This window comes from Mesorhizobium sp. M1143 (assembly GCF_040318435.1).
Classification (GTDB): Bacteria; Pseudomonadota; Alphaproteobacteria; order Rhizobiales; family Rhizobiaceae; genus Mesorhizobium.
This window is the reverse complement of sequence record NZ_JAMYMJ010000002.1, coordinates 1-56,969: the sequence shown is the minus strand read 5'-3', so window position 1 is coordinate 56,969 and position 56,969 is coordinate 1. Positions and strand designations below refer to the sequence as shown.

The following is a 56,969-nucleotide window of genomic DNA, read 5'->3' as shown; positions in this document are numbered from 1 at the left end:
GGCGCATGAATTGTCGCCGTCGTGAGCGAACGGGAATTTTGACCTGATGTCCGCATTTGCCGAGGCCACCGTCCTGATCACCCACGAGGTAGGTCTGCACGCGCGCCCTTCGGTGAAGTTCACCAAGCTTGCCAAGAGCTTTGCCGCCGAGGTGGAGATTGCGCTTGCCGCCAACGGCCCATGGTTCGACGCCAAGAGCATCGTCAAGGTGATGGCGGCCAGGGCGCCGAAAGGCACCATGCTGCACATCCGGGCCACAGGCGACGGCGCCGATGATGCCGTGAGAGCGCTGGCCGAGCTGGTGCGACGCGGTTTCGACGAGGATGCGGGCCATGCCCGATCCGCTTAGGCTGCAAGGCATTTCGGCCTCGGCCGGCTATGCCGAGGGGCCGTTGTTCAACCTCGACAACGGCACCGCGCACTACACGGGCAAGGCGAGCGCCGCGGACGAGAAGGCCGCATTGGAAGCAGCTATCGCCAGCGCGACGGACCGGCTCGCGACCCTGATCGAAACCGCCGATGACGAGGCCGCCGGCATTCTCGAATTCCAGCTCGCCATGCTTGGGGACGAGGCACTGACCGGCCCGGCTTTTGCCGCGATCGCGTCCGGCATGCCGGCTGACATGGCCTGGCGACAGGCGCTGGACGCCGAGATCTCCGGCTACGAAACGTCAGACCAGGACTATTTCCGGGCTCGCGCCGCCGATATCAGCGATATCCGCGACCGCGTGCTGCGCGCCCTTACCGAGGAGCAGGAGAGCGCTCCACCAGCGGGCGCCATTCTCTATGGCGAGGACATCGCGCCGACGCGCTTTCTCGAGACCGACTGGAGCACCGGCGGCGGCATCGCGCTGAGGGCCGGCAGCGCCGCCAGCCACGTCGCCATGCTGGCGCGCTCGCGCGGCGTGCCGATGGTTGTGGGGCTTGGCGCTTCGCCGGCTAATCCCGTCGGTCTGGCTCTGCTCGATGCGGAGCATGGCGGTATCGTGCTTTCGCCGACCACGACCGAGATCGAAGCGTTCCACCGGTCCTCGTCCTCGTTTGTGGCACATCGAGACAAGGCCGGAGTCTATCTCGCGAAACCGGCGGTAACCCGGGCCGGGACGACAGTGCGCGTGCAGGTCAACATCCCCGATCCGTCCGAGGTCGACGGCATCGACATTTCGACCTGCGACGGGGTCGGGCTGATGCGCACCGAATTCCTGTTCGGCAAGGCGCCGCCGGACGAGGAGACGCAATACCAGGCCTATCGCAAGGTGCTGGAATGGGCAGGCGACAAGCCGGTGACCATCCGTACCGTCGACGCCGGCGGCGACAAGCCGGTGCCGGGCTTCACCGTCGAGGAGAGCAACCCGTTCCTCGGGCTGCGTGGCATCAGGCTGTCGCTGGCAAGGCCGGAGGTGTTTCGCGTACAGATCCGGGCGCTGCTGCGCGCGGCGGTGCACGGCAATCTGAAGGTGATGTTTCCGATGATCGCCGTCGCGGAGGAATACCAACGCGCCGCCGCTCTGTTCGTGGAGGAGCAGGCCGGGCTTGCCGCGCGCGGCATCGCGCAAAAAATGCCGCCGCTCGGCATCATGGTCGAGGTGCCTTCGGTGGCGATCGCGCCGGAGGCGTTCGCCGATGTCGCCTTCTTCTCGATCGGTTCGAACGATCTGACCCAATATGTAATGGCGGCTGCCCGCGATAACGCAGCCGTGGCGCATCTTAATTCTGTCCGCCATCCCGCCGTGTTGCGGCTGATCGGCTCGGTTGCCGCTTTTGGCCTGCGCGCGAAAATCCCAGTCAGCCTGTGCGGCGATGCCGGCGGCGATCCGGCATCGATCCCGGCACTGCTCGAGGCCGGCCTGCGGGATCTCTCGGTGGCTCCCGCCCAACTCGCCATGGCCAAGGCGGCCATCTCGGATGCATCGGTCTAGGATGACTGAGATGGCCGACAAGACACCAGAAGCCGGCTCCGAAGAGGCGATCCGCGCCTACAAGACGATCCTGTCGCAGGTCATCGACCAGCGACCGTCGGGTATGCGACAACGCCTTGCCGACGCGCTTGGCAAGCACCGCAGCTTCGTCACCCAGATTTCCAGCGCGGCCTATTCGACCCCGATCCCGTCAAAACATCTGCCGGCTATTTTTTCGGTCTGCCATTTCAGTCCGGCCGAGCGCGATCAGTTTCTGGCTGCCTATCATCTGGCGCATCCCGGCAAGATGTCGGTTGCGGCAGGCATGCGCAAGACCCGGCATGTCTCGCTGATCGTGCCCGATTTCGGCGACGACAAGCAGAATGCAGCGCTCGACAAGGCGATCAATGAATTCATCCAGAAGATCACCAGCATCACCGGCAGGAGTGGCGGCTGATCGTGTTGTGTCGGGAGGACACATGAAGAAGTTTATGAATTCCGTCGACACGGTGCTGACCGAAAGCCTCAACGGCTTCGTTGCAGCTCATGCCGACATCCTGGTGCTGGGCGAGGAGCACAAATTCATTCGCCGCAAGGTGATGAAGCCGGGGAAGGTGGCGCTGATCTCGGGCGGCGGTTCCGGCCACGAGCCGTTGCATGCCGGCTTTGTCGGTCACGGCATGCTGGACGCCGCCTGCCCCGGCCAGGTCTTCACCTCGCCAACGCCGGACCAGATACTGGCGGCGGCCGCCGCCGTCGATACCGGCGCCGGCTGCCTGTTCATCGTCAAGAACTATGAAGGCGACGTGATGAATTTCGACATGGCCGGCGAAATGGCCGACGGCGTCCTGCAGGTGGTGATCAATGATGACGTCGCCGTCGAGAATTCGTCCTTTACGACCGGCCGGCGCGGCGTCGCCGGCACGCTGGTGGTGGAGAAGATCGTCGGCGCCGCCGCCGAGCAAGGCATGGCGCTGGCGGATCTCAAGGCGCTCGGCGGTCGCATCAACAGCGCGACGCGTTCGATGGGCGTGGCGCTGACCAGTTGCACGGTGCCGGCGGCCGGCAGGCCGACCTTCGAGATTGGTGATGGCGAGATGGAATTCGGCGTCGGCATTCATGGCGAGCCCGGCCGGCGTCGCGACACGTTGAAAAGCGCCGATGCGATCGCCGAAGAGATTTGCGCCGCGATCCTGGGCGATCTCGGCGACAGGGCGAAAGGCCCGGCACTGTTGTTCATCAACGGCTTTGGCGGCACGCCGCTGATGGAGCTCTATCTGATGTACAACAGCGCCCGAAACATCTTCGAAAAACAGGGCGTGACGGTGACCCGCTCGCTGGTCGGGTCCTACGTGACATCGCTCGACATGGCCGGCTGCTCGATCACGCTGACCATGCTGGATGACGAGGCAACGTCAATGTGGGACGCGCCGGTGCACACAGCCGAGCTGCGCTGGGGACTGTAACGGAGGGGCCTTGCCCATATCCCGAACAGGCGGCTTATGAACTTGCCTTAGCCTGCGGGACCGGACGGACCGTTACCCGCAGTCACGCCGACAGATTGCCCGCCTGCAGCGCGGTTTGCCTTGCGGCCGACCGCTCCGGCTTCATCCAAACCGAAGCCGTAGAAGTCTTATCGCGGTATCGGCAGCGACGGCCCGGCCACCACGCTGGACAACTTTCCTGCCTTGCGCAGCACGGGCGCTTCATACTTTTTCTTGGCCATTCCAAACACCCTTTTCAGTCCAGTGCAAAAGAATGGACCGAAACCGTGGAAAGTCAATTCATGAGCTGGTTCTGCCACCACACGCTGGCTTCACGCATGCTTTTCTGCAACATACGCTCCTCTGAGTTGGTTGTTTGACGCAATTCCGGACGGGAATTGCTGATGTGGGCGAACGCAATCCGGGTTTGATGCTGCCATCTCTTGCGCCTGCCGATGAAAAACTGCTGCTGACCTTCGCCGACCCGGAGGCGACGGTTGCCATTGGCCGTGACGTTGCTGCCGAAAGCTTGCTGGCACTGCTCGCCAATGCCGAGTTCCACGGCGTGCTGCCGATCATGCTGCGCAAGCTCAGCGAGATTGGCGACGCCCAACTGCCTGCGGACGCAGCCTTGCGGCAAAAGCTGTCGGAACTGCGTGATCGCTCGACGCTGGCGACCGGCCAATCGATGCTGCTGCAATATCATGGCGACCGCATCATGAAGGCATTGGCGGCGAAAAATGTTCCGGCCCGCATCGTCAAGGGTCCGGTCTTCGCACGCAAACTTTACCGCCACGCCGCTGACCGGCCGTTCACCGACATCGACATTCTGGTCGAGCCGGCCAGCATCATTGAAGCCAACACGGTGATTGCCGGATGCGGCTTCGAGCTCTGGAGCGGCGAGGCGCAGTCGCAGGATCTGCAGGAGTTCAAGTGGCTGGAGAAGGAGAATACCAGCCTGCTGATCGAACTGCACGGCAACCTGGTGCATGATTCCGGCATGCGGCGGCGGCTGTCGCTGGGCTTTCGCGAATTGCAGATCATCGACGGCGGCGAGGCCGACACGCCGGCCGCGCTGCTGACCATCGCCATTGTCCACGCCGCCGGCGGGCACAAGTTCCACCGGCTGCAGCTTTGCGTCGATGTGCTGCAGGGCGTGCGCGCGCTGCGGTCGCCCGCGGATGAAGACCGGCTTTTCGAGGCGGCGCGCATCAGCGGCATCGAGCTCGAACTGGCGACGGTTCTCAATGTGACGGGGCGGCTGTTTGATGCACCGCGCGCGATCGAACTGGCCGACCGCATCAAGCCCGGCCTCTCGATATTTTTGGCCAAATGGCTGATCACCGGCGATACGCTGCTCGGCGTCAATTCCAGGGACAAGATGCATTCGCGCCTGCGCCGCGACGCCTTCCGCTGGATCCAGCGCCTCGCCAGGCCAAAGCCGCATTCTGCCTGAAGTGTGCTTTAGTCCCGCGCCGCCAGCGCCGAGCGGATCAGCGGGGCCGCCTCGGCCGGGTTCGCGCCGACTTCCAGGGTAAATGTCGGGACGGCTTTGACCAGCGTTGCGATGGTTGCCATGCGGCGCTTCTGCGCCGGCAAAAGGCCGGTCATGCCGGTCCTGACATTGTCGGTGGCAAGCGCCACCATGGCGTCTGTCCTGGTCATGGGCACGAGCCGGGTTTGCGCGTCCGCCGAGCGGGCGAGATGAAACAGTGCCGCAACCGGTCTGCCGACAGTTTCCTCGATGCGGATGATCTCGGCGAGACGTTCCAGCGAGACGGCCTGCTCGCCATTGGCGTCCCATTTGTCGCCAAGGCAAGGCGCCACGAAGGGCAGCATTGCCGCGGTGTGGCGGTGGACCTTCACCTTGCGCGGCAAGCCCCAGGCCGTGATGCCGCCACCGGCCAAAACCTTGAGGATCATGGCGTCATCCGAGCACAGGCCGAAACCTTGCGACGCCAGCGCCAGCGACGTCGTCGACTTGCCGGTGCCGCTCGGCGCATGGATCAGCACGAGCGCCTCGCGGCCGGGCAATGTCAGGCCGGCGGTGTGCAGCATGTGCTGGTCGCCGGCATCAAGTGCTGCATCCAGCACCATCATCAGCACCGTCCATTTGACCTTGGCATCGGGATGGACTCGTATCTCGGCCCAGCCTCCATCGGCATTGATCGAGACGGTCTGCAGGCCGAGAAAGACCAGATGAACGGTGCCGCCACCGTCGATCAGCCGGCAATGGCCGTCCTCCGGCACCTCGCCGTCGAAAGCGAGTTTTCCGGCAGGCGATTCCGGTAACTCCCGCGTCTCGACGATGTCGACGCGGAAATCGGGCTCGACCGGCCCGCTCACGCGCAACGTGCCGAGCAAGAGGTCGAAGCTCGGCCAGAGATCGGCCCGCGAGGCCGATATGCTGATGACCTGGCCCTGGAGATCATAGCAGAAGGTGGTCGCCGGACCGGTCAAGCAGCGTGCGCCTTTCCGGCATCGGCGTGATGGCGATAGATCTGCACCATGCCGGGGAGGCTGTCCGAGACCACCGGGCGGCCATCGAGACAGACCCAGCAATGGGCAGACATACGCGGCGCCTGCATCGACTTCGGATCGACGCCGAAGCGCAGATCCGGATCGAAGCCGGCAAAGCGCAGGAAGCGGTGGGCGAGCAGGCCCTCGCGCAGGCATCTGCGGTCGCGCATCAGCCAGGGGTGCCGGACGGTCCGGTTGACGGCAGCGACGATGTAGGCTGACGACAGGCCGCGATAAGGGGTGTGTGCGCTGAGCGGCGCCCATTTCAGCACCGATTCGAAGCTGCGGCGGCCGATCAGGGTCGGCATCAGCCGCGCGCTTGCCCATAAATGGACACGAAACAAAGCGCGCAGGAGAACGCCGTCCACCATCAGGGAGCCGGGTCGGCGAGAATGCCTTCGCTCACCAGTTCGGCGGCCAGCGCCGCCATGTCCTGGTCGAGCGTGCCCTTGTCGACCTCGAACTCGTCAGACAACAGGACGACGATCTGGTCAAGGCTGCGGGCGCCGTCCACCTTGTCGAGAAAGGCTTCGGTGGTGCCGTTGCAGGTGTAAAGCTGGCCGCTGCGCGCCAAGAGCACGACGGCGCCATCGCCGACATGCTGGACCGAGGCGTCGTCCGCCAGCCGCAGAACCATTTCAGAACCGATTTGGGCCATGGAGCCCCTCCACCATTTTCCTGGAGAGCAGATAGCGCGGCGATGCGGGTCTGTCCATTGCGCGGACGAGAGGGAGAACAGGCCGGCCTGACCGTTCTGTGGCAATCCGGCAACGCCACCATCCTCACGACACAGGCAACCGAAGCTAATGGAGACATCCAATTTCAGATTGTGGTAACTTCCACATCATTCAGAGCCTGAGAACAGGGAAGCACCCCAGAAATAGTCGGTGATTGCAGCTGGGAATCACCGCCGCAAACGGTCAAGCCAGCTATCTCGCAGGGTCAAGGTCTTGCTTTTCTTACCTAAAGTAAGCTATGGAGTCGCGGGGTTTTGGGAGAGCATTGGGTATGCGTTACAACTGGGAGCGGGCTCCGACCGCGTTCGAACGTCATCGAAAAGCATTGGCAGCCGCCATATTGATCGCGGGTGGCGTCGGGCTGATGCTGGCGGCCTTGCCGCTTTAAGACTGATATCCGACACGAACGCCCTGCTTTCTCCGGGCGCATGAGCTTTTTCTGCCTGCCACAAGACGGGCCGCGGCTTAGCGTGCCTGGCCGGTTACGGCGATGAAGCGGCGGTCGCGTCCTTCGAAGCCCTGGCTGAAGCGCTGCACCAGCACCGCCACTACCGCCGGCCTGCCGGGCGGGGTGTATTCGTAGGATTCCGACAGGCTGTAGGAAGTCGGGCAGTTGCGCGAGCCCGGCACGGCCTTGTCCTCGTGCAGCACCTTGAACGGCTTGCCGTCCTGCCCCTGCAGCGACAGGCGGAAGCCGCGCGCCTTGCCCGTCTTGGCGCCTTGAAGTTTCTTTTCGCCCTGAAGTGTCTTGTCGCTCGGAAGAGCCTGGTCGCTTGGCTTGGCGTCATCAAAGCTTGCCGAGCAGTCCGTCTTGCTGTCGGCCAAAATCTCATCGAGCTGGATGGTCGAAATCTGTGTTTCGCCATAGAACGGCGACAGCCATTTCTGCGCGGCCTGCTCGAGGCGGGAAATGTCGTTGTACTCGACCGTGTCGTCCGGGAAGGTGAACCTGTCGGAGGCCGTGCGCGTGCCGCGCTCGGCGATGCCGTATTTGGCCAGGATTGGCGCGGCCTGCTTTGCGGCCTGCGCCCGTGCCTGCTCCACCGTCGTGGTCGCCTCTTCCGATTGATCGAGGACAAGGATCGGCTTGCCGCCGACGAACTCGTCTGTGCTTGTGTCGATGATGTCGATCTGCGACCAGCCGGAAACGGCAGCGTCGAGCTCGCCATATTGCTCGAAGGCGAAATATCTGCCGTCGGGGGAAAAGCCGATGATGCGCCTGGCGGCGGCATCGCCGGCCTGGGCGGAGGAAACGATCGTCCACAGCAGCGCTGCTCCAACGGCAGATCCAACCCCGTATCGTACCGTCATTGCGCGCCTGCCCCGATTTCAAACCCGGCCATGGTGCCTGCAATTTATGGCCAAGGCGAGATCGGCCAAGCCCCAAATTTCGGGAACGACATGGCATTTGGGGAAAGACGTGGCCGGGAAAACCCGCATAGGCTATTGCAAGATAGAGAGTTTTCCCGAGGAGGGATGAATGGCGTCACGCTACCACGAGGTCTATGACGGCTGGAAACGCGACCCGGAACAATTCTGGGCCGATGCGGCCGAGGCGATCGACTGGTATTCGCCGTGGACCAGCGTCTTCGATGCCAAGGCCGGCGTTTACGGGCGCTGGTTCAACGGGGCCACCTGCAACACCTGCTTCAACGCTCTCGATCGCCATGTCGCAGGCGGCCGCGCCGACCAGATCGCACTTATCTACGACAGCGCGATCACCGGCACGGTCAAGAAATTCACCTATGCCGAATTGAAGCGCGAAGTGGTAGCGCTGACTTCGGTGCTCAAGAACCGCGGCATTCGCAAAGGCGACCGCGTCATCATCTACATGCCGATGGTGGCCGAAGCGGCGGTCGCGATGCTTGCCTGTGCCCGCATCGGCGCGGTGCATTCGGTGGTGTTCGGCGGCTTTGCCTCGCACGAGCTCGCCACCCGCATCGACGACGCCAAGCCGAAGCTGGTCATCTCCGCGTCCTGCGGCCTGGAGCCTGGACGTGTCGTGGCCTACAAGCCGCTGCTCGACAAGGCGATCGAAATGTCCCGCCACAAGCCGGACGCCTGCCTGATCCTGCAGCGCGACCAGCTGCGCTGCGATCTGAGGGAGCATTACGATATCGATTTTGCCGACGCCGTTGCCCGCGAGCGCGCCGCGGGCGCCAACGTCGATTGCGTTCCGGTGCTCGCCACCGACCCGCTCTACATCATCTACACCTCCGGCACGACCGGCCAGCCTAAGGGCATCGTGCGCGACAATGGCGGCCACATGGTCGCGCTCAAATGGACGATGGAAAACGAGTTCGGCGTCAGACCGGGCGAAGTGTTCTGGGCGGCCTCCGATGTCGGCTGGGTGGTCGGCCATTCCTACATCGTTTACGGACCGCTGCTGCATGGTGCGACAAGCGTGCTGTTCGAGGGCAAGCCGATCGGCACACCCGACGCCGGCACCTATTGGCGGGTGATCGCAGAACACGGCGTGGTCGCGCTGTTCACCGCGCCGACAGCCTTCCGCGCCATCAAGGGGCAGGACCCCAAGGGCGAATTCGTGCCGAAATACGATCTGTCGAAATTCCGCACTCTGTTCCTGGCCGGCGAACGCGCAGACCCGGAAACCATCAAATGGGCGGAGCAGAAACTCAACGTGCCGGTGGTCGATCATTGGTGGCAGACCGAGACCGGCTCGCCGATGACCATCAACCCGGCAGGCCTCGGCCTGCTGCCGGTGAAATACGGCTCGCCCGGCGTGCCGATGCCGGGCTACGACATTCGCGTGCTCGACGATGCCGGCCATGAAGTGCCGCGCGGCACGCTTGGCAATGTGGTGGTGAAACTGCCGCTGCCGGCCGGCTGCCTGCCGACGCTGTGGAATGCCGACGAGCGTTTCCGGCAAGCCTATCTCGAGGAATTTCCCGGCTTCTACAAGACGGCCGATGCCGGCATGATCGACGAGGACGGCTACCTCTATGTCATGGCGCGCACAGACGACATTATCAATGTCGCCGGACACCGGCTGTCGACCGGGGCCATGGAGGAGGTGCTTTCAGCGCACCCCGATGTTGCCGAATGCGCCGTCATCGGCGTCGCCGATGTGATGAAGGGCCAAGTTCCGCTCGGCTTCGTCGTGCTCAATGCCGGTGTGTCGCGCGATACCGCTGCCATCGAAGGCGAAGTGGTGGGGCTGGTGCGCGAACGGATCGGCCCGGTCGCCGCCTTCAAGATGGTGGTGACGATCAAGCGCCTGCCCAAGACGCGCTCCGGCAAGATCCTGCGCGGCACCATGCAGAAGATCGCCGACAAGGAAGAATGGACGATGCCGGCGACCATCGACGATCCCGCCATTCTTGACGAGATCACCGCGGCGCTCAAAGCCCGCGGCATCGGGGTCTGACGGTCCCAGTGGCGTTGTTTCAGCGGTCCAGACCTCCCCGGCCGGCGCCGCGCGAGCGCCTGGAGATGGATATGGAGGACGCAATCGTCTACGCGGTCGGCGACGTGCATGGCTGCTACAAGGAATTGCTGTCGCTTGAGCAGAATGTTCAGCGCGACGCGCAGCAGTTCAGCGGCCGCAAGATCATCGTGATGCTTGGCGACTATATCGACCGCGGGCCGCAATCGGCGCGCGTGCTCGACCATCTGTTGGCGGCGCCGCCACAAGGCTTCCTGCGCGTCTGCCTGGCGGGAAACCACGAAGTGGCAATGCTGAACTATCTCGACGGATATCTGTCGCGGGACCGCTGGCTGGCGGTCGGCGGCCTCGAGACGCTGTTTTCCTATGGGGTCGATCCGGCGCGGCTTGCCAGCCTCTATGCCTCGAGCGACGAGGTCGACCGGCGCGTGAAGGAAGTCATTCCGGCCAGCCATATCGACTTTCTGCGCAGCCTGCCGGTGCTGCTCTGTTCGGATAAATTCGTTTTCGTCCATGCCGGTATCAGGCCGGGTATCGACCTGGTCGCACAGGATGAGCAGGATCTGCTCAACATCCGCGACGAGTTCTTCAACGCCGCCCATCTGCTCGACCGCTTTGTGGTGCATGGGCACACGCCGGTCGATATCCCCAGGCTTGACGGGCGAAGGCTCGGCATCGACACCGGCGCCTTTCAAAGCGGCCGGCTGACAGCGCTCAGGATCGTGGGTAAATTCGGCAAGCTGATCTTTTCCTGACCTGCCGTGCTTCTTCGTTTGAGCGTGATCCTTTCCGAAACCGGATCCGCTTTTCCGGATCACGCTCCTTTTCAGGATCGCGCTCCGTTCAGGCGGCGGTCTTCGCCCGCACGTCCGATTTCTCCAGATAGTAGGTCGAATAGCGGTCGAAGAACTTTTCCGAGCCGCCGAGCGAGCCGTATTTCGGCAGCTTCTTCAGATCGACCTTGTTGAGCACGGCGCCGACGACCTTGCTTGCGACGTAGGGTTCCTGCTCCAGCAGCGAGCGCACCATGGCGCGCGGCGTGCGGCCCCATTCGGCAACCAGCACGAAGCCGTCGACCAGCGGCGCAAACGCCTTGGCGTCGACCACGGGGCCGAGCGGCGGCAGGTCGACGATGATGTACTCGAACGTCTCCTTGGCGTTGTCGATGAAGCGCCGCATGCCGGCCGACGACAGCAGCTCGCTGGTATGCGAGAACTGGCCACGCAGCACGGCCGGGATGATCGCCAGCTTGGTCTGGCGGTCGACCTTGCCGACCGACTGCCAGGTCTGGCCGTTGACCACGGCTTCCATCAATCCCTGCTCGGCCTCCATGCCGAGGTTGCGGCTGAGGCCAGGATTGCGCAGATCTGCATCGATCAAAAGCGTCTTCGAGCCGTTGGCGGCCAGCAATCCGGCGAGATTGGCGGCGACCGTCGATTTGCCTTCGCCTGGCAGGATCGAGACCACGCCTATGACCCGGCTGCCCTGCCCTTCCATGACAACGTCGAAGGCGATCTTGGCGTTGCGCAGCGTTTCGGAGAACATCGATGCCGGCGCATCGACGCTGACCCGCAAGCGCGCCCGTTTCTCGGCCGCCGACAATGTGTTGGCGCCTTTGGCATCCGCCGCACCGTCGTCGGCGTCCTTGCCGAGCCTGCCGCCGATCATCGGCAAATAGCCGAGGAATTTGAGGCCGACGCGATCGCGAATGTCCTCGCCGGTCCTGAAGAAGCGCTCGTTGAACTCATTCAGGCCCCCAAAGCCGGCGCCAAGCAGCACGCCAAGCACCAGCGACAGCGCCAGCACCCTGGAGGTGCGCGGGCTTGAGGCGGAAAGCGGCGTTGAGGCATCCGAGATGATGCGGACCTTGCCGACCGGGAAGGATTGCTGCTGCGAGGCCTCCTCGTAGCGGCTAAGGAAGGTCTGGTAGAGCGTAGTGAGCGCCTGCGCCTGCTGGTCGAGCTCGCGCAGTTTGACCTGGCTCTGGTTGTCGATGGAGCTCTTGCCGGCCGCGTCGGCGATCTTCTGCCTCAGTGAGGTCTCGCGTGAAAGCGCGACTTCATATTCATTGCGATAGCTTTCGGTCAGCTGCTTCAACTCGCCGAAAATCTGAGTCGACAGGTCGGCCTTCTCCTTGGCCAGCGCCACCGCCTGCGGATGGTCGGCGCCGAAATTGGCCGTCACGTCCTGCAGCCGCTTGGCGACTGTGAGATAGCGGGTCTTGAGCGTTGCAATGACCGAGCTTGCCGGCTGATCGCTTGAGATGGCGGAATCGTTGAAGGCATTGTCCGAGCCGCTTTCGACGATGGTCTTGTATTGCTGATAGCGGGCGCTGGCGCGCGCCGTATCGGCCTGCGCGACGATCAGTTGCGCGGTGAGATCGGCAATCTGCTTGTCGCTGATCAGCTGGCCGTCGCTGTTGGCGGCCAGACCATGCTCGGCCCTGAATTTCTCGACCGCCATAGCGGCCGCCTGTGAGTTCTGACGAAGCTCGGTCAGCCGGCCCTGCAGCCAGACCGCAGCGCGTTCGGTGGCGTCGAAACTGGCGTTGAGCTGGTCGGCGAGATAGGCGTCGGCATAGGCCTTGGTGATGGCGGTGGCGAGCGCCGGATTGGTCGACTGGTAACCGATGGCGAGCACATAGGAGCGGCCGTTGCGCTGCGCCAGCACCTCGCTCTGCAGCTTCAGCACGGCATAGTCGTGGCGCGCCGTCTGCATCATGGCCTGGCGTGTCGCCTCATCGACGTTTTCCATGCCGGGAATCTGCTCGGCGGAACTTGAGCGGAAATAGCCGATCACGCCGCGCACGAAGCCGATGCCCTTGACCAGCGCCGATTGCGGCGGGTTCATGAACTCTGCGTTCTGGTCGAGTTTCAGCTTGTCGACCACCACCGAGGCCAGCCGCGCCGAGGTGATGATTTCGATCTGGCTGAGCAGGGCGGCGTCGGTCTGCATGGTGACGGATGCAGCCGAGATGTCGTCGATGACCTTGTTCAGGCCTTCGTCGATCAGCACGCTGGCGACCGACATGTATTGCTTGGGCGTGGTCTGCAGATAGAGCAACCCCAGGAACAGGCCGATGATGGCGCAGACCGCCACCACCTTGACCTGACGCGCCGCCATGCCAAGCAGGCGCTCGACGTCGATGAAGTCTTCACCCTTTTCCTGATCGGGGTTGGGCAATGGCATCCTCTTGTCGAGAGGAAAGCTGGCATAATTCATCTTCGATCCAATTCTAGGTTACAGGCGCCGGAGCGAGACGGGTCAGGTCCCACCTCGTCCGAAGCTGCGGAGATCGGGGGCAAGATATGCAACGCAAGCTTCATGCCATCCGGCGCCGGGCCTGAGCGGCCAGGCGTGCAGGCATGAGCCGCGCCATCGTCCAAACGCATATGCCCTCGAAAGATGGGCATTATGCGGCCACTTCCTGACGCTCATGCGACCGCACGAACGCCTGCAGCATTTCCAGCACAGGTCCCTTCATGTCGTCGCGCGCCAGCGCGAAGGCGATGGTCGCCTCTATGAAGCCTTCCTTGGAGCCGCAGTCGAACATGCGGCCATTGAAAGGCTGGGCAAAGAAAGACTGGCTTTTCGCCAGCCGCACCATGGCATCGGTAAGCTGGATTTCGTTGCCGGCGCCGCGCTGCTGGTTGCCCAGCAGCGAGAAGATCTCGGGCTGCAGGATGTAGCGGCCGTTGATGTAATAGTTCGACGGCGCATTGGCCGGCGCCGGCTTTTCGACCATGGCAGTCACCTCGAAGCCGCTCCCTGTCTCGGCGCCGCGCCCGACGATGCCGTATTTGCTGGTCTCGCTGGGATCACAGCGCTCGACGGCGATCACATTGCCGCCGGTCTGCTGATAGAGATCGACTGTTTCAGCCAGGCAACCTCGGCGACCGAACGACACCATATCGGGGAGCAGCAGGGCGAAGGGCTCGTCGCCGATGACTTCGCGTGCGCACCACACCGCATGGCCGAGACCATGTGGCGACTGCTGGCGGATGAAGCTGGTGGCGCCGGCCACGGGCAGCATGCTTTCGAGCGCCTCCAGCTGGGTCTTCTTGCCGGTTTGTTCGAGCGTTCCAATCAGTTCGGGGTGCAGGTCGAAGTAGTCCTCGATGACAGCCTTGTTGCGGCCGGTGACGAACACGATGTGCTCGATGCCGGCTTCGAAGGCCTCGTCTACCGCATATTGGACGACCGGCCGGTCGACCACGGGCAGCATCTCCTTCGGAATCGACTTGGTTGCCGGCAGGAACCGTGTTCCAAGCCCCGCCACAGGGATGACTGCCTTCCTGATTTTCTTCATCGCAAATTCCTTCTGAGCAGATCGATTTCAGCCTGTTGCAGGCCACGAACAAACGTCTTCATGTACTCGCCCTCCTTACCTCTCCGCGCCGACGGCAAACTGCGCCGCCACCCTTTTGAGGCGGACGGCGATCGGCATCGACATGTGCCTGACAGCCGCCGGATCACTTAGCGCGGTGCGTATCGCTTTCAACGGCGAACGCGCCTTGATGTGCTGGACCAGCGACAGGAACGATGCCGCCTTGCGCAGGCTGCGGGCGCGTTTGGCGAAGGCGGCCGCAGCAGCAGCGTCCATGGAATTGGTCTCGGCGAAGACCGCGTCGGCCTTGCGCATCGCCTCGATATGGTGAAGCTCGAGCACGCGCGAGATCGAGCCCGTGCGGATGTGGTAGATATAGCCGGTCGTCGGCTCGACGACGCATTTTCCGCTCTTGGCCAGCGCGTTGGCGAGCAGGATGTAATCCTCGCCTATGCTCAGACTTTCATCATAGCGAAGCCCGTTTTCGATCAGGAAACGGCGCTGGAAGATCGGCTTGAGATAGCCAAGGTTGAACGTGGATTCGAAAACGATGTTGCCAGCGATGTAGTCGGCGAGCGTGATTTCACGCAGGCCCTCCAGATATTTGGCGGGAAACATCGTCGCTTCAGCAATGCCGTCCTCGCGCACCACCTGGAGGTTGTCGACGGCGATCACAGCGCCCGCGCTTTCGGCCCGCGCGATCATGGCGGAAAGCCGCCCGGGCAGGACGGCATCGTCGGAATCGAGCACCGCGACCCAGCGCCCGGAAGCCAGTTCGAGCCCGGCATTCCTGGCGCCGCCAGGGCCACGATTTGCCGGCAGCGCAACCACTTTGACGACATCTTTTGGATAGGCTCTTGCGACGTCGAGCGTGTTGTCGCGCGACTGGTCGTCGGCGACGATGATTTCGACGCTGACATCGCGCTGGGCCATGGCGCTTGCGATCGCCCGGTCGAGCGTGGCCGCGGCATTGTGGGCTGCGATGACAAAGGAGACGTCAGGCTGCACGCTTGCCTCCTTGCTGCGGGGAAGACAGTCCGTATTGGCGAATTTCGCTGATACCGACCAGGCCGCTGACGACGCCGACATGCATGATGCCGCGCAGCACGCTGCGGTTGCGGCGGACCGGGCTAATCGCAGTCAACGCCGCCATGCCGAAGCAATAGGCGGCCTTGGCCGAGGCGAGGCCGACCTCCTTCGCCCGACGGACTGCGCCCGCATTGTGGCCAACAAGGTGGCCATGCGTCTGACCGAAGCGGAAGCGGCGGCGGCGCAGCCAGTCGAAAGCGGCTCGCGAACGCGGCACGACTTCCTCGACCAACGCCTCCGGCGCAAAGGCGATGCGACCGCCTGCCTTGACCATGCGGTCGAAGAATTCGGTGTCTTCGCCGCCGCTCTGGCCGCGCGCCAGGCTGAAACGACGGTCGCGCAAGCTGTCGGCGCTCATCCTCAAAAGGACGTTGCAGGTGTAGCCGGTGCGGATTTCGCCCTGCACCCAGACCGGCAAGGTCGAATGAAAATCGCCCTTGCGCATCCAGTCCGGCGCATCCGGGCGGTAGAGCGCCCGCACCGGACCGAGCACGGCGTCGGCGCCGCTTGTCTCCGCGATAGCAATCAGTTCGGCCAGCCATTGCCGGGAAGCGGTTTCATCGTCGTCGATGAAGGCGACAAAATCGGCCGTGCTGGCATCAAGACAGGCGTTGCGGGCAACCGAGATGTTGCGCGCCGGAGCGTGCCGGTAGCGGGCCACGAGCTTCAATTCGCTCGCCAGCGCGGTCACCAGCGGCTCGGCGGTCGGCTCGTCGTCATTGTCGGCGACGATGACGCCGATGCCGAAACCGGCAGGCATATCCATGGCAGCGAGCGACCGCAGCGTGTCGGCCAGTTCCGGCCGCCGGAACGTGCAGACGCAGATGTCGATTCGGCGGCTGTCGGCGACCATCATGCCACCCCGCGCTGCGATCGCGAGCCGAGCAGTTGCAGCCAAAACCCGAGCGACCAGCCGAAATGCATGACCATCGCCGAAATGCCCGCCAGCACATTGTTGGGATTGCGCTGGCTGATGGCGGTCACAGCGCCGTAGCCCAGACAGACCGAAGCCCAGACCAGCAGCGGCACCGCCGCCAGCCAGTGGATAAAGGAAAATACCGCGAGAAGGACGACCGGCGCCACCAGCAGCGGGATCATCTGCCGAACTTTCGGGATCATGCGGTGCTTGAGCACATTCTTGGCGCGGCCGCGCCCGTAGCCGATATATTGGAAATACAGGCCCTTCAGCGACGAACGCGGATAGTAGACCATCTGCGTCTTGCCGCTCATCCAGATGCGGTAGCCTGCCCGGCGCAGGCGGTAGTCGAGTTCGGCATCCTCATTGTGGCTGAAGGTCTCGTCATAGCCGCCGACCGCGGTGAAGGCCGAGATCCGGATCAGCGCGTGATGGCCGTGGTCGACCCATTCGCCGGCCGAGAGGTGCCGGTGCTTGGAGCCGCCGGTGCCGAGCTTGGAATTCTGCGCCGCCGCGACCGCTTTCTGCACCGCGCCGCTGCCGCTGGTCAGCATCGAGACGACGACCGAATCGGCTGAAGTGGCGAGCGCCTCCTCGACCAGCCGGTCGCAATAATCGGCGGGATAGCCGCCATGGGCATCGATGCGGATCAGGTATTCGGCGCCGTCACCGAGGCTGGCGACGGCGAGATTGATCGCCGCGCTCTGGATACGTTTTGGGTTGTGCAGGAGGACGACCTGAGGGTCCTTGGCCGCAACCGCTTCGACAATGGCCAAAGTACCATCGGTGCTGCCGCCATCGGCAACGACGATGCGGGCGCCGAGCCTTAGCGCTGCCGGCCTGAGCTGCTCGAGCAACGCGCCGATATGGGCTGCCTCATTCAGGCACGGAATGACGATCAGGCTTGGCGGCAGCGCTTCGGTTTGCGTCATCGGCGCCTTTCCATGAACTGCACTTTTGTCATTGGTCATCCTTCAGGCCAGTGCCTCGGTGGCGAACGAACCAGGGGCAACCGCAAGGCCGCGCAGCCTGTCGACAAAGGCGCGGCAGTCGCTGCGGTCGTAACTCCAGGTTCGTGGGTTGCGGGCCAGCACACGCGCCTTGGCCTTGCCGAAGTGCTCCTGGTCCATGCGGCCGAGCGCGGTTTCCAAGATTTCGGGCGTGGCATCGGAAAGCAGGATGCCAATGTCCTGCTGGTTGAGAAAGCGCCCCGTCTCGGTAGTGCCCATCGAGATCGGTACGGCGCCGAAGCGGCAGCCCTCATAGAGGCGGTTGGGCAGCAACCATTCCGAATTCTGCCCTTCCTCGAAGAAATCGATCGCCCAGGAAAAATGCACTTCGCCGTAGATCGCGGCCATGTCTTCCGGGTTGCGGTAGGGGCCACGAAAGGAGAGATAGGGTTCGGCCTCGACAAAAGCATGGAAATCCGGGAATTCCGAGAGTGCCGGACGGCCCCGGAGGACGACCTCGAAGCGCCCGCCCTGACGGCGCGTGAAGTCGGCCAGCAGCTCCAGCGAGCGGCGGCAGCGCAGCGCGCCGAACCAGCCGATGCGCCACGGGGGTGCTGCAGGGTTTTCGGCCTTTGACCTGTCATCCAAGGCGATCGGCGCGGTTTCGAAGTATTTGTTTTCGACCAGTTCCACCGGTGCGGCGACCTGCCCGAACGGCTTGAAATAATTGACGATGAAGGCCGGTGAGCTCGTCACCAGAAGCTTCACGTCGCGGGCGAGATAACGCTCCGCTGTGCGCAGCGCCTTGCCCAGCATGTCATTGCGCAGCACCAGGCGATGGATGTCGAGGCATTCGTAGACGATCGGCACGCCGCCGCGAAAGGCGGCCTTGGCGCGCCTGGCCAGCGCCAGCATTTCCAGATTGCGCGCGATGATGAGGTCGGGCTTCGGCATCGCCGCAAGCTTCGAGCCTATCGACAGCGCCGCCTTGGCGACCGCCGCCAGACGCTGGCCGAATCGGCCGTCACGCGTCGCGCCGAGGTCGACCGGCTGCAGCCCCTCGACGTCGGGAACAGCATTTGTGGTCCGACGGAAGCCGGCCAACGTGACCCGCGCGCCGCCTGCCTTGAGCATTATGATCCGCCGGCGCACCGCCGGGTCGGAGACATCGTGCACAAGGTACAAGACATGCAGCATGAAAACTCGACCGCTGTTGGCCCACCCACGGGAATGCTAACCCAGCTTTTGCTGCATCGCAACATTTTTGGTGCGCCGTAGCATAAGTGCACGTTTTTTGTTGCACTGCAAAATTGATGCGTTACCCTCCGTTGGGCTTGAGCGCCGCTCTGGCTGGTCACCCAGCCCGATGCAGCGATGAATTGTGACGCGAGCCGCATCGGGATCGTCCTGGCCTTGGTGTTTTCGGTCACCATGCCCGTCCTAGGCACCGCAGGCCCCGCCGCGGAATCTGCTGACGAAATGAGGTATCCCATGAAGATCGTCGTTGAAAACACAGTCTGCCTGAATACCGGGGATGCGGCGATTCTGCTGGCGATCCGCCACATTCTCAAGACGATCGTGCAAGGCGACGTGCGGTTTGCCGTCTTCGACAGCCAGCCCGAAGTTGCGGAACGACTCTATCCGAAGACGGATTATCCCGACCTCGAATTTCATAAGCTGCTGTCGGAATCCCTGTTCCGATACAAGAATGGCAGCGGGCTGAGGGACCGGTTCAAGCCGATCTACAATCGGCTCGTTCTCCAGGCCCTGCGCTGGTTTGGCAGCAGCGCCCTAGGCAATTTTTTCACCTATCGCGTCCGGCGCGGTCTCGATATCTACGCCGACGCGGACATGGTGGTCACCACAGGGGGAACCTATCTCGTCGAGAACTACAATCTCGAACGACGCCTCAATCAGTTCAGGCTCGATGCCGTATTTGGCAAGGATCCGGTCTTCTTCACGCAATCCCTCGGTCCGTTCGACAAAAGTTACAACCGCCAGGAGCTCGGCCCGATCTTTGACCGCAGCCCGCTCATCCTGCTGCGCGACGAACGGTCGCGGACCCATATCCGGGATTTGGTGAAGGATCTCGGCAAGTGCCACGTGGTGGCCGATGCCGTATTCGCCTTGGCGGATACCGACAGGATCGGCAAGCGTCTCGCTTCCAGCCAGCCGCCGGCGTCGACGGGCCGCGTCGCTATTTCGGTCCGCCACTGGAACTACGTCAGCGACGGTGAGGGCGGCATGCGCCGCTATCTGGATTCGATCCGCGAGATCGCCACAATTCTTGTCAGGGACCTTGGCAAGGAGGTGACCTTCGTCTCCACGTGTCAGGGCGTGCCGGAATATGCCCATGACGATTCCAAGACCGCGCAGGCCATCGTTGCCAAGCTCGATCCTGAGATCGCCAGCCACGTGACAGTGGACGCTTCGTTCCACACGCCGGACCAGTTGATGGCGCTGGTGAAGGGCTTCGACTTCGTCGTCGCGACGCGCATGCATATGATGATCATGTCGCTTTGCGTCGGCACGCCGGTGCTGCCGATCGCCTACGAGTTCAAAACCAAGGAAGTGGCCAAGCGAATCGGTGTCGACGATGTGCTGCTCGACATCGACACCGTGACGCCCGAAGAGGCGCGCGAAAAGCTCGGCCGGTTTGCGGGAGATCTCGACCGCTATCGCAAGACAAGCCTTCAGGCCGTGCTCGAAGAACATGCTTCGGCAATGTCGGCCACAAACCTACTGGCGCCGCTGTTCGCCGGCCGCTCAGCGGATATTGCGCGCGGCGTTGGACAGGGTGGTGAACAAAGCGCGTCGCGACTGCGGGACGGCAAGCATGAAAACGAGACCGATGCCGTAGTTGAGGGCAAGCGCCAAAAAGACCGCGAGCAGGTCTGACTGGCCCGTTAGAGACGCCGGCAACCACAGGTACAGGAACCAGGCAAGCAGGGACGAGGCGATGAAAAGCCCCTGCATGAGCAGGAAGTCGGCGGCGGTCACCGGACCGACGCGATGGACCAGTAGCGCCAGCACGGGAACGCGCAGCACGTAACCGCTGATGGCATAGGCCGCGGCAACGCCGACGGCGCCCCAGTGCAGGCCAACGACGAAGGCAGCGACGGTCGTCAGCGACGAATAGATGCCCCAATGGAACATGGTCTTCGTCTTGCCCTGACAGATGAATATCCATCCCGTCGTGCTTGAAACGGACTGGACCAGGCTGGCGATGCCCAGCCAGGCAAAGATCGGTGCGACCGGTGCCCAGCCCGCGCCGAAGAGAAGTCCGACGATCTGATTGGAGGTCAGCGTCAGCGCCGCGATGCCCGGCATGGTAACGGCCGCCAGCATCCAGTTGGTGCGCACATAGATATCGCGAAAGCGGGCCTTGTCATCGTGGATGCGGCTGAGCAGCGGCACCATAACCCGTGTCAGCGGCTGGTTGATGTTCTGCAGCGGGAACAACAGGAGCTTGTAGGCGCGGTCGTAATAGCCGAGTTCGATCGCACCGGAATATTTTCCGATGAGAATGTTGTCGAGATTGCGCGAGAAGAAGTTGGCGAGGTTGAAGCCGGTCAGGTTGGCGCCGAACGACAATATATCGGCATCGACCTTCAGGTCCGGCCGCAAAGGCGTCCAACGCGCCACCAGCCAGGCGGCAGCCAGGGCGATAGCTGCCGAAACCGCCGGGCCGATGACCAGCGACCAGTAGCCCAACCCCGCATAGGCCGCGATTGCGGCGGCCAGAAGTCCGGCGGCGGCGCTTATCACGTCGTTCAGTGCGAGCTGGCCGAACTGCAGGTGCCGGTTCATCAACGCCAGCGGCACTGCGGCGAGACTGCCGAGAAGCAGCGGCAGGGCAGAGCCAAGGGTGATGCCGGACATACGTTTATCGCCATAGAACGCGGCGATGGCAGGCGCCAGGCCGGCCACTACCACGGCACTGCCCAGCCCGACGAGCGCGCTGATCCAGAACACCTGGTTGAGCTGCTGGTTGCTGATGTCCTTGCGCTGAACCACAGCCTGCTGCAGGCCCAGATTCTGAAGCAGCCCGACGAAGGCGACGATCGGCCCGACGGAAGCCACCAGACCGAAATCCTCGGGGACGAGCAGACGGGCCAGCACGATGACGGAGAGAAACTGGATCGCCATCTTGAAGCCCTGGGCGCCGATGGTTACCAGCCCGCCGCGCAGGGCGACACGACCGAACTGGGGGGGCGGATTGGCGTTCATGCAAGCGACCTCGTTTCGCCAAGCCGCATGGCGATTTCCACGAAATGTTGGTTCAGCAGATCGGAGTTGAACTCCGCCTCGATCTTCTTGCGCGCCGCGAGAGCGATCCCTTCACACGGCTTCGGATTCTCGGCGATCCAGGCAAGCTTGCCGGTCAGCGCCGCAACGTCCCGCTCAGCCACGAGAAAACCCGTCTTGTGATCATCGATCAGTTCAGGGATCCCGGAATGATATGTGCTGACCACCGTCAGGCCGGCGGCCATCGCTTCCATCAGCGAAACCGGAATGCCTTCCAGATCGCCATCGCGGGCGCCGACGCTGGGCAGCAGGAACACATGCGCATCGCGCAGACGCTGTTTGACTTCGCTGTGCGGCCGGGGCCCAAGAAAATTCACCCTGTCGGCAATGCCGAGCTCTGCGGCGATCCCCTTCAGCTGCTCGAGAAGTTCTCCGCCGCCGATCACCGAGTAGATCCAGTCTCGCCGCGGCAGGCCAGCAAGCGCGCGAAGCGCATATTCGATGCCCTTCTTTTCAGTCAGGCGGCAGACCGAGATGAAAGAGAGCGTAGCCTGCTCCCATGAACGCCACCGATAGTCGATGTCACTCGGCCGCACCCCCATATGGTGAACCACAACCTGCTCCGGCGATGCACCGACCTCAATCAAGGCATCGCGGAAAAACGCATTCACCGGCAGTTGAAGAACGCCCTTTTCGAACACAATCTTGTAGCGCGCGAGCGTATTGTCATGCAGCGGTTCGCCGACATCACGGCCGTGAAATATCGTCACCAGGGGAGCGGAAATCCTCCCGCGCTTGATGGCGCGGGCCACGCGCATGCCGTTGTTGCCGAAATGGGCAACGATGACGTCGGCGCCCTGCAGTTTTCGCACATGAGCAATGTCGATGGCGGTCGAGAGCTTGTCCCAGAACCTGCCGGACCACTTCCTGAGCAGCGGGCGATAGCGACCCAGGCCACCCCACCAGCATACGACCTTTCCTGGCAGCGCCTGCCAGCGCGGATCATCGATGTTGCTGTCCCTGCCGAAGGACGTCTCGTTGCAGACGACGCCGACTTCCATGCCGCGCTCAAGGCATCCGGCTATCTGGTCGAGAACAAAGGTTTCGGACAATGAGGGGAACTTGTCGACTACGAAGCAAATCTTCATCGGCAGGATGCGCTCGTGCGTTGAGCCGGTGTGCCCTTGACAAAAGCCGGGCCGAAAACAGGGTGCCGGAGGCACAAGACATGCAGCATGGAACTCTACCGCTGTTGGCCCACCCGCAGGGACGTTAGTATAGGTCTTGCTGCACTGCAACATTTTTGGTGCAGTGTAGCAAGATTTCCCTCGGCTTGGCGTGTCTGCCGATCAAACGCAGAGCAGCAGTGTCAGCTGGCAGATGAAGGATCCGCCAAGCCCTCGGAAACCCCGACATGACCGGCAGGTTCATGCGCAGGGCTCGATGTGGCCAGTTGGGTAACGATCTGCGCAAATCGTTCATTCAGAACATCTGCGTTGAAGTCGTCCTCGACTTTGCGGCGTGCGGCAAGCGCGATACGCTCGCATTCGGTCGGGTGCTCCCCGGCCCAGGCAAGCTTGCCGGCAAGCGCTGAGATATCTCGCTCGGGCGCAAGCAACCCCGTCTCCCCATCCTTGATGAGCTCCGGGATTCCCGAATGATACGTGCTGACCGCAATCAATCCGGCGGCCATGGCCTCCATGAGCGCGACCGGAATGCCTTCCATATCCCCGTCGCTGGCAGTGATACTTGGCAGCAAAAAGAGATGGGCCATGCGAAGCCGTCTTTTCACCTCCGCGTGAGGGAGGCTGCCGAGGAACGTTACGCGACCAGCCAAGCCCAGCTCTACGGCCAGCTTCTCCAGATTCATCCGCAGAGGACCGTCGCCAACAATGTCGTAACGCCAGTCTAGCTGCGGCTGGGAGGCGTTGAGGGAGGCCAAGGCTCGCAAGGCGAACTCGACGCCTTTCTTTTCGACCAGGCGGCAAACCGTCGTCACGACCAGTTGGGTGCCTTCCCACGATTCCCAGCGATAGCCGATTTCGCGGGCGTCAATTCCCATATGGTGGACCGTCGTGCTCGCCTGCGACAGGCCGGCTTCCAGCAGCATCGTGCGGAAGTAATCGTTGACGGGCAGGTTCAGGGTCCCATGCTTGATCAGCCCGGCATATTGTGTCGCGAGCACTGCCTGCCGCGCCGGGATCGCCACGTCCGCGCCGTGAAAGATGGTTATGATCGGTGGTTTGAGCACCTTCCATTTCTTCAGTGCGGCTGCTCTCTCGCCGTTCTGTCCGAAGTGGGCGACAATCACCTCGCAGCGGTTCAGGCGGCGTGCAAAGGCGATGTCGAGAACGGTCGAGGCCTTGTATCGCAGACGCGGCGGCAGACGCTGTACAAATTTGCTGATTACAGCGGCCCATCGCCACCAATGTCGGGTTCTGGCGAGCAGCGTCGCCATCGGCTCGCTTTGCCGGTCAATTCGGTGGTCACCTTGCATCTTTTCGCAGACCACTTCGACCTGAAAGCCCCGCGCCAGCAGCCCAGCCATCTGGTCCACGACGAAGGTTTCCGAAAGCAGAGGGAATTCGCCGACGACAAAGCCCACGCGCATGACCCGCCCATAAGGTTGGGGCTTGCTCGGACCAAGCGGTCCATATCGCACAAGCCCTAATGTAGACAGGCAGAATACACGTTGATTGCTGCAGTGCCACAAAATATTGCACTGCAGCAATTAAAAGTGATCCGGACGGGCGCACGACGTCTGGACCTGGCTAACGGGAACTTTGCGCGACCACGGTCGTGCAGCGTCTCAGCTGAACTGCAACACGACGCGTTTAGGCTGCGCGCTCCAAACCGACACGTCTTGCGCGGTCGAGAACGCCCATGAACGTTGCGAACTGGCTATCGGGGTTCATTTGCCGCCGCTCCGAAAACTGACGTGCTGTCGCTGACAGCCGCTCGTACTCGGCCTCGTCGCTCCACAGCCGCCTGACCGTTGCGACCCAGTCGGCGAGCGGTGCGTCGTAGTCCAGTACCACGCCGCCGGCGCCGATCGCTTCCGGCAGACCGCCGCGCCGCGAGCCGACCACGGGAATGCCACTACAATGCGCTTCCGAGGCCACCCGGCCCCAGGCTTCTTCCCATTTGCTGGGCGCAAGCAGGATTTTCGTGCGGCCGTAGACCGTCTTCATGTCGCTGGTGCGGCTTTCCAGCTTGACGTTCTGGAGGGGAGAGATTGTTGCTTCGATCCGGGCTCGATGATCGTCGTCGAGCTTCCAGCTTTCGACGAACAGGAACGGGATCTCGGGACAGGCGGCGGCAATGCGCACCGCAAGATCGAAGCCTTTTTCCTCATATGGATTGATGAGCGTGACAAATTCACCGGTCGTCGGTGTGCTGTAGAACGCGGGATTGATGGTCGGCGGAATAACCGTCGAATCGATATCGAATTTTGCCTTATAGGCGCGCGCGGTGAACTCGGAGTTGGCGATATAGACCGCCGAATGGAGCTCACGCAGATCGCCGGCCAATTCGTCGAATTCGACATTCCTCAGATAGACGGTCAGCGGCACGCCAAGCCTCTGCAGCTCTCTGCCGATCGGCACCGAATTGTGGCACTGCACGACCGCGACATCCGGCCTCAACTTTTTGACGGCGAAGTCGGCCGCTTCCCAGGGGAACCACGCCCGTACAACCGGATAGCCCGGGAAATTGTCGATGACCGCGCGCTGACGAAGGAGCTTCATCTTGGCGCGCGCCCTGAAGCCGAACATGCCGTCGCCGAACAGGGCTGCCAGAACGGATGCCTCGTGACCGTTTTCGCGCAATTGCTCGACCAGGTGGTGGGTGCTCGACTGGACGCCCCCGCTGAATTGCGGCGTGTAGCCGGTGCCGCCTGCAAACAGAACTTTCATGAACCTGGCTCCGCGTTGTGCCGCCCTGCCTTCACGCCGCCATCCTGCCGATCGAGAAATACTCGATGCCGTGACGGGCGATGACCTTGGGATCATAGAGGTTACGGCCATCGAAGATGACCGGCGTGGTCAGGGCATCCTTCACCGCGTCGAAGGACGGGGCGCGGAAACTCTTCCATTCGGTGGCGATCAGCAACGCGTCGGCGCCGCGCAGTGCCGCCTCCTTGGTGCCGCACAACAAAAGGTCGTCGCGCAGGCCGTAGATGGCCTGGCATTCCTGCATCGCCTCGGGGTCGTAGGCCTGCACATTGGCGCCGGCCTGCCACAGCGCCTCCATCAGGACGCGCGCCGGCGCCTCGCGCATGTCGTCGGTGTTGGGCTTGAAGGCGAGGCCCCAGAGCGCGAAGGTCTTGCCCTTGAGACTGCCCTTGAAATAACGGTGCACCTTGTCGAACAGCACCGACTTCTGGGCATTGTTGCGCTCCTCCACGGCGCGCAGCAGCTTGGCGTCGAACTTGACACCTTCGGCGGTCTTGATCAGCGCGCGGACATCCTTGGGAAAGCACGAACCGCCATAGCCGAGGCCGGGATAGATGAAGTGGTAGCCGATGCGCGGATCCGAGCCGATGCCCTTGCGTACCTCCTCGATGTCGGCGCCGAGCTGCTCGGCCAAATTGGCCATTTCGTTCATGAAGGAGATCTTGGTCGCCAGCATGCAGTTGGCGGCGTACTTCGTGAATTCGGCGCTGCGCACGTCCATCATGATCATCTTCTCGTGGTTGCGGTTGAACGGCGCGTAGAGCTCCCGCATCACCGCCTCGGTGCCCTCGCTGTTGGTGCCGACAATGATGCGGTCAGGCTTCATGCAGTCGGCGACGGCGGAACCCTCCTTGAGGAACTCAGGATTGGAAGCGACGTCGAAAGCCAGGTCCTGGCGCCCGCGCGCCTTCAGCGTCGCGGCGATTTTGGCCTTCACCTTTTCGCAGGTGCCGACCGGCACGGTCGACTTGCCGACGACGATCTTGGGACCGTCCATCTCGCGGCCGATGGTCTCGGCCACCGCCAGCACATATTTGAGGTCGGCCGAACCATCTTCGCCGGGTGGCGTGCCGACCGCAATCATCTGGATCTCGCCATGCTTGACGCCGGCGGCGGCATCGGTGGTGAACTTGATGCGGCCGGCGGCGTGGTTCTCCTTGACCAGGGCCTCCAGTCCCGGTTCGAAAATCGGCACCAGGCCCTGGTTGAGCCGCTCGACCTTCTTTTCATCGACATCGACGCACACCACCTGGTGCCCGACCTCCGCCAGCACCGCGGCCTGCACGAGACCGACATAGCCAATTCCAAAGACCGTCAAATTCATTCGGGTTAATTCCTGTTCACGCCCTTTGGCCTTATATGGCCGGGCCGGTTCAGATCTACTTTATGCTGCTTACACTGCATGCCAGCGATTCCGGAAACTGGCACGGCTGGCCGAGCGCGGTGAAGGCGACGCGCTGCACCTGCATCGTCACCTGGCGGCCGGGGTCGGAAAAGGCGCCCATCCAGTTTTTCAGCGTGTCGCTGCCCCAGAGGCTGAAGAATATCTTCTGCGAGTGGGTCGGCAATTGCTCGGGATTGGTCACTTCCTGGACCAGCTTGCCGTTGACGTACCAGCGCAGCCGGTCCTTTTCCCAGATAAAGGCATAGTCGTTGAAGCCCTTGTCGGCGCCGCCTTCGACCTCGGCCAGCTTCTCGTTCTTGGGCTTGCCGGCGATGTAGCTGTTGACCTGCACCTTGGATGTATCCTTGGTCAGCACCTCGAAGTCGATCTCATACCAGGGCTGTTTGTCGGCAGGGCCGATATAGGTGAAGAAAGCGGCGTTGAGACCGGATCCGGTGTCGGTCTTCATCCGTGCTTCATAGGTCCCATAGCCGAAGCGCTGCTTGGTCTGGATCTCGGCGCAGGCGAACTCGCGGTCCTTCAGTTTGCGCTTTTCGAAGCCGAGCGTCAGCATGTTGTCGGAAAATTTTACCAGGCTTTTCGACCAGGTGCAGTTCTGGTGATTGCCGTTCGACCAACCGTCGGAGACATACCAGCGCGAACGATCGAAACTCTTGAAATCGTCGACGAAGGACGGTGCGCTTTGCATCTCCGGGGAGGCGTCCTGGGCGCGGGAGGGGTGGGCGGCGCCGAGCAGAGCTGCGGCTGCCGCCAACAGAAGCGCACCAACGGATAGAAGACGCGTTGGGTTTACAAGACGCATTGGCCGATTTGGCCGCGTCGAAATCATGGCATCGATTGCCGCCATGGGCGTCGTCTTCGGATCTGCGTTCATATCAATTCACCTTTGTGCTGTTCCGCCCCAACCCAAAGTCACCGATTGGCCCACATTGCTAACGGGCCGATCCCGATCCTCCGTCCCCGAACTTTCTCTTCTGTGTCTCGTGTGACCGTGTTCAGCCGAAGCGACCTGCGGGTTTGACATATTCCCCGTGCGAATCAGAACTCTGGCCATCCTCGCCGACGATCGCGTCGAGTGAATGACGCAGTTCCTTCATCCGGCTCGTCTGGCGCACCAGCTCGGCGATGCGCTGTTCGCAGTTCAGGATGGACTTCGTCAGCTCGCCGACTTCCGACAGCTTGCGTGCCGACGCCGAGCCGTTCTCCATCGACTCGACCAGGAAGGCCGCGTTGGTGGACTTCGACCGGTAGCGGGCCTCCAACCCGGTCTTCTCGGCCGCAATCTCGGCCGTGATCTGATCCAACAGCTTTGCCAGACGGTCGAAACGCGCCAGATCGGTCTGCTTGTCGCGCGCTGGGTCCCTGGACCTGAAGCCGAAAATTGAAGCCATCCGGTTGGCCTTCCAAAATTGCTGCACCGCAACATACAGTGCCATCGTCGGGGCGTGTAGGCAACCTCCGAGTTTCAGAAAGGCAATTTTTTCAGCCTTGCGGCCGCCGTCCCGGACTTGGCGGAGCCTACTTTTGCGCCGCCGTGTTGGTAGCGGCCATGAGGAAGCGCAAAGGCGGCACCGGCTGCTGCCGCGGGGACAGACCGGCGTGGCGAAACAACGCATCGAGCTTGTCGGCGGCCACGCCGACAACGATGGGAATGAAGTTCGACTGGCTGGCCAGCGCATAGGCGGCGGCAGACGCCATGCCGCGCTCGGCCTTCACATCGAGGAAATTGCGCAGCCGGTATTTGTCACGCACATGCCGCTCGTGCTTGCGCAGCAGGGCCTTGGAGCCTTCCGGCAGGCTGTCGATCTCGAGCAGTGCCAGATCCGCATCGGCGAGGCGCTTCAGATCCTGTGTCTTGTGGCGCCCGCTCAACGAATCGGCGCGCACGATCGCGCCATAGCCGCAGGAACGGATGACCTTGAAGCGTGCGCCAAGGGCAAAGGCGCGAGCGTAGAGTTCGTAATCTTCGCCGAGACGCAGGTTCTCGTCGTAACGCAGCCCATGCCTGTCGAGGAAAGCTCTTGATATCACCGGCTTGAGAAAGCCGAGTTCGCCGCGCTGGACACGCCGTCTGGAGATGTTGCCCTCGATGAATCGCTCGAAGTCGAGGAATTCCGGGTCCGCCGAAAAGGACGGGGCGACGATCTTCGAGACATCGGTCGCCGTATCGTCACGGATCAGCATGATGTTGTCGGCGGCGAAATCCCAGTCGGCGCTGGCAAACAGCTGGCGAAACCGTCCCTGAAGGAAGAAATCGTCGGCGTCGAGAATGCTGATGAAAGGTGATTTCGACCCGGCAATGGCGGTATTGCGGGCGAAGGACGGGCCGCGATTGGCGTCGAGCCGGATGACCGAAAGCCGGCGGCTGCCTTGGTCGGCTGCGGGGGCCACGTTTGCGGTGGCATGGGTGGAGGGGTCGTCGACGACGAGGACTTCCGCCACCTCCGGCTCGCGCAGCGCCGAGGCGATGGCTGCGGGAATGGTCCGGGCCCCGTTGCGCGCCGCGATGATCACGCAGACCCGGGATTCTGTCATGGACATAGGGTGGCCTTTCGATTGCATAAAGTGTCGCGAGGCCCCTCGCCCTCCCGGCGCGCGGCGCCGGACCCCGATCCATCCCCAGCGGATCGGGACGGAACGTTATCTGCCTGCTGCATGACGACCCTCATCGTCACCGGCTTTCCCGCTCGAAAATCCGCCGGCTGAGGTCGGCTGACGCGGCCCAGCCGGCCTCGGTCAGATAGCGGACAGGTTCGCGGCCGCACAATTCCCACAAAACGGTGCGCCGTTGCGGCCATCTGAGCGACGACAGCCACGGCGCGATGACCATGTGGAACAGGTCTTCATTGCCGATGCGTGACAGGATCCTGGTGGCCCGATCCGACAGCAGCGTGCCGGCGCCACCAAGCAGCACATCGGCGGCGCGCAGGCCCAGCAGCAGGGTGTCGGCCAGCCCCTGCTCGGCCGCGTAGTCGAGCACAGTCTGCTGCTCGGCCTCGCTCAGCCGACTGGCAGCGGCCCGGATATCGCAGACATAGCCCGCGCATGGCTCGCGGTTGAACAGCGCCTTTGCGACACTGATGCAGGACAGAAGCAAAGTGTCGGAGGCCGAGATGAACGGCACGCTGGAGCCGGCGATCGCAAGCGCGCGCTTGCGGCGCAGGAACCCTTCCGTATCGCGCGGGCTGGGCGATCCCGGCTGCTGGAGCCGGTAATGGAGATCGACGGTGGACAATTTCCGACCTTGGCTGCGAACCATGTGCTGCTCGCCCAGAAAGCGCACCCACCAGACGGAGCGGGACTTGCCGGCGACCTCGTAGCCGATCGAGCGCAGCGCATCGCGAGCTCTAAAGAAGCCGACCGGCGACACCAATATGTCGACATCTCCGGACGGCTTCATGAAATGGTCGCCATAGAGCAGTTGCTGCTGGAGGGGCCCCTTCAGGAACACGAAATCGATGCCGCTGCCGCGCAGCGCCTTGTCGATGGCCATCGAATCCATGATGCCGGACGAGTTCATCGCAATCGTGCGCCGGCGATAAGTGTCGAGCCACTCGAGCAATCCCGGCGGCGTCTCGCCCGCCGGTGGGCGCGACAGCGCCTTCAGAATGAGGGTGGCGACCTTGTTCAGCCTGGCGATGTCGCAAACATCGGCAACGGAGATGGCCGGTGCAGGCGCGGTGCTGGGGCTCGCCCCGGAGGCGAAGAACAGCCGCAGGCACGCCTGCACATAGGCCATTTCGTCGGCGCAGCCAGCGGCGCGCAACCTTTCGAAGGTCCCTTCCTGCAAGGCCATCTGCTGCAGCATCTCCGCAAAAAATTCGCCAGGCGCGTTATATTGCAAGTGCGAAGCAAAGCATCGCCAAATTCATGCGCCGCGTCCAGTTTTTCCTTTGGCGCCAATTTCCTGCAACCTGAACGTTTCGCAACACAGTCCTAGATGCAAGGCGCCACCTGATCGGGGCTTGTGACGGGTACGTCAGCAACAATTTTGTGGGAATGCGCCAGCGCCCAAGTGAGGAGCATTCGAAGAAAATTTAACGCAATTAGATCAGACACTTAGTTGGTAGCCTCGGACACTCTGCTGAATTCTCCTGGGATGTGAAAATGCAAAGCGCTTTGATCACCATTGAAGGGAGTCGCAACCGAGAATTGATTAACGGCTGGTAAATCAGGCTTGACTCATAAATGCTGCCATGCAGCTATTGCGGTGCAGCAATAGCTCGCTGCCGGCAATCGACAGGCCGCTTCCAGTCCACAAGTGGAGAGTAAATTGGAACAGAATGTTGAAAAGCATGAGTACGAAACCCCTAGCCTGACGGTCCACGGCTCGATCGAGACCATCACGCAAGGCGGTAGCGGTACTACGGCACTCGACGCCTCGTTTCCGGCACATACGCCGGTCGGCGAACTCACCTTCTCCTGAGTATTCTCTCGTTGGGGTGACAAAGTCCGGACTCTGCAAACAGAGCGCACTAAGGAGAGTCGGGGGTCAAACCCCGGCTCTCGCGCCTTTTTCCGGACTTGCCGAAGCGTTGGTGTTGTGAGTGAGGTTTAGGAATGGACTGGAACCCCTCGGACCATCATCGGGTGAGCGCGAGCGAGGATGCCGTGGCCTGCGAATTTGGCAACGGCCTGGCGCTGCTCGATATGAGGTCCAACATCTATTACAGCCTGAACAGCGTCGGCGCCTATATCTGGGAGCTGATCCAGGAGCCGCGGCCGATTTCCGAAATCCGCAGCGCCGTGCTGGATCGCTACAATGTCGATCCGGAACGCTGCAAGGCCGATGTCGATGGATTGTTGAAGGGCTTGGCGGACGCCGGGCTTGCGAGGCTCCATGATGAGGAACTTGTCTAGAGCTTTCTCACTGAGCGGGCCGGAGATGCTCTTTCTCGCCCACTGCCTTGCGGTGGTCGTGGCGGTGCGGCTGGGGCTGACGCTGCTTTCCTACAACAAAGTGCGCCGCATGGTGACCCGGCTCGACGCGCGCGAACCAGCCGACATCGGCGATCTCAGGCGTGTCGCCTGGGGCGTGGCTGCGGCTGCCCGCCTGGTGCCTGGCGCAAGCTGTCTGACCCAAGCGCTTTCCGGCCAATATTTGCTTGCCCGCCAGGGCAACGCCTCAAAAATCCGCATCGGCATCGAGCGCGATACCGGCACCGAGTTGAAGGCGCACGCCTGGCTGGTCAGCGGCGACCACATCGTGCTCGGCGGCTCGCTTGGCGGGTTTAACCATCTCGTCGACCACGGCCATTGAGCGATGAGCGGCGTCGCCGGAATTCTGCTGAGGCAGGAAGGCAGGCAGGCCGCCGCGGCCGGCATCCAGCGCATGCTTGCCCGCATGCAACATCGCGCGCCTGACGGCAGTTCGTGGTGGATGGACGAGGGCGTCGTTCTTGGCCACGCCTGGCTCAACACCACCGATGAAGCCGGCCCCGGCCCGCTGACCATGGCCGGCGGCAAGCTCGCGATCACCGCGGACTGCCGGCTGGACAATCGCGACGAATTGCTGGCCAGGCTCGGCATCCGGGACAATTCGGTTGCCGACGCCGTGCTTGTGATGCGCGCCTATCTGCGCTGGGGCGAAGCCTGTCCCGAACATCTGCAGGGCGACTTCGCCTTTGCCATCTGGGACGCCGAGCGCCGGCAGCTGTTTTGCGTGCGCGATCATTTCGGCGTCAAACCCTTCTATTACCATTCGAGCGACCGGCGTTTCGTCTTTGCTTCCGAGATCGGGCCGATCCTCGATGTCGGCGGCGTCGACATGCGCATCAGCGAACACCAGATTTCGGGATTCCTGGCCGGGCTGCCCGATAATCCGCAGTCGACAGCCTATGCCGATATCTTCCGCCTGCCGGCGCGCCACAGTCTGACAGTGACCGGCAACCAGGTGGTGCTGCGCCGCTACTGGCAGATCGAACCCTCGCCAAGGCCGATGCGATCGGATACGGCCGAGGAATTCCGGCATCTGTTTTCGCAATCGGTCCGCAACCGTATGCGCGGCACGCCTGCGGTCGGTGCTATGCTGAGCGGAGGGCTCGATTCCTCGTCGATCGCCTGCGTGGCGGGCCTGCAGAATGCCGCGCAGCGAAAGCCGAGGCTGCCGACCTTCTCGCTGATGTTCGAAAAGGGTTCGCCGATGGACGAGCGGCCTTTCATCGAGGCAGTGCTTGGACAGGAGAAGGTCGACGGCACTTTGATTTCCGTCGGCAACTATGCGCCCTTCGCCGAATTCGAACGCATTCTGGAGGAGCAGGAAGAAACGTTCCTAGCGCCCGGCCTGTCGCTGACCCGCGACATCTACAGGACCGCCGGCGCCAAGGGCATGAGGGTGCTGCTGGACGGCCATGGCGGCGACGAGGTGGTTTCGCAGGGCCACGGCCATCTGCACGAACTCGCCTATGCCGGCAAATGGATGGAGCTGTGGCGTGAGCTGCGCAGCGCTTCCAACACTTATGGCGACGGCATGCTCGGCCTTTACTACAAGTTCCTGACCCTCTACGGGCCTGCCTGGCGCGTCGCGAAAATCATGCGGTTCGCGAACCGCGCAATCAACAAGCTGCGGCGCCATCCCGCCGGGCGCCCAGCGACCAGCTGGCGCGGGCTGATCAATCCGGACCTGGCGATGCGCACGGACCTCGTCGAGCGCTTTCGCCGGGCCGGCTACATGTCGCCCGCGGTCAGCGCCAGCGAGACCTTGACCCATCGCTGGCTGCTGTCGAACGGCATGGTGCCGCACGCCTTCGAGGTGCTCGACAAGGCGGCGGCGAATTTCGGCGTCGAGCCGCGCTACCCCTTCTGGGACAAGCCGCTGGTCGAGTTCTGTCTGGCGCTGCCCGGCGCGGAAAAGCTGAACCAGGGCTTTGGCCGCTCGGTGCTGCGCCGCGCCATGGAAGGTATCCTGCCGCCGGCAGTGCAGTGGCGGCGCGACAAGATCGATTTCACCTCCAATTTGGTCAAAGGCATGCTCGGCAATCACCGCGATCTCCTGGACAAGGTGCTGGTGAAAGATGCGGCGCGGATCGCCCCTTACGTCAACCTGCCTGAGGTGACCGCCGCCTATGGCCGCATCGCGCGGCAACCGGACGAAGCCACCCTGCCCGATGTCCAGTATGTCTGGCGTTCGATCGCGTTGTCGCTGTGGCTAAGGCAGGTGCAACAGCGCGGGAGCCATGCATGACACCGGCCAACATGCCACTCACCGCCGATTCGATCCGCGATGCCGGCCATCCCAAGGCTCGCGCGCAACACTTCTACAGGGCTTATGGCCTGACGATCAGCTCGCAGGTCGAATTGCCCGAGCTGGAGCCGAGCGCGCCGGCGGCGGTCGATGTGGTGATTGCAGTCGGCCCGATCGACTTGCCAAAACCCTCGCCCGAGACCGGAACTGCTTTCCGCTTCGAGGCGCGGCAGCAATATCTGGCATGGCAGACGGTCGGCGCATTCCTGATTACCGATGCCTGCCGCATCGAGGTGGAGCCGGCGCCTGATGTCGACGATGCACTGCTGGCGTTTCCGCTGCTCGGTCCGGTCATGGCACTGCTCCTGCACCAGCGCGGCCTGCTCATCCTGCACGCCAGCGCCATTGCCGTCGGCGTCAAAAGCGCTGTTTTCATGGGCGACAAGGGCGCCGGGAAATCGACGACGGCGAGCGCGATGATCCGCGCCGGCCATCGCTTGCTGACCGACGATGTCGTGGCGCTCGATCTCACGGACCGGCCGATGATCGTTCCGGGTTTTCCGCAGTTGAAGCTCGCCGCCGATGCCGCCGCCGCGTTTCCCATCCGCCAGGCAGAAATACGCCCGCAGGTGCATGCGGCGATCGACAAGATGCAGCATCGCCTGCACGCCGGATTTGCGGCAGACACGGTGCCGGCGACCCGGATCTATATCCTCGAGCGCGGCGACAAGGCAGCGATCACGCCGCTGCCAGGCATCGGCGCCCTGCCGGCAATCATCAAATTTTCCTATGTGACGCGTTTCGGCCGTCCAGCCCTGGTCGGCGATTTTGCCACGACACATCTTCGCCAATGCGCCGCCCTGGCCAGCCAGATCGGCGTCTGTCGCCTCGAAGTGCCGACCGGGCTCGACCGTATCGGCGAAGCTGTCGCCCTGATCGAAAACGATCTGGCGGCCGACAAAGGACCGCGGTGAGCTGACATGGCCGCATCGCAGATCCTGCGCTTTTCGTTTTACCGCGATGTCGTCGGCTTCGGCGCCGCCATGGCCCGGATCGGCGGGCGCAGGACCTTGACGGCATTGCTGTTCCTGATCCTGGGAAGCCTGACCGAAGGCATCTCGATCCTGCTTCTGGTGCCGCTGCTGCATCTGGTCGGGCGACCCGAGCAGAATTTCGCCGTCAGACTGCCTGACCGCGACTGGGTGCGCTGGCTGGCTCCGGACGGAACGCTGCAATTGACCACGGTGCTTTGCCTGCTGGTCGGGCTTGTCGCGCTGCAGGCAGCGTTCAACCGCTATAAATCCGTCTACATGGCGCGACTGCTGCTCGACTTCATCAATCGCCTGCGCATGAACCTGTTCGAGAGCATCGGCAAGGCGCGGTGGGGGATATTCGCGCGCATGCGCAGCTCCGATCTCGACCATGCGCTGACCGGCGATATCGACCGCGTGCAGTCGGCGGCGTTCTCGCTGCTGATGCTGGTGCAGATCGCCGTGCTTCTGGCGGGTTATCTCGTTGTCTCGCTGTTCATTTCGCCAGTGATGACGGCGTTTGCCATTGTCGTCGGCATCGTCACCTTCCTGGCACTGCAGCCGTTTCGGGCACGAGCCAGCGCCTTCGGCCGGGTCTTGACCAGCAATCGCCAGGAGCAGTACCGAACGGTCTCGGAGTTCCTCGGCGGCATCAAGGTGGCCAAGAGCCTGAATGTCGAGGCGACCTATTACGCGCAGCTTCGCGCGACGCTGGAGAAGATGAAGGCCGACAACATCAACTATGTGCGCAACAGCACCATCGGCACCGCGCTGTTCCAGGTCGCCAGCGTCATTGGTCTGAGCCTGTTCATCTATGTCGCCCTGGTCCGCTTCAACCTCTCACTGGCCGAGATCGTAGTCTTGCTTCTGGTGTTTATGCGCATCGCGCCGCGTTTCATGGACATGCAGATGCAGGCGCAGCAGGTGCTGATTAACCTGCCGGCCTATGCCTCGATGCGCGACATGCAGGCGCGTTTCGATGCCGAAAGCGAGCCGGCAAACCTCGAATCGGATGCCAAGCTGTCGCTCGATGTCGGGCTCAACATCCGCAACGTCTCCTTTGCCTATGAGGCCGGCGGCAAGCCGGTGGTGAGCGATGTGACGTTTGGCCTTCCCGCCGGCAAGGTAACGGCGCTGATCGGTCCGTCAGGCTCGGGCAAGAGCACGCTTGCCGACATGCTGCTTGGCCTGCTCGAACCGAGCGAGGGCAAAATCCTGGCCGATGGCGTCGAGATCGGCGCCGCCAACCGCCGGCGCTGGCGCGACCAGGTGGCGTATGTGCCGCAAGACGTGTTCCTGCTGCACGATACGATCGCCGCCAATCTGCGCCTTGCCGCGCCGCAAGCCAGTGACGCGGAGCTGTGGACTGCACTGCGCGCTGCGCATGGCGCCGACTTCGTCGAGCGGCTGGAGTTGCGGCTCGACACGGTGGTCGGCGACCGCGGCGTCCGGCTCTCGGGCGGCGAACGCCAGCGCATCGCGCTGGCGCGCGCGCTGCTGCGCAAACCTTCGCTGCTCATTCTCGACGAGGCGACCAGCGCGCTCGACTGGCAGAACCAGTCCCTGATCGCCAAATCGATCGACGGCTTGCGCGGATCGATGACGATCCTGACCATTGCGCACAGGCCATCGATGATCGCCTTCGCCGACTGGGTGGTTGCAGTCGAAAACGGACGAATCGTCGAAGTGGGGCAATATCAGAGGTTGAAAGCGAAGGCCGGCAGCCGCCTGTCGAAAATGCTTTCAGGCGAGCAATCGGAACCCGAGCCGGCCGAAGCAGGCTGAGTCCGGCTGCAAGATGATCCGAGGCCGACCTTGCGGCTTCAGACTGTTCAATGCACGCTGCGCCTCGCCGAGAGCTTCTCGCCTTCAACCGCCTTGTCGGCGCCGAGGCTTCTTTCGGCGTCGCGAGCCCTGTCGGCCGATGTCGGCGCGCTCCTGGCGATCATCACATACACCAGCAGGAAATAACCGATTTGGATGAGGACAGCGCAGCCGATGACGCGAAGCACCGTTGTGGTGACCGTCGCGCCGTCGACATAGGACCACGCGACCACGATCGCGAGGGCGAAAACCATTCCAATGACGAATTTTGGTAATGACATGTTCGGCGGCCCGTCAACCGGCCCGAGCATGCAAAAGCGATGACTTACCCACCCGAGTATCTCCCCATTCGCCATGCGAGCTTATTTAGCTGCTCTTTTCGGCCGGTTGCTTCCGGCCTTCCCAACCCATCCAGACTCTATCAGGAATAATTTGCGACTCTATTAAGGCGCGAAACTGACGGCAAGGGCAACCAGCAATAATTTTCGGCTTGGCGGCGGCTTGGACTCCGCCATGCTGCGATGCACACGCAGGGGTGGTGACCTAACTCGTCATGCGCTTTATACTACAGTAGAATCTGCAATGTTGATTAGTATTTTACTTGATTAATTTAGCAAAGCCAGTGATTCGAAAATCAGTTAAAGCCGTTCCCTCTGCGGCAAAGGACGATTTGCCCAAAACCCGCCGAAAAAAGGCATTACATTTCCTACGGTTGCTAATTATTCGTCACAAACCCGCCATAAAGGGCAAAATTTGGGCAAGGAGGGTTTATTATTTAGTCAATTCCTGACGTGACTATTTCAGCCATATGGGAAATTGTGTGTTGCGCTGCAGCATTTTTTTGGTATCGTGGCATAAACCATCCGTTCAACGTATGGAGCTTTTGCATGAGGGACGTTGCCAAGTCGGCCAATGCGGCATTTTCGCATGTCGGCGTAGATTTTCCGCCACCCATCGGCGGGCTGCTGAAGCGCAGTTTCGATATTTTCGGTTCACTTGTCGGCCTGGTGGCGCTTAGCCCGCTGTTCCTGATGGTGGCCCTTCTGGTCAAGCTTTCCGACGGCGGCTCGATCTTCTACGGCCACAAGCGCATCGGACGCGGTGGGCGGATTTTCCCCTGCCTCAAGTTCCGCACCATGGTCGAAGACGGCGAACGTGTGCTGGCCGCCTATCTCGCGGCCAATCCGGAAGCCAACGCCGAATGGATCGCGACCCGCAAGCTGAAGAACGATCCGCGCGTCACCCGCGTCGGCGCCGTTCTGCGCAAGCTCAGCCTCGACGAGCTGCCGCAGATCATCAACATCCTGCAGGGCGACATGAGCCTTGTCGGGCCTCGCCCGGTGGTGCGCGACGAGCTTGAGATCTACGGCAGCGCCGCGGTCTATTATTTGAAGTCGCGGCCGGGCCTGACCGGGCTTTGGCAGGTCAGCGGACGCAACGATGTCTCCTATGACAGTCGCGTCGCGTTCGACCGTCACTATGTCGAGAACTGGTCGCTGTTCGAAGACGTTCGCATCATCCTCAAGACCGTGCCCGCGGTGTGGATGTCGCGCGGTTCCTACTGACCGACCGCAACTGGTCAGCAATCGGGCCGGTACGGCCCGAAGCCAATCCGGTCCAAAGCTATTCGGTGATGGGCCGGTCTCGCATTGCAGCCATAGTATTCTGCCAGGTTCCGAAGGAGGCACTCGGCAGCAGGCCTATCGGGCGGATGGGGCCAAAACGGATCGGAAACGTTCAGTTGAAAACAGACATATCAGCGTATTTTCGCCTTGCCGGCCCGATGCGGCCGGCACGGCTCGTTGCCACGTGCCTCGCTCTGTCGCTCGCGGTTCCAGCCATGGCCGACGAGTACCGGCTCGGCTCGCAGGACAAGCTCAACATCCGCGTCGCCGAGTGGCAGACGGTGGAAGGCACGTTCCGTGACTGGTCGGCGGTAAACGGCGAATATTCGGTCGGTCCAGCCGGCAATTTGTCGGTGCCGTTCGTCGGCGAACTGCCGGCCGCCGGCAAGACCACTTCAGAAGTTGCGGCCGCGATCAGCGTCGCCCTGCAGCGCAAGCTTGCCTTGTCGGACAAGCCGGAAGCCTCGGTGGAAATGGTGCAGTTCCGGCCGTTCTACATCTCGGGCGAGATCCAGACGCCTGGCCAGTTTCCCTATGTGCCGGAGCTGACCGTGCTCAAGGCGATCAGCATCGCCGGCGGCATCCGGCGCAACGCCGATTTGAGCACCCAGCTCGGCAAGGACCTGATCACCGCCAAGGGCAATTTCGACATTTATGACGACCAGCGCGTGCGGTTGATCGTCAAGCGTGCCCGCCTCGATGCCGATCTCGCCGGCAAGGAGAGTTTCGAGGCGCCTAAGGAAGTCGAGGGCGACCCGCGCCTGGCGACAATCGTCTCCGACGAAATGCAGATCCTGATCTCCGACCAGAAAGCGTTGAAGCTGAAGCTGCAGGCGCTTGACGATCTGAAAGGGGTCCTGCAGTCCGAAATCGAGGCGCTGCAGAAAAAGATCGTCAACCAGCAAAAACAGGTCGACTTGGCGCAGCAGCAGGCGGACAGTATCGGTCCGCTGGCGCAAAAGGGCCTGGTCGCCAACGCACGCCTGCTTTCCTCGCAACAGTCGGTCACCGATCTGCAGGGCAAGATCCTGGACTATGAGACGGCGATCCTCACCGCCAAGCAGTCGGTCAGCAAGGCGACGCAGGATGCCATCGATGCCCAGAACACGTTGAACTCGAGACTTGCCGCCGACCGGCAGCAGGTCGAAGCAGACCTCAACGAAGCCGCACTCAGGGTCAACATGCAACAGGGCCTGATGGCCCAGGCATCGGACCCGGCCACGACCGCCGCCATCACAAACAACAATGAAGGGCCGGCGCTCATCTATTCGCTGGTGCGCGTGACCGACGGCAAGACCAGCGAGATCGACGCCAAGGAAGATACGCCGGTGCTGCCGGGCGACGTCATCAAGGTGAAGCTGGCGCCGACGGCCAGCCAGTAACCTGTTTGTTTGGAGCAATTCCGGACGGAAAACCGTTTCCCACTTTTCCCGGAATTGCTCTATCGCTCGGGCTCGCTCGGCGAGGCCCGCGCGATGGAGGCGGGAGGAACCAGTTCGGCTCGTTCGCGCCAGGGTGCGGGCGGGAACTTCCGTTTTTCGACCGCTTGAAGGCATTCCATGCAGCCCGCCGCACCGCGCCACGTCTACCTCAATCTCGATGCCATCCGCGGCGTCGCGGCGATCAGCGTCATGCTCTACCACTTCTCGCCGTTCCTGGCCGCCGGCAAGGTGCTGCCGTCGAGCTATCTGGCGGTTGACCTGTTCTTCCTGCTCAGCGGCTTCGTCATCGCGCATGCCTATGACCGCAAGATCGAAAACGGCATGGGCTTCGGCACGTTCGTGGCGATCCGCCTGATACGCCTGTACCCGCTCTACCTCGCCGGCACGCTGCTCGGTTTCTTCTATCTCGTCGTCAAGAACCGGCTGATTCCGGCGGAATACATGCCGATCTCCGAGATCGGCACCATGCTGACGACCGGCATGTTCTTCATCCCGCTGGTCAGCGATGCCTATCACACGATCTTTCCGCTCAACCCCGCGTCGTGGTCGCTGTTCTTCGAGCTGATCGTCAACATAGCCTATGTCGCCGTCTTCTTCCTGCTGACGAAACGCGTGCTGAGCACGCTCATTGCCGTCAGTCTGGTGTTGCTGGTGGTCGTCTCTATCATTGCCGGCACCCTCGACTTCGGCATGACCGGATCGACCATCATCAGCGGCCTGCCGCGCGTCTGTTTCTCGTTCTTCCTGGGCGTGCTGCTTTGCCGGTCCATGACACGCTATCAAAGCGGGCTCGGCTTTCTGCGGCGCGGCTGGTGGATAGAGGCCGCGATCGCACTGACGCTCGTCGTCTTTGCCATCGCGCCGGCCGGCGGCGCGCGCGTCGCCTACGATCTCGCCTGCGTCGTCTTTGTTTTCCCGGCGCTGGTGGTGGTCGGCACTATTGCGCCGACGGCGCCGCGCCTGTCAGGCCTCTATGGCTGGCTGGGGCGGATTTCCTACCCAATCTACATCATCCACACGCCGCTGCTGATGATCATCGCCGGGGCGGGCAAGGCCGCAGCGATCGACCCGTTCGCGCATCATCCCTGGTTCGGCATCGTCATGGCGGTTTCCGTCATCGTCATCGCCGACATCGCCACGCGCCTCTATGACGAGCCGTTGCGCCGCTTCCTGCAGCGGCTGATGCTGCGCAAGCGCGCCGTCGCGTGAGATAAGCAAGTCAGACGCGCGCCGGCATGCGGCCGTTGGCGGTGTTCTCGTCCGGCACCGGAACATAGGCCCGCCTTGCCCTGGCGAGCGGCACCGGGCGCAGCTTGAACAGGCCGTAATAGACGATGAACGAGGCCATGAAATAGGGGCCGAGGATCTCGACCTCGAAGAAGGAGCGGATCAGCATCATGCCGACCGCGCCGGCGAGCACCACTGAATCGGCGCTCCAGTCACCGAACACCACCTTCGAAACATGGCCCCAGAAGGAGCGCAGGATGATCAGCGCCAGCATCGTCACGCCGATGAAGCCGAGCTCGACCAGCGTCTCGATATAGGTGTTGTGGAAATGGAAGCCGGTGCGGGTGGAGATGTAGAACTCGGCCCAGAGCCGTTCCGGATCGGCAAAACCCTGGATCCAGTAGGCGGCATAGCCATAACCGAGCACCGGACGCTGCTGCGCGGCGGCCCAGCCCTGTTCCCAGAGATAGGTGCGGCCGGTCAGCGTCGAATCCTTGCCGAAGATGCCGAGCACGACATCGAGCAGGCCAAGGTTCAGCGCAGCCATCACACCGCCGACCAGCGCGGTAGCGCCGACGACGAACAGCACGCGGCGGTAGCGGCGTGACAGAACCTTGCTCATGGCAAGCAAGGCAACGACACCGATCACCGCCGGAAGCGAAGCGACCGACGTCGCCGAGTGGGCGATCGCCAGCATATAGACCGACAGCAGGATGATCGGCGCGGTCCAGACGAAGCTCATCCAGTTGCGCCGGTAGAAGGCCAGAAAAGCGAAGCAGAAGAAGATGCCGAGCGAGGCGAAGAAGCCGATCTGGTTCTTGGAGCCGAAGGCGCCGACGAAATTGGTGGTGCCGTCGATAGTGTCGAGCGCATAGGCGCCAACCTTCAGCGAATACAGCAGCACGATGAAGATGCCGATCAGCGAGCCCAGCACCAGCGTGCGCGTGCTGATGGTGCGCGCCGCGATGTAGGCGCACAGCATGTGGGAGAAATATTGCAGCCCCGCCCGCGCGCTGGTGCCGGCCGCTTGTGACCAGAACAGCGACAGGCAGACATAGGCCGCAAACAGCAGCGGCAGCCAGGCGCTGGAGAGATCGCGGGCGAAACGCCGGTAATCGACGAACAGCAGCGGCAGCCATACCAGATAGTAGGCGAGGATCAGGATCTGGCCGAAATTGGTGGAGTAGGCGAAGGCAAAGACCGACACCGCAACGGCGAAGGCGGCATAGGCCTTGTTGTTGTCCGGATCGATCAGAATGGCTTTCGGGATCTTCATATCCGTACCGGATTTCTCATGCTGCCGCCTTTCGGCTGGGCTGAAGCGCCCATGGTCGGCTTTTCTGCGTCATGCGCGATCGCCGGAACCTGCCCTTGCCGGACCCCGATCAGCGGGCATCCATTGTGCAGTGCACAATATAACCTCTATCGCCTGTCACTCAATGGTAAATTTGCCGCGAGGGGTAAAGTTGCGCAGGCAGGGCCAAAGCGACCATGCAACCGACAAATGGCGTTAATGCGGCTCGCTCGTTCGAAAATTCAAACTGTGGCCGCTACCACAGCGCTCCGCCGGTGACCTGGATGTTTTCCATGGTGATGCCCTTGGCCAGATCCGAGCACAGGAACACGGCTAGAGCCGCGATTTCCTGCGGCTGCAGCATGCGCTGCTGGGGATTGCCCTTGGCGATCTCGGCCATCGCTTCCTCGGCGGTTCTGCCCTTGCCCTCACGCTCGACGACCTGCGCCACGTTGCGGCGCATCAGTTCGGTCTCGACCCAGGTCGGGCTGATCATGACGCAAGTGACACCGTGCGCGGCGCCTTCCAGCGCTACACAGCGGGTAAGGCCGAGCAGCCCGGCCTTCGAGGCGCAGTAGGCCGGGTTGTCCTTCCAGCCGACGGAAGCCGCCGTCGAGCCGATGTTGACGATACGGCCCCAGCCGCGCTCGATCATGCCGGGCAGCACAGCTCGCGTGACGCGGAACGCTCCGCTGAGATTGGTGTCGACGATCTTGTCCCACAGCGCGTCGGAATGGCCGCAGACCGGCTGTTCGGCGGTGGTGCCCGCGGCATTGACCAGTATGTCGGCCGGGCCGATGGCGGCCTGCACGTCGGCTGCAAACCGGTTGGTCACCTCGCTGTCGCGGACATCGAGATGGGCGGCACAAACCCTGGTGCCGTGTGCCGACAGGGCCAACCGCACGCCCTCGAGTTCATCGGCGCCGGGATAGTAGGCGGCGTCGGATCTGTCGGAGCCGGCGGGCGCGATGTAGGAGCCGACGGCGACATTGGCGCCGGCTTGCGCCAGGGCCGTAGCAATGGCGAAACCCATGCCGGAAAACCCGCCGGTGACGATGGCGCTGCGGCCGGAAAGGTCTGTCATGGTGGGCAGTCTCCGATGCGACGTACGATGCGTTTATTCATAGTCCGTCGCCGGCTAGGAGCGCTACCTTGCCGGCAACGCGGCCGTAACATCGAGTTTCGCTAAAGCGGTTTGCCCAGCCACTCGCGGTAGAAGCCTTCGAGATCTGGCTCGAAATCATGGACGATCGGGTAGCCCGGCGCCGCCGCTTCCACTTCGTGCATGGTGCCGCATTGTGGACAGATGAATTCGCGAATTTCCATCCATTGCGGATCGGGGATATCGCTGTTGGGATAGATCTCGCGCAGCGCTTCCTCGGTGTTTCGCACGTTGATCGCAGCCTTGAGCTTCCAGTTCTTGCGGTAGTCGCCGAAGGAGTGGCCGCATTCGCAGCGGGTGATCCGTTCATCGCCGCTTTGGCAGATGAAGAGGTGATCCGAGACCGGCAGCAGGATCGGGTCCTTCCATGCGACACGGTCCTGATAGACGGCGAGCATCTTGAAGAAGCGGTCGTCGTCCTTGTAGGCGCTCATGATGCGCTTTGTCTGCGGCCAGGGCAGCTTGCCGGCTGAGAGATCGCCGAGGACTTCCTTGCTGTATGAGGTCATGGCTTTGCTCCCGGCATGAAGATCGATCTGGCGTCGACGGTCCAGAAATCACTGAAATCCCTGGTGAAGCGCGACGATAGCTTGATCGCGCTGGCATACATTTTCTTCACCTCGGGCGCGAAGTCGGCCTTCTCGACACGGCCGCGTTCGGCAGCGATCCAGTCCGGAACCGGGATCGCCTTGGCCAGACGCTCTCTGCGCATGGCGGCACGACGTTCGACGGTGGCGTCGATATCGGCAACCGGATAACCCTCGGCGTCGTCCTTCAGCACGATGCCGAAAATCTGGATCGCCGCCTGGCGGGTGAGAAAACCGTTCTCGACATCCCGGGCGGTCTTGACCGGATCGCGCTCCAGCACGTCGCCGTAGCCGCCGCCACCATTGTAGGAATGGCTGAAGATGTCCCCCGACTTGTGCGGCGAGGTGATGTAGGGGCCTTCGACCACGGCATGGTCGCCGCCGATGTTCTTCTCGTAGTCGGAGACATGCGGATCGATACCTGGGGCATGCGCGAGCGGTTCGCCTTTTGCCGCCAGTTCGTGGATGTTGGAGTTGCGCACCGCGCGATGCTTCTGGCAGGTCGGCGCGGGATAACCGCCGCACATGCCGCCATTGTCGAATACCCGCGAGGAGTGTTCCGAGGTGTGCAGTCGCAGGTGCGAGGTCTTGTTGATCAGCCAGGTCGAGACGAAGGAACAGCCGCCGCGATATTTGCCGGCGCCGCCCGAATTGGGCATGATCGAGCGGCCGATATAGACCATCGGCATCGACTGTTCCCAGACCTCAATGTTGCCCATGTCGGATTCCGGATTCCAGCCGACATAGGCGGTGTCGAGGCCATCGGCGATGGCAAGCGCGCCGGAGCCGGCGGCGGCGCATTCGAAATGCGCCATGCCGAACGGCGTGCCGTACTGGCTTTCGCCGCCCATCTCGATCATCGGGCTGTTGACCTGGCCGACGAAGGCTTCCTCGACGAAGCCGCGCGCGACGAAGCCGCGCGACAAAAGGCGCTGGAACACGCCATAGGCCGGCAGCAGCAGCGCCCAGGATGTGGCGGTCGCCACCATCTCATTGTCGGGGTTGGTCCAGGTGCCGTGCGGCAGCTTCAGCTCGGTCGCCATCCAGGCGCCGTCATTGACCAGGCCCTCGAAATTCATGTGCTGGGTCAAGGTGACGAACATGCCTCCATCCATGCCGGCCGGCGTGCAGTTCATCGAATGGTAGCCCCAGGGCTGCGTGCCCTCGAAGTCCATGGTGATCTTGCCGTCGGTGGTGATCTCCATCTCGATCGGGATGTTGTAGAGCCAGTCGGGATCGCCAAGCAGCTGGAAGCCGGGCTTGCCCGCCGTGACATGGCCATAGAAGGTGTGGCCGCGATAGATGCCGGGCACGGTGAGCTGGCGGGTGCGGGCGAGCTGGGCGCGACGGCCCTCCTCGATGAACTCCTTCGACACCTTCATCCAGTAGTCGAGGCCGATCTCGGAGATCAGCTGCTTGACGCTTTCGCGCATGTCGATGCAGGAGGCGACCTTGGCCTTCTCGTCGAGCACCCAGTAGATCGGCATGCGTAGATTGCGCTCGCAGCGGATGACGTAGTCGCGGCGGATCTCGTCATTCTCGCCGATCTTCTCGGCGCAGACGAACAGGCCTTCGGTGAAGCGCTCCTGCGCCAAGCAGACGTCGCCGCCGGGCGTGATGCCGCCGGCTTCGAGCTCGTGGCAGACCGCACCGGCCCAGCCGACCAGCGTGCCTTGATGGAAGATCGGCACCACGTCCATGACGTCGGGCACCTGCACGGTGCCGATGAAGGCATCGTTGTTGGCAAAGATGTCGCCTTCGCGGATCTTCGGGTTTTCCTCGTAATTGTTCTTGATCATCCATTTGATGAAGCGGCTCATCGTGTGGACGTGGACCATGATGCCGTTGGACAGCGCGATCGCATCGCCCTCGGGCGTATAGATCGCCACCACCATTTCGCCGACTTCGCGCACGCCGGGCGAGGCCGAGATGCGGCGGGCCATTTCGCGGGCCGAGACGCAATAGGCGCGCAGCTTGGTGTGCAGCGTCTCGAATTTCAGCGGGTCCTGGTTGCGTAGCGTGAGCTCGGTGATGCCGTCATAGCAGCCGGTCTCTTCCATCAGCCGTTCTGAATCGAGCAGCCGTTCGCGAAGGCGCAGGGCCGAGGCAGGTCTGTCCAACATGGCGGTGCCCTTTCAAGAATGGGTGTAATGCAGCAGCGTCCACTCATCGACGTGGACACGGTCCTGCGGATGAACAACGAGCGTGGTGGCGGGATGTTCGATGATGGCCGGACCGATCACCTCATGGCCGGGCTGCAGTAGGTCCATCTCGTAGAGATTGGCCTTGTGCCAGCGTCCCCCGATATAGGCCTCGCGCACGCCCTTGTGCGCTGCTGCCGGGGCCGACTTGCCGAGCGGGCGCTTCAAGAGCACCGGCTTGACCTTGTCGGCGGTGGCGATCAATCCGAGCTCGGTGATGGTGAAGCCGGCTTCGCCATAGCGCGAAACGCGATGGTTGACCTTGGCGTAGACCGCCTCGAACTCGTCGATGAACCTACGCATGTCGTCAGCCGAATTGACCTCGGCAAGCGGTGCCATGACCTCGACATCCTCGAGCTGGCCGGTGTAGCGCATCATCAGGAACGGCACGGTCTTGATCTTGTCTCTGATATGGCCGTCGCTGATCATCTCGTCGACCGCCGCCTTGGTGAGATCATTCCAGACGTCGGTGACCTTCTTGCCGAAAGCGAGCAGCTCGTCATCGCTTGCGCGGGCGCCGATGTCGTGCTGCGTCGAGACCGAATGCCGACGCATGAAATCGGCGGTGGTGCAGCCGAAGGCCGAGAAGGCGGCGGCAAACTGGAAGGTGATGATGTCCTTGAAGCCGATGCCCCTGGAGCAGCCGGCCAGATGCAGCGGACCCGAGCCGCCATAGGACAGCAGCGTGAATTCCGAGGGATGGATGCCCTGGCCGGAAATGACCCGGCGCAGCGCGTTGTTGGCATCGGCTTCCAGCATGTCGATCATGCCTTCGGCAGCCTCCTCGACCCCGACGCCAAGGATGCTGGAGCATTTTTCCTCAAACGCTTTGCGCGCCTTCTCGACGTGCAAGACGACCTTGCCGCCGAGGAAATAATAGGGGTTGAGGCGCCCGAGGATGGCGTCGCAATCGGCGATGGTGGGTTCGGTGCCGCCCTTGGCAAAGCAGATGGGGCCGGGATCGGATCCGGCACTTTCCGGCCCGAGCGAGACCTTCTTGGTCAGCGGGTCGACCTTGAGGATCATGCCGGCGCCGGCGCCGATCGTGTCGAGATGCAGCGTCGGCACGTTGAGCTTGAAACGGTCCATCAGCGGCTCGTTCTCGATCCGCGTCTGGCCGCGCGAGATGACGCCCATGTCGAAGGAGGTGCCGCCCATGTCCGAGCAGATCAGCGAGTCGTTGCCGATCAGCTTGCCGACATAGGCCGCGCCGAGAATACCGCCGATCGGGCCGGAAATCATGGTTTCGTGCAGGCGCGGATGGTTGATCGAGGTCAGGCCGCCAAAGGACAGCAGCGTCTGCACGCCGTATTTGAAGCCGTATTTTTTCGAAACGTCCTCGATGCTCTTGAGCTGCTTGCGGCCGCGCGACGTCGCGTAGGCTTCGATCAGCACCGAGTTCAGCCGCGACTGTTCGCGGATGACCGGGCGGACCTCGTGGCTGGTGTAGATGAGGATGTCGGCGCCGGCTTTCAGCACCTCCTCGCGGCAGATCTCGGCGATGCGCTTTTCGTGCACCGGATTGACGTGCGAGAAGATGGTCATGATGCAGATCGCTTCGACCTTGTCGGCGATCAGCTTTTTGGCCGCAGCCGAGACCTCATGGTCGTAGAGCGGCAGCACGATGTCGCCGAACTGGTCGATGCGCTCGGTGACGCCATGGGTGCGACGGCGCGGCACCAGCGGATCGGGATGATGGTGGGTCACCGCATGCAGCCGGTCGGCATAGGAATAGTCGGCCCAGGCCTGCAGGCCGCGACCCATCAGGATCATGTCTTCCAGACCCTTGGTGGTGATCAGGCCAAGCCGGCGCCCGGTGCGCGACAACAGTGTATTGAGCATGCCGGTGCCGGAATAGAGCACGACGTTGACGCCGGAGAACAGCTGCTCCAGCGAGATGCCCCAGGCGTCGGCCGCGTCTTCGGCCGATGCGAGGAAGCCTTCGGCCTCGTTCTTCGGCGTGGTTGCCGACTTGCCGATCTTGAAGTGGCCGTCCTGGTCGACAAGGATCGTGTCGGTCATGGTGCCGCCGGCGTCGATGCCGATGACGATTGGATTGCCGACGATGGGGCTGGTGAGGTTGGGTTGGGTCACGGTCGCCTCAGGATTGCTGTAGGATGGCTCAAGCTAGATTCCTTGGGCGGCCTTGCGCCATATGCCAAAAGACACAATGTCCGCCGGACCGGGATCGCCGAGAAAAGGGCATGCGCATGGGCAATATCTGGGGGCCGCTCGCCAGGGCGATTGCCGCCACCGGTACGGACAGGCATGTCGACTGCCTGATTGACCTGATCGGCGCCGATATCGAGCACGATCTCGTCACCGTGACCCGATATTCGGCGACGCAGACGCCGGAATTCATCAAGCACCGGCGCTTCTCCGACGAGATGGTCCGGCGCTATCTCGACAATTACTACGTCTTCGACCCGTTCTATGCCTCGTGGCGGCGTGAACGCCGGCTGGGCATCCTGCCGCTGAAGCGGCTTGCCGACGACGAGGCCAAGCGCGGCCAGTACATAGCGGGCTTCCTGGCGCAGTCGGAAATCTGCGACGAGGTCGGCATCATGCTGGCCGATGGCGGCGACTGGTGCCTCGGCATCTTCCTCGACCGCTCGACCTCCACCTTCAAGGAGAGCGAGATCGCCCTGCTGGACGAGCGGCTGCCGGTGTTTGAGGCGCTGCATGCACTCGACATTGAGGCGCGGGGGACGGAATTCTCCCGCACATCGGCGCCGACCGGCCCCGGCGCCTCGCCCCGGCAAGAGCCGACTATTCCTGCGAGCCTGTGGCCGGAGCTTTCCTTGCGCGAGCGCGAACTGGTGCAGCTGATCCTCGCGGGTCACCCGACCGCCAACATCGCCGAGCGGCTCGGCATCACCGTTGGCACGGTGAAGAACCACCGCCGCCGCATCTATGAGAAGCTCGACATCACCACCGAAAGAGAACTGTTTTTACAGTTCTTCCAGCACCGCGCGGACGGCTAGGTATCGCCCTCAGTCGTGCAACTGCCTGGAAATCGGCGGGCCGACAGTAAAGCCGGAGAATGTTACCTCAAACCCTTCGCGCTGCGGCGAGCAGCACATCACGCCGACATCGACGGATTTGGAGATCGGGAAATAAGCCAGCCGCACCGGCTTCCACTTGCCATCGGTGGTATCAAGATATTGGATGCGGATCGCCTCGGCATGGCGGGTCAGCCGGATGCGCACGCCGTCGGGGCCGGTGGGAATGCTGAGCAGCGACCAGTCCGAGGTGTCGTTGGTGACCACCACCGAAAAGTAAGCCAGCCCGTCGGTGTATTCGATGCCGGCCTTGATCCAGTGCGTTTCACTCAGCCGCAGCATCAGCCCGGCCTGGTCGTAGAGCACCTTGTAGTCGCCCTTGACGGTGACTTCGGCGCTGAAGTCACCCTCAACCGGGCGATAGAGGAAATGGCCATTGTCACGCCAGAAGCCGTAAAAGGTTTCGCGCCAGAAGTCGGTTTCCCCGCCGGTGCGCACATGCACGATGCCGTTACCGAAAGCATGGTGCGGCGGCGGGTTGAGCCAGGTCAGTTCCTCTTTCGCCGCTGTCATCGGTGCACCCGTCGATCAGCCGGCAAAGGTGTAGGCTGTCTTCACCGTAGTGTAGAACTCCGCGGCATAGCGGCCCTGCTCGCGCGGGCCGTAGCTCGATCCCTTGCGGCCACCGAACGGGACGTGGAAATCGACGCCGGCGGTCGGCAGATTGACCATCACCATGCCGGCCTCGGAATTGCGCCGGAAATGCGTGGCATGCTTGAGGCTAGAGGTGCAGATGCCGGAGGTCAGGCCGAAGGGGGTGTCATTGGCAACCGCAAGCGCCTCGTCATAGTCCTTGACGCGAATGACGTTGGCGACCGGCCCGAAGATTTCTTCCCGCGAAATGCGCATGGCGTTGGTGCTCTCGGTGAACAGCGCCGGCCTGAGATAGAAGCCGGGTGTTTCGCGGTCCAGCCGCTCGCCGCCGAAGGCGAGGTTGGCGCCTTCCTGGCTGCCGATGGCGATATAGTCCTCGTCCTGCTTCAGCTGGCTCGCATCGACGACGGGCCCGATCTGGGTCTTGGCATCGAGCGCATCGCCGATGACGAGCTTTTCCAGGCGCTCCTTGAGCGCGGCAACGAAGCGGTCGTGAATGCCTTCGGTCACCACCAGGCGCGACGATGCCGTGCAGCGCTGGCCGGTCGAGAAATAGGCGCCGTTGATGGCGCACTCGACAGCCGTGGCGAGGTCGGCGTCGTCGAGCACAACCATCGGGTTCTTGCCGCCCATTTCGAGCTGGAACTTGCGCATGTGCTCGACGCTTGCCGCGGCCACGCGTTTGCCGGTGCCGACCGAGCCGGTGAAGGTGATGGCGTTGAGGTCGGGGCTGTCGAGCATGGCCTGGCCGACCACCGAGCCCTTGCCCATGACCAGGTTGAGCACGCCTTTCGGCAGGCCGGCGCGGTGCAGGATGTCGACAATGCTCCAGGCGCTTTCGGGGACGAGTTCGGCCGGCTTGAAGACGATGGTGTTGCCATACGCGAGTGCCGGCGCGATTTTCCAGGTGGGGATGGCGATCGGGAAATTCCACGGGGTGATGATGCCTACCACGCCGACGGCTTCGCGGGTGATCTCGACCCCGACGCCCGGGCGCACGCTGGGCACCAATTCACCCGACAGGCGCAGCGTCTCGCCGGCGAAGAAGTCGAAGATCTGGGCGGCGCGGATGGTCTCGCCAATGCCCTCGGCCAGCGTCTTGCCCTCTTCGCGCGACAGGGCGCGGCCGATCTCGTCCTTGCGCGCCATGATCTCGTCCGACGCCTTTTTCAGCACGGCGTGGCGCACCAGCGGCGCCGAACGCGACCAAGCCGGAAAGGCGGCTTTGGCCGCCGCGATGGCCTGCTTTGCCTGCTCGGCGCCGGCCGAGGCATATTCGCCAACGACATCGCCCGTGTTCGAGGGATTGATGTTGCGCGAGCCGGCCTCGCCCACCCACTCGCCATCGATCAGATTTTTACGAAACAGGCTCATGTCGCGGTTTCCTTGTATTGGTTCGCTGGGGGTGCCGTATGCCTGAATTATTTATCAGACAAATGACGACACTGTGAGGGCTGAAATCTAGCTGCGGACTGGATAGCCGATGGCGCGCGGCTATGAAAGCCGCGACCTCAAGATGGACAATATGAAGCGGCCCTGTCAGGTCGGAAAAGTCCAGAACAGGCAAGCCAGCGTCGCCGCGGCGAAGATGACGAAGAACAAGCTCCTGAGCAGGATGTTGCGGCGCAGCTCGTTCATGGTGAAATGGCTGCCAACGATGGCCGCGGCGAACAGGAAACGCCAGTTCAGGAGCGCCCACAGCACGCTGCTCTGGCCGAAAGCCCAGCGGGCGACGAGACAGCCGACAATTGTGGCGAACAGGGCAATCACCGCCCAGAACAGCGCATCCGCAGCATGGGTCAAGACGATGCCGGCGGCGCGGATCGGCAGGATCATCATCAGCATGGCGCCGAAAAAATAGACGGCGGCGAGTGGCAGGAACGACCCGGCATCGGCGATGCCGTCCAGCCGCCTCACCCCGATCGCGCCATAGGGATAGCCGTGCCTGGCGACCGCCAGGCTGAGCGCCATGAGCAATGCGGTGAGCACCGCGACCAATGCGAATGTAATGAGGGCCTTGCTCATGCCGTTCCTTGCTTTGAGGCCCTGTCCGAGCCGAATCACGAGGAACGATTTTAGCGCACGGTCCGCGATTGCGCGTCAGCTTTGCTGAGCGTTCCGCTCTTCACCGGTCGCTGTTTTCGAAGGCCCCCATGCCTTGCGCGATCAGATTGGTTGCCATGACAAGCGAAACGATGGCTGCGGAGTTGAAGATCACCACCCACCATTTGCCGCCGGTCAGGAAGCCGTAGCCGTCGGCGACCGCCAGTCCCCAATCGGCTGAGGGAGGCTGGATGCCGAGGCCGAGGAAGCTCAGCGTGGCGATCGAAAAGAAGGCGTAGCCAAGCCTTGTGACCAGCTCGATGAGGATGGTTTCCCTGACATTAGGCAGGATCTCGAGGAACATGATGGAAAGAGCGCTCTCGCCGCCGAGACGAGCGGCGCTGACATAGTCGCGTTCGCGCTGCTCGCGCACGGCGGCACGCACCGTCCGTGCCACCAGCGGGGCATAGGCGATGCCGATCACAAGGATGACGGTGAGGTTCGATGGCCCAAGCGCGACCAGCGCCATGGTGACGAGGACGATGAAGGGAAAGGCCATCAGCGTGTCGAGCAGCCTGGCGCCGATGGCGTCGATCAGCCCGTCGAAATAGCCGAGCACGAGGCCAAGCACGCTGCCGGCGGCAACGCCGAGCAGTGTTGCTGCCGGCGCGACCAGCAGGATGTCACGCGAGCCAACGACGATGCGCGACAGCACGTCGCGGCCAAGTTGGTCGGTGCCGAACCAGTGCGCGGCATCAGGCGGCGCCAGCATGACGAGGAAATCCTCGGCATAGGGATCGTAGGGCACAAACAGGCTGCCTAACACGGCGCAGCCGACCCAGAACAGCAGGATCAGCGATCCAACGATCACCGAGGGCGGCAGCTGCGAAACAGTCTCGCGGATGCGACTTGCTGCCCGCCAGCCCAGCGTACGGCGCTCCGGCAATTCCATCAGTTCCATCATGGCGAAACACGGCGGCGCTGCCGCGGATCGAGCAAGGCATTCACGAGATCGCCTGCCGCGGCCGACAGCACGAAGATGGTCGCCATGACCAGCACGCCGGCTTCGAGCATCGGGAAGTCACGCGACTTGGCGGCGTTGAGCACCAGATTGCCGAGACCCTGTATGCCGAACAGCGCTTCGATCACCACCAGCCCGCCAAGCATGTAACCGGTCTGCGTCGCCAGCACGGCGATGGTCGGCGTCAGCGCATTACGCAGCACGTGCCGGATGAGGATTTCGCGACGCTCAAGGCCTTTCAGGACGGCGGTGCGCGTATAGTCGGCGGCCAGCGCCTCGATCACACCGGCCCGCGTCATGCGGGTGATGTAGCCGGCAAGGTTCAGCACCAGCGGCAGCGCCGGCAGGATCAGATAATAGCCACTGACCCACAGCCCGGCGCCATCGGGAGCAGCGCCGGTGATCGGGAACCAGTTCAGCCACAGGCCGAAGACGATGAGCAACAGCAGGCCGGAGACGAAGTCCGGGACGATGCCGAAGGACACGCCGGCGAGTACGATCAGGCGGTCGATAAAGCGGCCCTGGTTGAGACCGGCGACGATCCCGGCGCCGATGCCCAGCGGCAACAGAAAGACGAGGATAATTCCGGCAAGGGCCGCCGAGCGCTTGAGGCTTTCCAGAACGAAGGGCGCCACCGGCAAACGCAACGACAGGGAGGTGCCGAAGTCGCCTGACAGCACGCTGCTGAACCAGTGCCAGTATTGCACGAGCACCGGCTGGTCGGCGCCGAGCTGCCTGTTCAGCGCCGCGACGGCCTCGGCATCGGCGAACGGCCCGAGCATGAGGCGACCGACATCGCCGGGCAGAACCTGCCCGGCGAAGAACACCAGCATGCTGACCAGCCACAGCGTGAGCAGAAGCGAGGCTGCCCGCACCGACACAGTGCGGCCGGTCAGCATCGGATTTTAGTGCCCGGAGTGGCTGGACGTCTCGCAATCATGCCTGGGCGAACGTCACGCGATCGAGCAGCAGATGCGAGATCGCCGTGAAGCGGACGCCCTCGACCTTGGACGAGACGATGCGGCTGTATTGCGAGAAGTAGCTGATGATCAGCGGCGTCTCGTCCAGCAGCAAGGTCTGGATCTTGCCCGCGGCAAGGCGTTGCGCCTGAAGGTCGCGGGCCTTGCCGTATTCGAGCAGCAACCCGTCATAGGCCGGGTTGTTGAAATGCGCCGCGTTCCAGGCGCCCGAACTCTTCAGCGTCGCATTGAGGAAGATGTCGGGCGTGCCGCGATGGCCGAAATCGGTGATCCCGAGATTGGAATCGAGCCATGGCGACGAGCCGAACTTCGCCGAGCCATAATAGGCGTCCTGCGGCAGCACGTTGAGTTTGATGTCGATGCCGGCCTTCTTGGCAAAATTCTGGATCAGCACGGCATAATCGGGAATGTCATAGGCGCGCTCGGTGGTCAGCGTCACCGGGAAGCCGTTCGGCACGCCGGCTTCGCCAAGCAGGCGCTTGGCCTCGGCGATGTCCTGCTTGCGCTGCGGCACCGACGGATCGGCCGAGGGGAAGATCGGCGCGAACGGGGTGTCGTTGCCGACAATGGCGCGGCCCTTGAGCAAGCCCTTGACCACCGCCTCGCGGTCGATGGTGAGCGCCAAGGCGCGGCGAATGCGCTTGTCGGTGAACGGCGCCTGGTCGGTCCGCAGATGCACCTCGTCATGCGAACTTGCCTGCACGCTGAGCAGCTTGAAGTTGGGATTGCCCTCGATCGCCAATTCCAGCCGGGTCGTGCTCGGGATGACGTCGAGCTGGCCGGCCTGCAGCGCCAGCACCTGCGCCTGCTCGTCGTCGAAGAACTTGATCTCGACGCGGTCGGGCAGCGCCTTGTCGCCCCAATAGTCAGGGTTGCGCACGAAGCTGGCGCCCTGCTTGGGGCGGAAGGATTCGAGCTTGAACGGGCCGGTGCCGTTGAAATTCTTCTCGAAATCGCCGGCATAGTCGGCCGGCAGTATTACGGCGTTGTAGACGTCGGAGGAGACATAGAAGGGGAAGTTGCTGTTGGGCCCGTCGAGATCGAAGGCGACTGTCTGGTCGTCGACGACCTTGGCGCCGCCCTTGGACAGGATGCCCTTATAGGCAGACAAAGCGGACGAACCGCTGGCCGGATCGACCAGCCGCTCGAAGCTCGCCACCACATCCTTGGCGGTGACGGTGCGGCCGTCGTGGAATTTCACGCCCGGCCGCAATTTGAAGGTCCAGCGGCTGGCGGTCTCGTCGGCCTCCCACGACAGAGCGAGCTTGGGCTGCAGACCGTCCTTGGGATCGTCGAGGATGAGATATTCGCCGACCTGGCTGATGACGCCGATGCTGGCCGGATCGGTGATGGAGACGGGATCGATCGCCTTGGTCGGCTGTCCGAGCCCAACGCGGACCGTGCCGCCGGCGCCGGCAGCGCGCGCCGTGCCGAAACCAGCAAGTCCCTGCGAGGCGGCAAAGCCGGTGAGGCCGATCAAGACTGCGTATTTCAGCAGATCGCGGCGCTTGAGGAAGCCGGACTGGTGCTCATCGACGGCGACGTTCCAGATGTCGCCGGACAGATTGCGAAGCGTATCGATGTCGTTGCGTTTGGTCATTTTGAAACCCCTGTCTGAAATGACTGTTGAATGGCTTAAGCGACTGGTTCGCCGTCGAGATGGATGCGGTCGACGGCTTGCGGGTAAAAGGCGATGAGGCCCCTGATCTTGGGCATTTCGGCAATGGGATCGCGGTAGCTCCAGGCGACATCGGGGCTTACCGAGCCGTCGGCGCGCCGGCCCGACCAGTAGGAGGCTATGCCCTTGTAGGGACAGCGCGTCGTGCTGTCCGAAGCGGTCAGCCGGTCGAGCCTGACATCGTCCGGGTGCAGGTAGAAACGCGTCGGTAGATGCGTTTCGAACAGCAGCACCGGGCGATGGCTGTCGGCGATCAGTTCGCCGTCGAACCAGATCTGGACGTGACTTGAACTCTGCAGCACATCGATGCGTGCGTATGGATCGCGGGCGTGGACGAAGACTTCTTCCTCCTCCTCGAACCATTGGTCGACCGCTTTCCAGGTGAAGGCGATGCGGCCGGCCAGTGGCGACAGGCTTTCATCCGGCGGCGCGACAAACGACCAGGCCGCATTGGGAGAAGCTTTCGATCCCGTCTCCAGGTCCCAATAGGTGGTTTCGCCGCCGACTGGATGCGGCTGGCGATGCTCGGACGGCTTCAAGAGCGAGCGGTCTACCGAGGAGGCCGGGAAGAAATAGATCGGCAGAAAATGGTTGGAGCGCAGCACCAGGACGTTGCGGCTGTCGGCGATGGTGCGGCCGGCGAATTTGACCCGAATGCGCTTGGGGCTGTGCAGAACATTGATGAGCTGCGGAGCCGTGGCTTCGCGGGGCTGAAGTTTTGGCGCTGCGGTCATATCAGTTGCCCCAAGTCAGGATACGGCGCGCACATTGTCGCGCTGTTCGGCGAAGCGGTTGGCCGGCCGAGCCAGGCCGAAACGATCACGCAGCGTCCCCGGCGCATATTCGGTGGGGAATACGCCGCGGCGCTGCAGTTCCGGCACGACCTGCTCGGCAAAATTCACCCAATCCTCCGGGAGCAGCGGGAACATCAGGTTGAAGCCGTCGGCGGCACCTGCCTCGAACCAGTCCTGCAGCTGATCGGCGATCTGGTTCGGTGTGGCGCCGCCCGGAGGCCCCCAAACCCAGTTTGGCCACTTGCCGCCGCGCACGCGCCGCGGGGGGGGGTTGGTTGGGGAATCAAT

The 56,969-nt window shown here is 62.8% G+C and carries 50 protein-coding genes and 2 pseudogenes (1 of these 52 running past the window's edge); 19 read left to right on the top strand and 33 right to left on the bottom strand.

The window, feature by feature from the left end; all coding sequences use genetic code 11:
* The 6 genes from dhaM to NKH35_RS02030 form a co-directional block, all read left to right on the top strand.
* Window positions 1-25, top strand: the final stretch of a protein-coding gene (dhaM, locus tag NKH35_RS02055; protein WP_023690004.1) for a dihydroxyacetone kinase phosphoryl donor subunit DhaM. Its footprint begins 365 nt before the window's first position; only the last 25 of its 390 coding nucleotides appear in the window; the start codon falls outside the window, past its left edge; its stop codon occupies window positions 23-25.
* A 21-nt stretch (window positions 26-46) separates the two neighbouring features.
* Window positions 47-349 carry an HPr family phosphocarrier protein gene (locus NKH35_RS02050; protein WP_352913237.1) on the top strand — a complete coding sequence of 101 codons (303 nt, stop codon included), beginning with the start codon at window positions 47-49 and terminating at the stop codon, window positions 347-349.
* A complete protein-coding gene (gene ptsP, locus NKH35_RS02045) occupies window positions 333-1,919 on the top strand; it encodes a phosphoenolpyruvate--protein phosphotransferase (protein ID WP_352913235.1) in 1,587 nt (528 codons plus the stop codon). The genes NKH35_RS02050 and ptsP overlap by 17 nt, the downstream gene beginning before the upstream one ends.
* Window positions 1,920-1,929: 10 nt before the next feature.
* Window positions 1,930-2,355, top strand: a complete 426-nt coding sequence (locus NKH35_RS02040; protein ID WP_023668784.1) for a hypothetical protein — start codon at window positions 1,930-1,932, stop codon at window positions 2,353-2,355.
* A 22-nt stretch (window positions 2,356-2,377) separates the two neighbouring features.
* Window positions 2,378-3,364: a dihydroxyacetone kinase subunit DhaK gene (gene dhaK, locus NKH35_RS02035; RefSeq protein ID WP_352913233.1), complete on the top strand. Its 987-nt coding sequence runs from the start codon at window positions 2,378-2,380 to the stop codon at window positions 3,362-3,364.
* 448 nt (window positions 3,365-3,812) lie between these two features.
* Window positions 3,813-4,838: a nucleotidyltransferase family protein gene (locus NKH35_RS02030; RefSeq protein WP_023703566.1), complete on the top strand. Its 1,026-nt coding sequence runs from the start codon at window positions 3,813-3,815 to the stop codon at window positions 4,836-4,838.
* Between the two features lie 8 nt (window positions 4,839-4,846).
* Here the strand turns inward: NKH35_RS02030 and NKH35_RS02025 are convergent, their stop codons facing one another.
* From NKH35_RS02025 to NKH35_RS02010, 4 genes are all read right to left on the bottom strand, one after another.
* Window positions 4,847-5,842, bottom strand: a complete 996-nt coding sequence (locus tag NKH35_RS02025; RefSeq protein ID WP_352913231.1) for a serine kinase — start codon at window positions 5,840-5,842, stop codon at window positions 4,847-4,849.
* Window positions 5,839-6,273: a lasso peptide biosynthesis B2 protein gene (locus tag NKH35_RS02020; protein WP_023707798.1), complete on the bottom strand. Its 435-nt coding sequence runs from the start codon at window positions 6,271-6,273 to the stop codon at window positions 5,839-5,841. Before NKH35_RS02020 ends, NKH35_RS02025 begins: the two co-directional genes overlap by 4 nt.
* Window positions 6,273-6,560, bottom strand: coding sequence for a PqqD family protein (locus NKH35_RS02015; RefSeq protein WP_023684213.1), 288 nt, complete (start codon window positions 6,558-6,560; stop codon window positions 6,273-6,275). Before NKH35_RS02015 ends, NKH35_RS02020 begins: the two co-directional genes overlap by 1 nt.
* 544 nt (window positions 6,561-7,104) lie before the next feature.
* Window positions 7,105-7,950, bottom strand: coding sequence for a DUF2259 domain-containing protein (locus NKH35_RS02010; protein WP_352913229.1), 846 nt, complete (start codon window positions 7,948-7,950; stop codon window positions 7,105-7,107).
* 169 nt (window positions 7,951-8,119) lie between these two features.
* On the opposite strand from NKH35_RS02010, the gene NKH35_RS02005 reads away from it, so the two are divergent.
* A complete protein-coding gene (locus NKH35_RS02005) occupies window positions 8,120-10,027 on the top strand; it encodes a propionyl-CoA synthetase (RefSeq protein ID WP_023752394.1) in 1,908 nt (635 codons plus the stop codon).
* Between the two features lie 71 nt (window positions 10,028-10,098).
* The gene (locus NKH35_RS02000) at window positions 10,099-10,800 is read left to right on the top strand and encodes a metallophosphoesterase family protein (protein WP_245259932.1); all 702 of its coding nucleotides are present in this window, start codon (window positions 10,099-10,101) and stop codon (window positions 10,798-10,800) included.
* A gap of 88 nt (window positions 10,801-10,888) precedes the next feature.
* On the opposite strand, the gene NKH35_RS01995 is transcribed toward NKH35_RS02000, so the two are convergent.
* The 6 genes from NKH35_RS01995 to NKH35_RS01970 form a co-directional block, all read right to left on the bottom strand.
* The gene (locus NKH35_RS01995; RefSeq protein WP_023742523.1) at window positions 10,889-13,267 is read right to left on the bottom strand and encodes a polysaccharide biosynthesis tyrosine autokinase; all 2,379 of its coding nucleotides are present in this window, start codon (window positions 13,265-13,267) and stop codon (window positions 10,889-10,891) included.
* Between the two features lie 190 nt (window positions 13,268-13,457).
* Window positions 13,458-14,354: a UTP--glucose-1-phosphate uridylyltransferase GalU gene (galU, locus tag NKH35_RS01990; protein WP_023668795.1), complete on the bottom strand. Its 897-nt coding sequence runs from the start codon at window positions 14,352-14,354 to the stop codon at window positions 13,458-13,460.
* A 75-nt stretch (window positions 14,355-14,429) separates the two neighbouring features.
* Window positions 14,430-15,380 (bottom strand): glycosyltransferase family 2 protein, encoded by a 951-nt coding sequence (locus tag NKH35_RS01985; protein ID WP_352913226.1) that lies wholly within the window; start codon window positions 15,378-15,380, stop codon window positions 14,430-14,432.
* A complete protein-coding gene (locus NKH35_RS01980; RefSeq protein ID WP_352913225.1) occupies window positions 15,370-16,317 on the bottom strand; it encodes a glycosyltransferase family 2 protein in 948 nt (315 codons plus the stop codon). Before NKH35_RS01980 ends, NKH35_RS01985 begins: the two co-directional genes overlap by 11 nt.
* Entirely contained in the window at window positions 16,314-17,309 is a 996-nt protein-coding gene (locus NKH35_RS01975) for a glycosyltransferase family 2 protein (RefSeq protein ID WP_352913223.1), read from the bottom strand. The genes NKH35_RS01980 and NKH35_RS01975 overlap by 4 nt, the downstream gene beginning before the upstream one ends.
* Window positions 17,310-17,351: 42 nt before the next feature.
* A complete protein-coding gene (locus NKH35_RS01970) occupies window positions 17,352-18,524 on the bottom strand; it encodes a glycosyltransferase family protein (protein ID WP_352913221.1) in 1,173 nt (390 codons plus the stop codon).
* 177 nt (window positions 18,525-18,701) lie between these two features.
* On the opposite strand from NKH35_RS01970, the pseudogene NKH35_RS01965 reads away from it, so the two are divergent.
* Window positions 18,702-19,868: pseudogene (locus tag NKH35_RS01965) on the top strand (polysaccharide pyruvyl transferase family protein); the annotation flags it as partial.
* 225 nt (window positions 19,869-20,093) lie between these two features.
* Here NKH35_RS01965 and NKH35_RS01960 read toward each other — a convergent pair.
* From NKH35_RS01960 to NKH35_RS01920, 9 genes are all read right to left on the bottom strand, one after another.
* A complete protein-coding gene (locus tag NKH35_RS01960; RefSeq protein WP_023668801.1) occupies window positions 20,094-21,557 on the bottom strand; it encodes a lipopolysaccharide biosynthesis protein in 1,464 nt (487 codons plus the stop codon).
* A complete protein-coding gene (locus NKH35_RS01955; protein WP_352913220.1) occupies window positions 21,554-22,723 on the bottom strand; it encodes a glycosyltransferase in 1,170 nt (389 codons plus the stop codon). Before NKH35_RS01955 ends, NKH35_RS01960 begins: the two co-directional genes overlap by 4 nt.
* A gap of 221 nt (window positions 22,724-22,944) precedes the next feature.
* Window positions 22,945-24,186, bottom strand: a complete 1,242-nt coding sequence (locus NKH35_RS01950; RefSeq protein WP_352913219.1) for a glycosyltransferase — start codon at window positions 24,184-24,186, stop codon at window positions 22,945-22,947.
* 223 nt (window positions 24,187-24,409) lie between these two features.
* Window positions 24,410-25,489 (bottom strand): glycosyltransferase, encoded by a 1,080-nt coding sequence (locus NKH35_RS01945; RefSeq protein WP_352670833.1) that lies wholly within the window; start codon window positions 25,487-25,489, stop codon window positions 24,410-24,412.
* Window positions 25,490-25,520: 31 nt separating this feature from the next.
* Window positions 25,521-26,852 carry a UDP-glucose dehydrogenase family protein gene (locus NKH35_RS01940; protein WP_352913218.1) on the bottom strand — a complete coding sequence of 444 codons (1,332 nt, stop codon included), beginning with the start codon at window positions 26,850-26,852 and terminating at the stop codon, window positions 25,521-25,523.
* 55 nt (window positions 26,853-26,907) lie between these two features.
* Window positions 26,908-27,807, bottom strand: coding sequence for an endo-1,3-1,4-beta-glycanase ExoK (exoK, locus tag NKH35_RS01935; RefSeq protein WP_023668806.1), 900 nt, complete (start codon window positions 27,805-27,807; stop codon window positions 26,908-26,910).
* A gap of 121 nt (window positions 27,808-27,928) precedes the next feature.
* The gene (locus tag NKH35_RS01930) at window positions 27,929-28,324 is read right to left on the bottom strand and encodes a cytochrome P450 family protein (RefSeq protein WP_023668807.1); all 396 of its coding nucleotides are present in this window, start codon (window positions 28,322-28,324) and stop codon (window positions 27,929-27,931) included.
* Window positions 28,325-28,451: 127 nt separating this feature from the next.
* On the bottom strand, window positions 28,452-29,474 hold the full coding sequence (locus NKH35_RS01925) for a glycosyltransferase family 2 protein (RefSeq protein WP_352913216.1): 1,023 nt from the start codon (window positions 29,472-29,474) through the stop codon (window positions 28,452-28,454).
* Between the two features lie 130 nt (window positions 29,475-29,604).
* The gene (locus NKH35_RS01920; RefSeq protein WP_352913214.1) at window positions 29,605-30,729 is read right to left on the bottom strand and encodes a nucleotidyltransferase family protein; all 1,125 of its coding nucleotides are present in this window, start codon (window positions 30,727-30,729) and stop codon (window positions 29,605-29,607) included.
* 477 nt (window positions 30,730-31,206) lie between these two features.
* On the opposite strand from NKH35_RS01920, the gene NKH35_RS01915 reads away from it, so the two are divergent.
* The 6 genes from NKH35_RS01915 (at window position 31,207) to NKH35_RS01890 (ending at window position 36,932) form a co-directional block, all read left to right on the top strand.
* Entirely contained in the window at window positions 31,207-31,359 is a 153-nt protein-coding gene (locus tag NKH35_RS01915) for a lasso RiPP family leader peptide-containing protein (protein ID WP_023684233.1), read from the top strand.
* A gap of 134 nt (window positions 31,360-31,493) precedes the next feature.
* Window positions 31,494-31,793: a PqqD family protein gene (locus tag NKH35_RS01910; protein ID WP_352670848.1), complete on the top strand. Its 300-nt coding sequence runs from the start codon at window positions 31,494-31,496 to the stop codon at window positions 31,791-31,793.
* Window positions 31,794-31,818: 25 nt separating this feature from the next.
* Entirely contained in the window at window positions 31,819-32,193 is a 375-nt protein-coding gene (locus tag NKH35_RS01905) for a lasso peptide biosynthesis B2 protein (RefSeq protein WP_245263854.1), read from the top strand.
* 3 nt (window positions 32,194-32,196) lie between these two features.
* Entirely contained in the window at window positions 32,197-34,116 is a 1,920-nt protein-coding gene (locus NKH35_RS01900; protein WP_352913212.1) for a lasso peptide isopeptide bond-forming cyclase, read from the top strand.
* Complete coding sequence (locus NKH35_RS01895) at window positions 34,113-35,090, top strand: phosphoenolpyruvate carboxykinase (ATP) (RefSeq protein ID WP_352913210.1); 978 nt, start codon at window positions 34,113-34,115, stop codon at window positions 35,088-35,090. The genes NKH35_RS01900 and NKH35_RS01895 overlap by 4 nt, the downstream gene beginning before the upstream one ends.
* Before the next feature lie 6 nt (window positions 35,091-35,096).
* A complete protein-coding gene (locus NKH35_RS01890) occupies window positions 35,097-36,932 on the top strand; it encodes an ABC transporter ATP-binding protein (protein WP_352670857.1) in 1,836 nt (611 codons plus the stop codon).
* Between the two features lie 47 nt (window positions 36,933-36,979).
* On the opposite strand, the gene NKH35_RS01885 is transcribed toward NKH35_RS01890, so the two are convergent.
* Entirely contained in the window at window positions 36,980-37,252 is a 273-nt protein-coding gene (locus tag NKH35_RS01885; RefSeq protein ID WP_023668815.1) for an exopolysaccharide production repressor protein, read from the bottom strand.
* A gap of 606 nt (window positions 37,253-37,858) precedes the next feature.
* Between NKH35_RS01885 and NKH35_RS01880 the strand changes: the two genes are divergently transcribed.
* The 3 genes from NKH35_RS01880 (at window position 37,859) to NKH35_RS01870 (ending at window position 41,247) form a co-directional block, all read left to right on the top strand.
* On the top strand, window positions 37,859-38,536 hold the full coding sequence (locus tag NKH35_RS01880) for a sugar transferase (protein ID WP_023668816.1): 678 nt from the start codon (window positions 37,859-37,861) through the stop codon (window positions 38,534-38,536).
* Window positions 38,537-38,754: 218 nt separating this feature from the next.
* The gene (locus NKH35_RS01875) at window positions 38,755-39,978 is read left to right on the top strand and encodes a polysaccharide biosynthesis/export family protein (RefSeq protein ID WP_023689979.1); all 1,224 of its coding nucleotides are present in this window, start codon (window positions 38,755-38,757) and stop codon (window positions 39,976-39,978) included.
* A 177-nt stretch (window positions 39,979-40,155) separates the two neighbouring features.
* Window positions 40,156-41,247: an acyltransferase family protein gene (locus NKH35_RS01870; protein ID WP_352913207.1), complete on the top strand. Its 1,092-nt coding sequence runs from the start codon at window positions 40,156-40,158 to the stop codon at window positions 41,245-41,247.
* A gap of 10 nt (window positions 41,248-41,257) precedes the next feature.
* Here the strand turns inward: NKH35_RS01870 and NKH35_RS01865 are convergent, their stop codons facing one another.
* The 5 genes from NKH35_RS01865 to NKH35_RS01845 form a co-directional block, all read right to left on the bottom strand.
* The gene (locus NKH35_RS01865) at window positions 41,258-42,541 is read right to left on the bottom strand and encodes an O-antigen ligase family protein (protein ID WP_023806171.1); all 1,284 of its coding nucleotides are present in this window, start codon (window positions 42,539-42,541) and stop codon (window positions 41,258-41,260) included.
* A gap of 274 nt (window positions 42,542-42,815) precedes the next feature.
* Complete coding sequence (locus NKH35_RS01860) at window positions 42,816-43,643, bottom strand: SDR family NAD(P)-dependent oxidoreductase (protein WP_352913205.1); 828 nt, start codon at window positions 43,641-43,643, stop codon at window positions 42,816-42,818.
* Between the two features lie 101 nt (window positions 43,644-43,744).
* A complete protein-coding gene (locus NKH35_RS01855) occupies window positions 43,745-44,230 on the bottom strand; it encodes an acetone carboxylase subunit gamma (RefSeq protein WP_023668821.1) in 486 nt (161 codons plus the stop codon).
* Window positions 44,227-46,431, bottom strand: coding sequence for a hydantoinase B/oxoprolinase family protein (locus NKH35_RS01850; protein WP_352913203.1), 2,205 nt, complete (start codon window positions 46,429-46,431; stop codon window positions 44,227-44,229). The genes NKH35_RS01855 and NKH35_RS01850 overlap by 4 nt, the downstream gene beginning before the upstream one ends.
* A 12-nt stretch (window positions 46,432-46,443) precedes the next feature.
* Window positions 46,444-48,603, bottom strand: coding sequence for a hydantoinase/oxoprolinase family protein (locus tag NKH35_RS01845; RefSeq protein WP_352812897.1), 2,160 nt, complete (start codon window positions 48,601-48,603; stop codon window positions 46,444-46,446).
* Between the two features lie 110 nt (window positions 48,604-48,713).
* Between NKH35_RS01845 and NKH35_RS01840 the strand changes: the two genes are divergently transcribed.
* A complete protein-coding gene (locus NKH35_RS01840; RefSeq protein WP_023806175.1) occupies window positions 48,714-49,493 on the top strand; it encodes a helix-turn-helix transcriptional regulator in 780 nt (259 codons plus the stop codon).
* Window positions 49,494-49,502: 9 nt separating this feature from the next.
* On the opposite strand, the gene NKH35_RS01835 is transcribed toward NKH35_RS01840, so the two are convergent.
* The 8 genes and pseudogenes from NKH35_RS01835 to NKH35_RS01800 form a co-directional block, all read right to left on the bottom strand.
* A complete protein-coding gene (locus NKH35_RS01835) occupies window positions 49,503-50,084 on the bottom strand; it encodes a DUF1349 domain-containing protein (RefSeq protein WP_352913200.1) in 582 nt (193 codons plus the stop codon).
* A 15-nt stretch (window positions 50,085-50,099) separates the two neighbouring features.
* Window positions 50,100-51,539 carry an aldehyde dehydrogenase family protein gene (locus NKH35_RS01830; RefSeq protein WP_352913198.1) on the bottom strand — a complete coding sequence of 480 codons (1,440 nt, stop codon included), beginning with the start codon at window positions 51,537-51,539 and terminating at the stop codon, window positions 50,100-50,102.
* A gap of 165 nt (window positions 51,540-51,704) precedes the next feature.
* Window positions 51,705-52,190, bottom strand: coding sequence for a hypothetical protein (locus NKH35_RS01825; protein ID WP_023694218.1), 486 nt, complete (start codon window positions 52,188-52,190; stop codon window positions 51,705-51,707).
* Window positions 52,191-52,290: 100 nt separating this feature from the next.
* Entirely contained in the window at window positions 52,291-53,172 is an 882-nt protein-coding gene (locus NKH35_RS01820; protein ID WP_023707792.1) for an ABC transporter permease, read from the bottom strand.
* Window positions 53,169-54,128, bottom strand: coding sequence for an ABC transporter permease (locus NKH35_RS01815; RefSeq protein WP_352521729.1), 960 nt, complete (start codon window positions 54,126-54,128; stop codon window positions 53,169-53,171). The genes NKH35_RS01820 and NKH35_RS01815 overlap by 4 nt, the downstream gene beginning before the upstream one ends.
* Before the next feature lie 37 nt (window positions 54,129-54,165).
* Window positions 54,166-55,809, bottom strand: a complete 1,644-nt coding sequence (locus NKH35_RS01810) for an ABC transporter substrate-binding protein (RefSeq protein WP_352723082.1) — start codon at window positions 55,807-55,809, stop codon at window positions 54,166-54,168.
* A 35-nt stretch (window positions 55,810-55,844) separates the two neighbouring features.
* Window positions 55,845-56,621 carry a DUF427 domain-containing protein gene (locus tag NKH35_RS01805; protein ID WP_352537207.1) on the bottom strand — a complete coding sequence of 259 codons (777 nt, stop codon included), beginning with the start codon at window positions 56,619-56,621 and terminating at the stop codon, window positions 55,845-55,847.
* Window positions 56,622-56,636: 15 nt separating this feature from the next.
* Window positions 56,637-56,969 (bottom strand): annotated as a pseudogene (locus NKH35_RS01800) (hypothetical protein); the annotation flags it as partial.

Coding starts and splice junctions, on each gene's coding strand:
- NKH35_RS01870 (WP_352913207.1), top strand. CDS start 40,156: ATGCAGCCCGCCGCACCGCGCCACGTCTACCTCAATCTCGATGCCATC.
- NKH35_RS01840 (WP_023806175.1), top strand. CDS start 48,714: ATGCGCATGGGCAATATCTGGGGGCCGCTCGCCAGGGCGATTGCCGCC.
- NKH35_RS01980 (WP_352913225.1), bottom strand. CDS start 16,317: ATGATGGTCGCCGACAGCCGCCGAATCGACATCTGCGTCTGCACGTTC.
- NKH35_RS01975 (WP_352913223.1), bottom strand. CDS start 17,309: ATGACGCAAACCGAAGCGCTGCCGCCAAGCCTGATCGTCATTCCGTGC.
- NKH35_RS01865 (WP_023806171.1), bottom strand. CDS start 42,541: ATGAAGATCCCGAAAGCCATTCTGATCGATCCGGACAACAACAAGGCC.
- NKH35_RS01940 (WP_352913218.1), bottom strand. CDS start 26,852: ATGAATTTGACGGTCTTTGGAATTGGCTATGTCGGTCTCGTGCAGGCC.
- NKH35_RS02030 (WP_023703566.1), top strand. CDS start 3,813: ATGCTGCCATCTCTTGCGCCTGCCGATGAAAAACTGCTGCTGACCTTC.
- NKH35_RS01905 (WP_245263854.1), top strand. CDS start 31,819: ATGCTCTTTCTCGCCCACTGCCTTGCGGTGGTCGTGGCGGTGCGGCTG.
- NKH35_RS02050 (WP_352913237.1), top strand. CDS start 47: ATGTCCGCATTTGCCGAGGCCACCGTCCTGATCACCCACGAGGTAGGT.
- galU (WP_023668795.1), bottom strand. CDS start 14,354: ATGAAGAAAATCAGGAAGGCAGTCATCCCTGTGGCGGGGCTTGGAACA.
- NKH35_RS01875 (WP_023689979.1), top strand. CDS start 38,755: ATGCGGCCGGCACGGCTCGTTGCCACGTGCCTCGCTCTGTCGCTCGCG.
- NKH35_RS02010 (WP_352913229.1), bottom strand. CDS start 7,950: ATGACGGTACGATACGGGGTTGGATCTGCCGTTGGAGCAGCGCTGCTG.
- NKH35_RS01820 (WP_023707792.1), bottom strand. CDS start 53,172: ATGATGGAACTGATGGAATTGCCGGAGCGCCGTACGCTGGGCTGGCGG.
- exoK (WP_023668806.1), bottom strand. CDS start 27,807: ATGAACGCAGATCCGAAGACGACGCCCATGGCGGCAATCGATGCCATG.
- NKH35_RS01960 (WP_023668801.1), bottom strand. CDS start 21,557: ATGAACGCCAATCCGCCCCCCCAGTTCGGTCGTGTCGCCCTGCGCGGC.
- NKH35_RS01830 (WP_352913198.1), bottom strand. CDS start 51,539: ATGAGCCTGTTTCGTAAAAATCTGATCGATGGCGAGTGGGTGGGCGAG.
- NKH35_RS01815 (WP_352521729.1), bottom strand. CDS start 54,128: ATGCTGACCGGCCGCACTGTGTCGGTGCGGGCAGCCTCGCTTCTGCTC.
- NKH35_RS01900 (WP_352913212.1), top strand. CDS start 32,197: ATGAGCGGCGTCGCCGGAATTCTGCTGAGGCAGGAAGGCAGGCAGGCC.
- NKH35_RS01910 (WP_352670848.1), top strand. CDS start 31,494: ATGGACTGGAACCCCTCGGACCATCATCGGGTGAGCGCGAGCGAGGAT.
- NKH35_RS01895 (WP_352913210.1), top strand. CDS start 34,113: ATGACACCGGCCAACATGCCACTCACCGCCGATTCGATCCGCGATGCC.
- NKH35_RS01885 (WP_023668815.1), bottom strand. CDS start 37,252: ATGTCATTACCAAAATTCGTCATTGGAATGGTTTTCGCCCTCGCGATC.
- ptsP (WP_352913235.1), top strand. CDS start 333: ATGCCCGATCCGCTTAGGCTGCAAGGCATTTCGGCCTCGGCCGGCTAT.
- NKH35_RS01835 (WP_352913200.1), bottom strand. CDS start 50,084: ATGACAGCGGCGAAAGAGGAACTGACCTGGCTCAACCCGCCGCCGCAC.
- NKH35_RS01950 (WP_352913219.1), bottom strand. CDS start 24,186: ATGCGCGTGGGCTTTGTCGTCGGCGAATTCCCTCTGCTTTCGGAAACC.
- NKH35_RS01925 (WP_352913216.1), bottom strand. CDS start 29,474: ATGTCCATGACAGAATCCCGGGTCTGCGTGATCATCGCGGCGCGCAAC.
- dhaK (WP_352913233.1), top strand. CDS start 2,378: ATGAAGAAGTTTATGAATTCCGTCGACACGGTGCTGACCGAAAGCCTC.
- NKH35_RS01955 (WP_352913220.1), bottom strand. CDS start 22,723: ATGAAGATTTGCTTCGTAGTCGACAAGTTCCCCTCATTGTCCGAAACC.
- NKH35_RS02040 (WP_023668784.1), top strand. CDS start 1,930: ATGGCCGACAAGACACCAGAAGCCGGCTCCGAAGAGGCGATCCGCGCC.
- NKH35_RS01860 (WP_352913205.1), bottom strand. CDS start 43,643: ATGACAGACCTTTCCGGCCGCAGCGCCATCGTCACCGGCGGGTTTTCC.
- NKH35_RS02015 (WP_023684213.1), bottom strand. CDS start 6,560: ATGGCCCAAATCGGTTCTGAAATGGTTCTGCGGCTGGCGGACGACGCC.
- NKH35_RS01970 (WP_352913221.1), bottom strand. CDS start 18,524: ATGCTGCATGTCTTGTACCTTGTGCACGATGTCTCCGACCCGGCGGTG.
- NKH35_RS01810 (WP_352723082.1), bottom strand. CDS start 55,809: ATGACCAAACGCAACGACATCGATACGCTTCGCAATCTGTCCGGCGAC.
- NKH35_RS02005 (WP_023752394.1), top strand. CDS start 8,120: ATGGCGTCACGCTACCACGAGGTCTATGACGGCTGGAAACGCGACCCG.
- NKH35_RS01890 (WP_352670857.1), top strand. CDS start 35,097: ATGGCCGCATCGCAGATCCTGCGCTTTTCGTTTTACCGCGATGTCGTC.
- NKH35_RS01995 (WP_023742523.1), bottom strand. CDS start 13,267: ATGAATTATGCCAGCTTTCCTCTCGACAAGAGGATGCCATTGCCCAAC.
- NKH35_RS02000 (WP_245259932.1), top strand. CDS start 10,099: ATGGAGGACGCAATCGTCTACGCGGTCGGCGACGTGCATGGCTGCTAC.
- NKH35_RS01880 (WP_023668816.1), top strand. CDS start 37,859: ATGAGGGACGTTGCCAAGTCGGCCAATGCGGCATTTTCGCATGTCGGC.
- NKH35_RS01805 (WP_352537207.1), bottom strand. CDS start 56,621: ATGACCGCAGCGCCAAAACTTCAGCCCCGCGAAGCCACGGCTCCGCAG.
- NKH35_RS01855 (WP_023668821.1), bottom strand. CDS start 44,230: ATGACCTCATACAGCAAGGAAGTCCTCGGCGATCTCTCAGCCGGCAAG.
- NKH35_RS01930 (WP_023668807.1), bottom strand. CDS start 28,324: ATGGCTTCAATTTTCGGCTTCAGGTCCAGGGACCCAGCGCGCGACAAG.
- NKH35_RS01945 (WP_352670833.1), bottom strand. CDS start 25,489: ATGAAAGTTCTGTTTGCAGGCGGCACCGGCTACACGCCGCAATTCAGC.
- NKH35_RS01920 (WP_352913214.1), bottom strand. CDS start 30,729: ATGGCCTTGCAGGAAGGGACCTTCGAAAGGTTGCGCGCCGCTGGCTGC.
- NKH35_RS01850 (WP_352913203.1), bottom strand. CDS start 46,431: ATGTTGGACAGACCTGCCTCGGCCCTGCGCCTTCGCGAACGGCTGCTC.
- NKH35_RS02020 (WP_023707798.1), bottom strand. CDS start 6,273: ATGGTGGACGGCGTTCTCCTGCGCGCTTTGTTTCGTGTCCATTTATGG.
- NKH35_RS01825 (WP_023694218.1), bottom strand. CDS start 52,190: ATGAGCAAGGCCCTCATTACATTCGCATTGGTCGCGGTGCTCACCGCA.